Consider the following 57,305-nt stretch of genomic DNA (forward strand, 5'->3'; position numbering starts at 1 on the left):
CATAACCGGATCGGGGTTTCGTCGATACTCTACCTATCGGCAAGCTACCGTTGCCGGCGCCTTCACCAACACCGTCTTCGGCTTCCTCCGTTGCTACGTCCTGCTGGCCGTGGCGAGCGGTGCCGGTGGCGACGCCGCCGGCTACAGCCCGGCCCAGTTGGCCACCTTCGTCTGGGTGGGACAGGGACTACTCGCCGTGGTGCTGCTCTGGCGCTGGACCGAGCTGGCCGACCGGATCCGCACCGGCGAGGTCGCCAGCGACCTGCTCCGCCCGGTGCACCCGGTGGTCAGCTACCTCGCCACCGACCTCGGCCGGGCCGGGTACGCCCTGCTGACCCGCTTCCTCCCGCCGGTCCTCACCGGGCTGCTCTTCTTCGACCTCTCGCTGCCGACCCGGTGGCAGACGGTGCCGCTCTTCGCGTTCTCCGTCGGGCTGGCGGTGGTGATCTGCTTCGGCTGCCGGTTCCTGGTCAACGCGACCGCGTACTGGCTGCACGACGCCCGAGGGGCGATGATCCTCTGGACCCTCAGCTCCGGCGTACTGGCCGGGCTCTACTTCCCGCTGCGGTTCATGCCGGACTGGATCGCCGTGCCGCTCTGGCTGGCCACCCCGTTCCCGAGTCTGTTGCAGACCCCGCTGGACGTACTCGTGGAGCGGGACGGGGCGGGGATCCAGGCCGGCATGGTGGGCGTGCAACTCCTCTGGGTCGGGCTGCTCCTGCTGACCTGCCGTACGGTGCAGCGCCGGGCCGAGCGCAGGCTGGTGGTGCAGGGTGGCTGAGTGGACGTACCGGCTGCGCCGGACACCGGCCTACCTGGCGCTGCTGCGCGGGCAGGCCCGGTCGCAGGCGTCGTACCGCACCTCGTTCGTGGTGGACCTGGTCAGCAACGTCGGCGCCACCGGCCTCGACGTGCTCACCGTGCTGGTGCTGTTCCGGGTCACCCGGGAGTTGGGCGGCTTCGACCGGACCGAGGCGATGGTGATGGTGGGCCTCTCGTCGGCGGCCTTCGCCACCGCCGACCTCGCGGTCGGCAACGTGGAGACGCTGCGCCAGTACGTCCGGACCGGCCTGCTGGACGCGGTGCTGGTCCGCCCGCTCGGCGCGCTGCCCCAACTGCTGCTGATGGATCTGCCGCTGCGCAAGGCGGCCCGGGCGGTGTTCGGGGCGGGTGTACTGGTGGTCGCGCTGGTCACCGCCGATCTGGCCTGGACGCCGGGCCGGGTGGCGCTGGCCGTGCTGACCCCGCTGGCCGGTGCGGTCTTCTTCGCCGCGATCTTCGTGGCCACCGCGTCGCTGTCGTTCTGGTGGATCGACTCCGGCGAGGTCGGCTCGGCGTTCACCTACGGCGGCCGGGACTTCACCACGTACCCGATGACTGTCTATAGTGGCTGGTTCCGAGCGGCTTTCGCGTACGGGATGGGGTTCGGTTTCGTGGCCTACTACCCGGCACTGGCGCTGCTCGGCCGGGCCGACCCGCTGGGCCTGCCGGCCTGGGTGGGCTGGGCCGCGCCGGGCGTGGCGCTGCCGGCCGCCGCGATCGCCGCCGCGGTGTGGCGGCTCGGGGTACGCCACTACCGGAGCACCGGCTCGTGACCGCGACCCCGCCGGACGTGCCGGTGATCGAGACCCGCGACCTGCGCAAGGAGTTCGTGGTACGCGTCCGGGCCGGCCGGTTCCGCCGGACGAAGCGGGTGGTCGGCGCGGTCGACGGGATCGACCTGACGGTCCGGCGCGGCGAGATGGTCGGCTACATCGGGCCGAACGGTGCCGGCAAGTCGACCACGCTCAAGATGCTGACCGGGGTGCTGAGCCCCTCGTCCGGGCAGGTACGCGTCTGCGGGCTGCTGCCGGTGGCCCAGCGCACCCGGCTGGCGCTGCGCATCGGGGTGGTCTTCGGGCAGCGTTCGCAGCTCTGGTGGGACCTGCCGCTGCGGGACTCCTTCGACCTGCTCCGGCACGTCTACCGGGTGCCGGCGGCCGAGCACGCCGCCCGGCTGCGCCGCTGCCGGGTCGAACTCGACCTGGACGGGTTCCTGGACGTGCCGGTGCGGCAGCTCTCGCTGGGGCAGCGGATGCGGGGCGAGTTGACGGCCGCGCTGCTGCACGGGCCGGAGGTGCTCTTCCTGGACGAGCCGACGATCGGGCTCGACGTGGTGAGCCGGCAGGCGGTCCGGGCCTTCCTGGCCGAACTCGGCGCGGCCGGCGACACCACGTTGGTGCTGACCACGCACGACCTGGCCGACATCGAGCGGCTCTGCCGGCGGCTGGTGGTGATCGACCACGGCCGGGTGGTGCACGACGGGTCGATCGAGGCGCTGCACGCGCGGTACGGCTCGCGCCGGCAGGTGGTCGCCGACCTCGACGAGCCACTGGCCGAGCCGCCGGTGCTGCCGGGTGCGCCGCTGCTGCGTGCCGGGGCGGACGGGCGGCGGCTGGTCTTCGCCTGCGAGTCGGCGACCGCCTCGGAGGTGGTGGCCGGGCTGGCCCGGGTCGCCGCGCTGCGGGACATCGCCATCGTGGAGCCGGACATCGAGGAGGTCGTCGCCCGGCTCTACCGGGCGCCGGCTCCGGCCGACGTCGCCGGGCGCTGACGGGCCGGCCCGGCGTGCGCTACGGGTGCTCCATCACCAGTACGGCGAAGGTGCCGGGGGCAAGCGCCTCGTACCGGTGCGGGACGTCGCCCGGGAAGCTGACGTAGTCGCCCGGGCCGAGTTCGACCGGGTCGCTCGCCGGTCCGGTACGCAGCCGGCCGGCGGCCAGCACCAGGTGTTCCACGCTGCCGGGGATGTGCGGGTCGGCGTCGCGCGGCTGGCCGGGTTCGAGTTCGATCAGGTAGATGTCCCGGCGTACCTGCGGTGCGCCGGCCGCGAGCAGGGTGCCGGTGAACTCGGCCTGCTGCGACCGGAATCCGGGAGCCTGGCCGGCCCGGATCACCCGTACCGCCGGCTGGGGCTGCTCGACCAGCCGGCTGAACGGTACGCCGAGGGCGACCCCGAGTGCCCAGACCGTCTCCACGCTCGGGTTTCCGTTTCCGGCTTCGATTTGCGACAGGGTCGACTTGGCGATCCCGGCCCGGCGGGCCAGTTCGGCCAGCGAGATGCCGCTACGTTCCCGTTCCCGGCGCAGTGCGGCGGCGATCGCGGGCACCGGGGAGCCGCCGGAGCGGGACTGCGTTCGATCCATCGGTCCATCCGTTCGGGTTGACGAACAGGCGTCGGGTGTTCATTATTCTGAACTATGCGTACGGCAGACCGAACAGCGACCTCCGGGACGGTGTCAACCCGGGCCCTGCTGCGCGACGTCGGGGCCATCGGGATCGCGATGCTGGCGGTGGGCGCCTCCTTCGGTGCCGTCGCGCTCGCCGCCGGTCTCCCGATCCCGGCGATCGTCGCGATGTCCACGCTGCTGTACGCCGGTGGTGCCCAGTTCGTCGCGGTCGGCTTGGTCGCGGCCGGCAGCCCCGTCGCGGCGGTCTTCGCCGGGCTGCTGCTCAACGCCCGGCACCTGCCGTTCGGGCTGGCCCTCGCTGACGTGCTCGGGCGGCGCTGGCGGCACCGGCTGGTCGGCAGCCACCTGATGACCGACGAGGTCACCGCGTTCACGCTGGCCCAACCCGACCCGGCGGGCCGGCGACGCGCCTTCTGGCTGGCCGGAATCCTGCTCTTCCTGGCCTGGAACGTCGGCACGCTGCTCGGGGTGCTGCTGGCCAGTCGGGTCGGCGACCCGCTCCGGCTCGGGCTGGACGCCGCGTTCCCGGCCGGGCTGCTCGCCCTGCTGCTGCCCGCGCTGCGTGACCCGCAGACCCGCCGGGTGGCCCTGGTCGGCGCGGCGATCGCCCTGCTGGTCACTCCCGTGCTGCCGGCCGGCCTGCCGGTGCTGCTGGCGCTGACCGGACTCGCCGTACTGCTGCTGCCCCGGCGACCTCGGACGCGGCCGTGCTGAGCCGTAGCCGTAGCCGTACCGGCGGGTGCGGGTCGCCCCGACCGGACCGTCGAGCTGGGGAGTGGAGATGCTGATCGCGGTGATCTTGGCGCTGGCCCTGGGCACGTACGCCTTCCGGCTCTCCGGAGTGGTGCTGCGGGACCGGCTGGCCCTGCCCGACGGGGTGAACCGGCTGCTGCCGATGGCGGCGGCGGCCCTGCTCGCGGCGCTGGCGGTGACGGCGGCGCTGACCGAGGCCGGCGCGTTCGCCGGCTTCGCCCGCCCGACCGGGGTACTCGTCGGCGCCGTGCTGGCCTGGCGCCGTGCCCCGTTCGTCGCGGTGGTGGTCGCGGCGGCCGGTACGGCGGCCCTGCTCCGCCTGCTCGGCGTCCCCTGAACGGCCGCGCGCCACCCGTTCGCCCACACCGTGCGCCGCTCGGCGCGGTGGCTGCGGTGCGCCGCTCGGCGCGGGTGACTCAGATCTTGTCGCCGAGGTTGACCCGGGGGACCGGAGCGCGCATTCGGCGGAACGTGATGGAACGCATGATCGCGTAGAGGTAGAGCGAGCCCATCCGCTGGTCGGTCTTGGGGAACCGCTGCCGGACCAGCTTTTTGATCTTCCGGGAGATCAGCACCGAGTCGATCACCAGGGCGATCGCCAGCAGCCCCCAGAGCAGGTTGGAGGCGAACCGCACCACCGGCGGCATCGTGTTCGCCGAACCGATCAGCACCACCAGGGCGCCGCCGAAGAACCAGGTCCCGACGGTACGCCGGGAATCCACCACGTCCCGGGCGAGCCCGCGCTCCGGAGCCCGGTCCCGGGGACCGCCCTCCCGGCGGAACTCGGCCGCCGACTCCGCCCGCAACTGCCGGCGCCGCTCCCGGGCCTCCTGCTTGGTGAGCGGCTTGGCGTCGCCGGCGACCCGCCGACCGCTGCTCGGGCGCTTCGGAGTCTCCCTGCCCAGCTCCTTCTTGCTCGGGGTGTAACCCCGGGGGCGGGCGGACGCGGACTCCTCCTCGGGGGTCACCTCAGCGGTGGCCTCGACGAGGTCGGTGGGCTTGCGGCGAAACAGCGACGGCACGCGGCAAGGGTAGCCAACCGCCGGAGCGCCCCGCACCTCGCGGTACGCCGACGGCCCTCTGCCACCGCCGGAGCCGGGTGGGCGGCCTCTCACCCCGGCCTCTGTTGCCGCCCCCCAACCGGGGTGAGCGGCGTCTCACCGCCGGTTCCGGCCGGCCTCCACCCGGCAGCCGGCGCGCCGGCCACCGGGTGGAGGTGCGCAAGTTCAGGGGCGCTCGACGTGCGCGCCGAGGTCGGCGAGCTTCGCCTCGAAGTCCTCGTAACCCCGGTTGATCAGATCCACGCCGTAGACCCGCGAGGTGCCCTCCGCCGCCAGCGCGGCGATCAGGTGGCTGAAGCCGGCCCGCAGGTCGGGGATGACCAGGTCGGCGGCGTGCAGCTTCGACGGCCCGGCGATCACCGCCGAGTGCTTGAAGTTGCGGCGGCCGAACCGGCAGGGCGTACCGCCGAGGCAGTCCCGGTAGACCTGGATCGTCGCGCCCATCTTGTTCAGCGCCTCGGTGTAGCCCAGCCGCTGCTCGTACACCGTCTCGTGCACGATCGACAGGCCCCGGGCCTGGGTCAGCGCCACCACCAGCGGCTGCTGCCAGTCGGTCATGAACCCCGGGTGCACGTCGGTCTCCAGTGCCACCGCGCGCAGCTCGCCGCCGGGGTGCCAGAACCGGATCCCGCCCTCCTGGCCCGGGCTGCCCTGCCGGGGCGGCCGGGTGTCGGTGACCTCGTACGCCCCGCCGACCGAGCGGAACACGTTGAGGAAGGTCATCATGTCGGCCTGCTCGGCGCCGAGCACCTCGACCCGGCCGCCGGTGGCCAGCGCGGCGGCGGCCCAGCTCGCCGCCTCGATCCGGTCCGGGATCGGCCGGTGGGTGTAGCCACCCAGCCGGGCCACGCCCTGCACCTCGATCACCCGGTCGGTGTGCACCTTGATGATCGCGCCCATCTTCTGGAGTACGCAGATCAGGTCGATGATCTCCGGCTCGACGGCCGCGTTGCGCAGCTCGGTGACGCCCTCGGCGAGTACCGCGGTCAGCAGCACCTGCTCGGTGGCGCCGACGCTCGGGTACGGCAGCTCGAACTTGGTGCCGTGCAGGCCGCTCGGTGCGGTCAGGTGCATCCCCTCGGGCGTCTTGTCCACCACCGCGCCGAACTGCCGCAGCGCCTGGATGTGGAAGTCGATCGGCCGAGGGCCGATGTGGCAGCCGCCCAGGTCGGGGATGAACGCGTGGCCGAGCCGGTGCAGCAGCGGACCGCAGAACAGGATCGGGATCCGGCTCGATCCGGCGTGCACGTTGATCTCGTCCGTGCTGGCGCTCTCGACGTTGGCCGGGTCGAAGACCAGTTCGCCGTCGTCGACGCCGTCGGTGACCTTCACGCCGTGCAGTTCGAGCAGGCCCCGGACCACCTCGACGTCGCGGATCCGCGGCACGTCGAAGAGCCGGCTCGGCTCGTCGCCGAGCAGGGCCGCGACCATCGCCTTGGAGACGAGATTCTTCGCGCCGCGCACTCGGATCTGCCCGGAAAGGGGCGTACCTCCGTGTACGACCAGGACGTCGTCGGTCAACGGAACCTCCAGCGGGTTGATGCTGCTCTACGTCGATGCTCTCCGCGAGGGTGAACCATCCGGTCCACACAGCCGTCGCCCCGTGGCCCGGCCGGCACGGCGCGGCCGCGCCCTCCGGCCCGGACTCTTGTCACGGCCCCGGGCAGCATAGCGCTCGGTTACGAAAAAAGAGCGGTCACAGCGCAACGGATGGCACGAAACGGGGACAGCGGCAGGAATCCGTACCTCGCCGGTTACTTAGAGTAGTTGTATGCGTCCGCTACGGCAGGGCCAGCATCTGGTCCAGCGCCACCCGGGCGTGGTGCGCGGTGTCCCGGTCCACGGTGATCTGGTTCGGCACCCGGCCGGCGACCAACTCCTCCAGCGACCAGACCAGGTGCGGCAGGTCGATCCGGTTCATCGTGGAGCAGTAGCAGACGGTCCGGTCCAGGAACATGACCTGCTTGTCCGGGTGGGCGTTGGCCAGCCGGCGGACCAGGTTCAGTTCGGTACCGACCGCCCAGGCCGAGCCGGCCGGCGCCGCCTCGATCGTGTTGATGATGTATTCGGTCGAACCGACGTGGTCGGCCGCGGTCACCACGTCGTACCGGCACTCGGGGTGGACCAGCACGTTCACCCCGGGCACCCGCATCCGGACCTCGTCGACGCTGCTCTTCGTGAACCGGCCGTGCACCGAGCAGTGCCCCCGCCAGAGGATCATCTTGGCTTCCCGGAGCTGCTTCGCGGTCAGCCCGCCACCCGGCTTGTGCGGGTCGTAGAGCACGCAGTCGTCGGCGTCCAGCCCCATCTTGAGCACCGCCGTGTTGCGGCCGAGGTGCTGGTCGGGGAGGAAGAGCACCCGCTGGCCGCGCTCGAACGCCCAGCGCAGCGCCCGCTCGGCGTTCGACGAGGTGCAGACCACCCCGCCGTTGCGCCCGACGAAGCCCTTGATGTCGGCGGAGGAGTTCATGTAGGTGACCGGCACGGTCGAACCGGCCACACCGAGTTCCTCCAGCGCCTCCCAGGCGGCCTCGACCTGCGGCAGCGCCGCCATGTCCGCCATAGAGCAGCCGGCGGCCAGGTCGGGCAGGACCACCCGCTGGGCGTCGGTGGTGAGGATGTCGGCGCTCTCGGCCATGAAGTGCACGCCGCAGAAGACGATGTACTCCGCGTCCGGCCGGGCCGCCGCCTCGCGGGCGAGCTTGAACGAGTCGCCGGTCACGTCGGCGAACTGGATGACCTCGTCGCGCTGGTAGTGGTGGCCGAGCACGAACACCCGCTCGCCGAGGGCCGCCTTCGCCGCCCTGGCCCGGGCGACCAGATTCGGGTCGCTCGGCGGCGGCAGCTCGCCGGGACAGTCGACCCCACGCTCGCTGGCCGGGTCGGCGCCCCGGCCGAGCAGCAGCAGGGCGGTTGCGGTGCTGGACGGCTCTACCCACGTCGAAGTCACGTTCCCCATGCTTCCACAGCCGGGGCCGCTTTCCGGCCGCCCCGATGTGGGCTGCCACACTCGTGATCCATGCGGATCCTGATCTGTCCGGACAAGTTCGCCGGCACCCTCTCCGCGGCCGAGGTGGCCGAGGCGGTCCGGGACGGCTGGCGTGAGGTGGCCCCCGGCGACGATCTGGTGGTGCGGCCGCTCTCCGACGGCGGGCCGGGTTTCGTCGAGGTGCTCGCCGCGGCCCTGCGGGGACGTCGGGTGCCGGTGCCGACCGTCGACCCGCTGGGCCGGCCGGCCGCCGGGGAGATCCTGCTCACCGCCGACGGCGGCACCGCGTACGTGGAGAGCGCCCAGGCATGCGGCCTGCACCTGCTCGCCCCGGAGGAGCGCGACCCGAAACGGACCACCTCGTACGGCCTCGGCGCGCTGCTCGCCACCGCCGCCGAGGCGGGAGCCCGGCGTGCCGTGGTCGGGCTGGGCGGCTCGGCCGTGAACGACGCGGGTGCGGGGCTGCTGGCCGCGCTGAACGCCGTACCGGTGGACGCCTCCGGGATGGCCCTGCCGTACGGCGGAGCCGCGCTGCTCGCCGTCGCCGGGCTGACCGGACGGCCCCAGTTGCGTGCCATGGAGCTGGTCGCGGCGACCGACGTCGACAACCCGCTGACCGGGTTGACCGGCGCGTCGAACGTCTTCGGGCCGCAGAAGGGTGCGACCCGCGAGGACGTACTCCTGCTCGACGACGCGCTGGGGCGGTTCGCCGAGGTGCTGGAGCGCGACCTGCCCGGCTGCCCGCCCGGGCTGGCCGGGCTGCCGGGGACCGGCGCGGCGGGCGGGCTCGGTGCGGCACTGCTCGCCCTGGGCGGCCGGTGCGAGTCGGGTATCGAGCTGGTCACCCGGTTGACCGGGCTGGACGCCGCCTACGACGAGGCCGACCTGGTGATCACCGGGGAGGGTTCCTTCGACCACCAGTCGCTGCGCGGCAAGGTGGTGGCCGGGGTGGCCGGGGCGGCCCGGGACCGGGGGGTGCCCTGCGTGGTGCTGGCCGGCCGGGTCAGCGCGGGGCGGCGCGAGTCGGCGGCGGCCGGGGTGACCGAGACGCACAGCCTGGTCGACCACTTCGGCGGGGAGCCGCACGGCGGCGTCGAGCGGGCGATGAGCCGGCCGGCCGAGGGCCTGCGGGCGCTGGCGGCCCGGCTGGCCGGGCAGTGGAGCCGGTGATCGGGCCCACCGCGGCCCGGTGGGGGTGCCGGGGGTGCGCAAGACCTGGCCGCGACCCCTGCGCCGGCTCTGGGGTGTTCGTCACATCCGGTCGCGGCGCGGCACCGAGGTGCCCCGATCGGCGGGTCGGAACGATCTCGCCCGAGGGGCCGGTTCCGGCCGAGCCTGGGTGACCTGCGTCGCCCCGGCCTAGAATCGATTTTGTACGCGCATTGGGAATCACCGGCCAGCCGGCTAGCGTTGGCCAGTACGGATAAACATCGCACCGGCGCAGGGGAGACTTTCATCGTGACAACGCCAGCGCAAGCCGAGTCGAACGCGGCAACCGCTCCGAGCACCGTCGTCCTGACCGACGTCGCGGCGGAGAAGGTGAAGGCCCTGATCGAGCAGGAGGGCCGCGACGACCTGCGGCTGCGGGTCGCGGTGCAGCCGGGTGGCTGCTCCGGCCTGCGTTACCAGCTCTTCTTCGACGAGCGTTCGCTCGACGGTGACGTGGTCAGTGACTTCGGCGGGGTCGAGGTCGTCGTCGACCGGATGAGCGCGCCGTACCTGACCGGCGCCACCATCGACTTCGCCGACCGGATCGACGCCCAGGGCTTCACCATCGACAACCCGAACGCGCAGAACTCCTGCGCGTGCGGTGATTCGTTCCACTGATCGGTGCTTTGTCCCGGTTTAGCCGGTACATCCCCGATCTACTGCTCCATACTGGTTACCTGAGCGGGTCGCCCCGCGCGGGCGGCGTGACGTTACCCGGAGAGTCCGTCACGCCACCGCGCCGGGAGCGGCCCGTTCGGCGTTCCAGGCGCATCTTCGCCGTACCCGTGCGGCTGCCGGCGATCCGCAGGAATCGCAACCGCAACCGCGCCTCGGCACCCGGCGACGTTGCCGGGCGGTGAGTCGCAGGTGACGTCCGGTTGGCCGGTACCCGATCGATCGGGGACGTGGCCGTCGACGGACCGGTAGGCTGACCCGGCCGTAATCCCGTCTCCGACTCCGAGGGCCGACATGAAGATCGCCGTCACCGGCTCGATCGCCACCGACCACCTGATGCACTTCCCGGGCCGGTTCGCCGATCAGTTCATCGCCGACCAGCTGCACAAGGTCTCACTCTCGTTCCTCGTCGACGAGCTGGTGCTCCGCCGGGGCGGGGTCGCCGCCAACATCGCCTTCGGGATGGCGCAGCTCGGCCTGCGGCCGGTGCTGCTCGGCGCGGTCGGCGCCGACTTCGACGACTACCGGTCCTGGCTGGAGCGGCACGGCGTCGACTGCGCCTCGGTGCACATCAGCGAGGTGGCCCACACGGCCCGGTTCGTCTGCACCACCGACACCGAGATGTGCCAGATCGCCTCCTTCTACGCCGGGGCGATGAGCGAGGCCCGCAACATCGAGCTGGCCCCGGTCGCCGACCGGGTCGGCGGGCTCGACCTGGTGCTGGTCAGCGCCAACGACCCGGACGCGATGCTGCGGCACTCCGAGGAGTGCCGCCAGCGGGGGTACGCCTTCGCCGCCGACCCGTCGCAGCAGCTCGCCCGGATGGACGGCTCCGCCGTACTCGGCCTGATCGACGGCGCCGACTACCTGCTGACCAACGACTACGAGAAGTCGCTGCTCCAGAGCAAGGCCGGGCTGACCGACGACCAGTTGCTGGAGCGGGTCAAGATCCGGGTCACCACGCTGGGCAAGGACGGTGTCGAGATCGTCGGCCGGGACGTCGAGCGGATCCACGTGCCGATCGCCCGCGAGCTGCACGTCGCCGACCCGACCGGGGTGGGCGACGGCTTCCGGGCCGGATTCTTCGCCGGCCTCTCCTGGGGACTGGGTCTGGAGCGGTCCGCCCAGATCGGCTCGCTCCTCGCCACGCTGGTGCTGGAGACCGTCGGCACCCAGGAGTACGAGGTCCGGGGCGACCTCTTCGTCAAGCGCCTCGCCGAGTCGTACGGCGACCAGGCCGCCGAGGAGGTCCGGCAGCACCTGGGCTGAGGCGGGGCGCGCGGCCGGCGTTCAGTGCGCGCGGCGGATGTCGTACGCGGGGGAGCCGTCGACGGTCGAGGTCTCGACCAGCTCCTGTCCTCGCATCCGGCACCAGGCCGGAATGTCGATCGCCGCGGCCGGGTCGTCGGCGAGCACCCGGAGCACGCCGCCGACCGGCAGCTGGGGCAGCCGCCGGGCCGCCGCGATGACCGGCAGCGGGCAGCGCTGGCCGAGACAGTCGACGACCTCGTCCGGAGCGTTCACCGCTGACCTCCCGGCACTCGCGTACGTCCCTTCCGATCGTCGTCGGGCCTCCGGCGATTGTCCGACGTCGGGCGGGGGCGAGCCAACCCGCCCGCCGGGGCTGGTCTCAGAGTCCGACCACCCCGGCCTCGGCGCGCAGCCCGGCCACGATCCCCGGCAGCTCGGCGAGGAACCGCCGCACCTCCGCCTCGGTGCTCTCCCGGTGCAGCGAGATCCGGACGTTGCCGTGCGAGAGCACCCCCATCGCCTCCAGCACGTGCGACGGGCGCAGCGTGGAGGAGGTGCAGGACGAGCCGGACGAGACCGCGAAGCCGCGCCGGTCAAGGGCGTGCAGCAGCGCCTCGCCGTCGACGTAGAGACAGGAGAAGGTGACCAGGTGCGGCAGCCGGTGCACCGGGTCGCCGACCACCTCCACGTCCGGCACCGTCGCCGCCACGGTGGCGCGGATCCGGTCGACCAGCGGGCCGAGCCGGGCGGCCTCGGCCGCGGCCTCCGCGTGCACCGCGCGCAGCGCGGCCGCCGCCGCCACGATCGCGGGCAGGTTCCCGACCCCGGGGGTACGACCGGCCTCCCGCTCGTCCGCCGGGTACGGCGACTCCCAGCGGGTGCCCTTGCGGACCACCAGCAGCCCGACGCCGGGCGGCCCGCCCCACTTGTGCGCGCTGGCCGACAGCATCGACCAGCCCTCCGGCACCGGCAGCCGGCCCACCGACTGGGCGGCGTCGACGTGCAGCGGCACCCCGACGGCCGCGCAGGCCCGGGCGGCTTCGGCGACCGGCTGGAGGGTACCCACCTCGTGGCTCGCGCTGATCAACGTGCCGAGCGCCACCCCGGGGCCGGCCACCGCCGACGACCAGGCGTCGAGGTCGAGCCGTCCGGACCGGTCCACCGGTACCGGGACGGCGTGGCCGCCGGCCGCCACGTGCCGTTCCGCCGCGTGCAGCACCGCGGAGTGCTCGATCGCCGAGTGCACCAGGGTGCCGCCCGCCCGGCGGCGACCGCCCAGCCCGCCCAGCACGGCGGCGTGCGCCGCGGCCGTGCCGCTGGGGGTGAAGGAAAGCTCGTCGGGGCGTACCCCGAGGACCTCGGCGGTGGCCGCCCGCGCCGCGTCGAGGAGCTGGCGGGCCCGGCGGGCCGGCGCGTAGAGCCGGGCCGGATCGGCCCAGCCGTCCTCCAGGGCGGCGAGCATCGCCTGCCGGGCTACCGGGTGTAACGGTGCCGCGGCGGCCGCGTCGAAGTAGACCGGAGGCTCGCTCACCAGCAAACCGTAACGCGGAGCTGGATCGGGCAAGATCCCCCGGCAGAGTGGGGACGCGGACCCCAAGGCCGTCCAGCCGACGCAGGTCGAGTAATCTGCGACCGTCGGTGACGCCTTTGCCGCCGGTGTCGACAACTCCGACGCCGCGGCGCGCTAGGGAGGCAGGACCAGGTGGTCGCAAGGGGTTCGGAGGTACGGCCGTCGGCCGTACGGCAGAGCAGTCCCCGGGACGCCCGAGGGCGCGGCCCGCGCCCGTCGGTGGGCCGGTTGGCCGCGCTCGGAGCCGGTGGCGCCGTGCTGCTCGCCCTGCTGACCGGTTGTGACGTCGGCCGGACGTTCGACGGGTTCGGGTGGCCGCAGGGCGGCATCAGCCCCGAGTCCCACCGCATGTACGACCTCTGGATCGGTTCCTCCATCGCCGCCCTGGCGGTCGGCGTCTTCGTGTGGGGCCTGATCTTCTGGTGCATCATCCGCTACCGCAAGCGGGGCGAGGCGCTGCCGGTGCAGACCCGGTTCAACATGCCGATGGAGTTCCTCTACACCATCGCGCCGATCCTGGTCGTCGCCGTGCTCTTCTACTACACGGCGATCGTGCAGACCGGAGTGAACAAGGTCACCAGCAACCCCGACGTGACCGTCGAGGTGGTCGCCTTCAAGTGGAACTGGCAGTTCAACTACCGGGACGAGCCGGGCGAGGAGGCCAACACGGTGGCCTCGACGCTGGGCACCAGCGAGGTGATCCCGATCCTGGTGCTGCCGACCGGCCGCAGCATCCGGTTCGAGGAGACCAGCCGGGACGTCATCCACTCGTTCTGGGTGCCGGAGCTGCTCTTCAAGCGGGACGTCTTCCCCGGTAACGTCCGAAACGTCTTCGAGGTCAGCAGCCTCGACACCGAGGGCGCGTACGTCGGCCGTTGCGCCGAGCTGTGCGGCACGTACCACTCGATGATGAACTTCGAGCTGCGGGTCGTCTCGCCGGACGAGTACGACCGGTTCATCGAGGCGAAGCGGGCCGGCCAGTCGACGCAGGACGCCCTGGTCGCCATCGGCGAGGAGCCGCTGGCCCAGACCACCCGGCCGTTCGAGACCCGGCGGGACGTCAACAACTTCGGTAACGCGAGCGCGGGAAGCTGAGGAGCGCCCAAATGAAGACCGAGTGGAAGCTTTTCAGCATCGTCTCGATCTTCCTGGCCCTCGCGGCCGTCGTCTACGGGGTGTGGACGGCTGGCGAGTCGGGCCGGGTGGAGTGGATCGGTACGGTCGCGCTGGCCCTGTCGTTCCTGCTCACCGCGATGTGCGGCGGCTTCTTCTGGTTCGTGTCGCGGCGGATCGACCCGCGTCCGGAGGACCGGGCGGACGCCGAGATCTCCGACGGCGCCGGTGAGGTCGGCTTCTTCAGCCCCGGCAGCTACTGGCCGGTCGGGCTGGCCGCCGCCGCCACCGTGACCGGGCTCGGCCTGGTGTTCTGGCAGTGGTGGCTGATCGGCGCCGGTCTGATCGCGGTGATCTTCGGCGCCTGCGGCCTGCTCTTCGAGTACTACTCCGGTACCCGACGTACCGCGGAGCACTGACCGGCACCAACAGCGTTTCCGACGACCCGTGGCCCTCTGGGCTGCGGGTCGTCGTCGTTGATGCCCGGTCAGCCGCCCTGAGCGGCCCGTCTGGCGAAGATCTGGTCCAGGGGGTACCCGAAAACAAGGCCCGGCCTCCGACGCATCCAGCAGGCCCGCCAGGGCGCTGCCGGTGTGGCCGGTCGGTCGCCAGCGCGGGCAGGTCGCCGGCCTCCGTCCGGGTCCCGCACCGGTGCCGGTTCACCGGCCCGGCCGTCTGATCGAGCCGCGGTCGGGCGAAGGGGGCGCTCCGGCTCGCGTGCCGGGTACGACTGCCGGGCATCGGGCAGGGCCTGCCGTCCCCTGGCATGGGCGTGCCGTCCGCTGGCATGGGCCTGCGGCGCGCTGACACGGGCCTGCCGATGGAGCGGGCCGGCGTGGGTGAACCGCTCATCCTCGACTCCGCCGAGACGCACACGCAGCCTCGACTCCGCCGAGACGCACACGCAGTCACGTCCGCCCCGTGACAGCGCAGACACCGTCCGGCCCTCTGACGGCCGACCCGGCGTTTCCGACCCTGGAACGACAGTGGCGCCCGCCGGAGAACTCCGGCGGACGCCACTGGGGTGGTGCGGGTGGTTCAGCGGCGGTCGCCGCTGCCGATCTCCTCGCGCTCGGGGCGCGGCTCGACCGGCGGGTGACCGGGCGAGACCGGCGCCTCGGCCGGCTTCTCGATCGGGTAGAAGAAGCCCCGGATCGCCGGGCCGAGCGCACCGAGCCGGTTCATCTTCTTCGGTACGACCCAGCCGACGTACTCCAGCTCGCTGTGTCCGTGCTCGTCGGTCCGGCCGAGCGGCTGGTGCACCTCCACGAACTGCCCGTTCGGCAGCCTGCGGATGATGCCGGTCTCGACACCGTGTGCCAGCACCTCCCGGTCGTGCTGCTGGAGGCCCAGGCAGATCCGGTAGGTGATGTAGTAGGCGAGCGGCGGTAGGACGATCAAGCCGATCCGGCCGGCCCAGGTCATCGCGTTCAGGCTGATCCAGAACTTCTCCGCGATCACGTCGTTGGCGCCGGAGAGGGTCAGCACCAGCCAGAACGTCACCGCCATGGCGCCCAGGGCGGTCCGCCCCGGCACGTCGCGGGGACGCTGGAGGAGGTGGTGGCTCCGGCGGTCCTTGTTGATCCGGGCCTCGATGAACGGGTAGAGCAGCGGGACCACGGTCAGGATCCCGGGTAGCACCACGGTGGGCCAGAAGAGCGGCGGGATCACGTAGCCGTCGCCGATCGGGATGGAGATCTCCCACGGCGGCATCAACCGGGTCGAGCCGTCGAGGAACATGACGTACCAGTCGGGCTGGCTCGCCGCGGAGACCACCCCGGCCTCGTACGGGCCGAAGAGCCAGATCGGGTTGATCTGCGCCACGCCGCCGAGCACGGCGATCACCCCGAAGACGATCATGAAGAAGCCGCCCTGCTTGAGCGCGTAGCGCGGGAACATCCGTTCACCGACCACGTTCGCGTTGGTCCGGCCGGGGCCGGGCCACTGGGTGTGCTTCTGCTTGAAGATCAGACCGAGGTGCACGCTGATCAGGGCCACCAGCAGGGCGGGGATCAGCAGCACGTGCGCGATGAAGAACCGGCTGATGATGATCTCACCCGGGAACTCCCCGGCGAAGATCGACGAGGTGACCCAGGTGCCGATCACCGGGATGGAGAGCATGATCGCGGAAGCGATCCGCAGACCGGTACCGGAGAGGCCGTCGTCCGGCAGCGAGTATCCGGTGAAGCCGGCCAGGAAGCCGACCCAGAAGAGCAGGTACCCGATCATCCAGTTCAGCTCGCGCGGCTTGCGGAACGCTCCGGTGAAGAAGATCCGCATCATGTGCACGATGATCGAGGCCATGAACAGCAGCGCCGCCCAGTGGTGCATCTGCCGCATGATCAGGCCGCCGCGGATGTCGAACGAGATGTCCAACGACGAGGAGTACGCGGCGGACATGTGGGTGCCCTGCAACGGCCGGTAGCTGCCCTCGTAGGTCACCTCGCGCAGCGACGGCTCGAAGAACAGCGTCAGGTAGACGCCGGTCAGCAGCAGTACGACGAACGAGAAGAGCGCGATCTCGCCGAGCAGGAACGACCAGTGGTCCGGAAAGACCTTGTTCAGCAGCGAACGTAGCGGGGTCGCCACGTGCAATCTGTCATCGACCTCGCGGGCGGCCTTGCCGGGCACCGCCGCCATGTCGAACCTTCGACGCTTCATGGCCGCTCCCAGAAGTCTGGCCCTACGGTCTCGGTGAAGTCGGACTTCGCCACGAAGAAGCCGCCCTCGAGGTCGAGGGGCAGTTGGGGAAGCCGCCGGTTCGCCGGACCGAAGATCGGGCGGGCGTTGTCGGTGATCAGGAACTGGGACTGGTGGCAGGGGCAGAGCAGCCGGTTGGTCTGCTGCTCGTAGAGGCTGGCGGGGCAGCCCGCGTGGGTGCAGATCTTGGAGTACGCGATGTAGTTGCCCCACATGTAGTCGGGCTTGTCCTCCCGGGCGTTCGCCTCGCGGGCCTCGCGCGCGTCCTGCTCCCGCAGGTGGATCAGCAGCACCGGGGAGTCCGCGTACCTGTTGGTCGCGCCCCCCGGAATGCCGGGGAAGACGGTGATCTGACCGCCGGGGCTGACGTCCTCGGGGCGTACCGGTGTGCCGTCGTGGTGGGCTAGGTGGATCCGCTTGTCGTCCTGCGGCTTCCAGCCGGTGGTGAACATCTGGTTGTTCCTGTGCGGCTGCTCGATCATCCCGCCGATCAGCGGCGCCGCGGCGACCGCACCCACCGGGGCGAGACCGGCCAGCAGGGAGACGCCGAGCAGCGGCCGACGCCGTACGCCCATCTCGTCGGCGAGGTAGAGCATCGTGTTGCCGGTGAGCTTGCGCTCGTCCTCGTCGACATCCTCGTCGTGCCGGCCCTGGATCGACACCTCCTTGGGCAGCAGCTTCTTACCCCAGGCCAGGAGCCCGAAGCCGACCAGGAGCAGCGCGAGGCCGAGGGTGAGGCCGAGCAGCGGGGTGTAGAGCACCCCGAGACCGCTGGTGGTGGCCTCGTAGTCCCAGGGCCACCAGATGTAGACCACCAGGAAGGCGGTCGCCAGCAGGCCGACCAGGAGGAACATCAGCGTGATCGTCCGGCTCAGCCGGCGCTCCGCCTTGGTGCCCGGCACCGGGAACTGCGCCTCGTAGTGGACGATCTCGATGTCGTCGCGCCGGGCGCCCTCGCGGACGATGTCGAACCGGGACAACCTCGGGTCGCTCAGGTCGACCGGCTCCTGTCCGGCCCCGTGCGGCTGTACCTCGTTGGAAGTGCTCACGACTTACCCGCAATCCACAGAGCGGCGAAGATCAACGCCACGATGCCGACCAGGAAGACCACCAACGCCTCGGTGGACGGCCCGTACCGGCCGAGGTTGAGCCCGCCCGGGTCGGCGTTGCTCTGCACCGTCTCGTTCAGGTACGCGATGATGTCGGCCTTCTGCTCCGGCCGTAGCTGGTTGTCGCCGAAGACCGGCATGTTCTGCGGACCGGTCAGCATCGCCCCGTAGATCTGCCGGTCGGTCGCGTCCCGCAGGCTCGGCGCGAACTTCCCGGAGGAGAGGGCGCCGCCGCCACCGCCGAAGGCGTGGCAGGAGGAGCAGTTGATCCGGAAGAGCCGGCCGCCCTCGGCCGCGTCGCCGCCCTCGTGCAGGTTCTCACCCTCGGGGAGCTGCGGCCCACCGCCGAGTTCCTGCACGTACTGCGCCAGTTGGGTCGTCTGGTCGTCGGTGAAGACCGGGGGCTTCTCCTCGGCCTGGACCTCCTGCCGGGCCAGCGGCATCCGGCCGGTGCCCACCTGGAACTCCACCGAGGCGGCGCCGACGCCGATCAGGCTCGGCCCGCGTCCCTCGACGCCCTGGGCGTTGCGGCCGTGACAACTCACGCAGCTCGTGTCGAAGAGCGCCTTGCCCTCCTGCGCCGCCGAGGTGAGCTGCGGAGTGTCCTGCGCCGCAAGGCCCGGCGCGAAGACGGTGTAGGCGCCGCCGGCCAGCGTGAGTGCGGCCAGCAACCGGACCGCGGCGCCCAGTCGACGCCGGGCCTTGCCGCGCGGCCTCGACCGCGCGCGGCGCAGCCGCGAGAGCAGCCCGCGGGAGCGGTCGCCGCCGGGGGTGTCAGAAGTCATGGCCTGTGTCCTTAACGGTTTTCTCGACCTTGTCTCAGGGACGGGGCAACGGGGCGGAACGTGACATGACCAAGATCACTGAAGCCAGTAGATCATGCCGTACAGAGCGATCCAGACCACATCGACGAAGTGCCAGTAATACGAGACGACGATCGCCGAGGTCGCCTGGGCCGGGGTGAACCGGCCCATGGTGGTCCGGATCATGAAGATGATGAAGGCCACCAGACCGCCGGTCACGTGCAGCGCGTGGAAGCCGGTGGTCAGGTAGAAGACCGACCCGTACCCGTCTCCGTTGATCTTGACGCCGTGGTGCACCAGCTCGCGGTACTCGTTGAGCTGACCCAGGACGAAGATCAGGCCCATCACGAACGTGAGCGTGAACCAGCGGCGCAGCGCGTGCACGTCACCCCGCTCGGCGGCGAAGACGCCGATCTGGCAGGTGACCGAGGAGAGCACCAGGATCACCGTGAACGTCGTCGCGTACGGGATGTTCAGCACCTCGGTGTGCTTCTCCCACTGCTCGGGCGCCGCCGCCCGGATGGAGAAGTACATCGCGAACAACGCCGCGAAGAACATGAGTTCGCTCGAGAGCCACACGATCGTCCCGACGCTGACCATGTTGGGACGCGTCAGCGAGTGGATCCGGCTCTTGTCAATGGCTGAGGCCGCAGTCACGCGGTCATTATTGCCCCTGATCGGCATCGGCCATCGTCGGGGTGGCCTAACTGCCTCGTCGGACGGGGTGACATCCCCCGCCCGGTTCGTCTGGCCTAGCCTGAAAACGTGCTGCACCTCGATCCCGGTACCGCCTCGGCGGTGCCCCCGGCACCGGCCGTTCTCGCCGCTGGGGGCGCCGAGACGGCACCGTTCACCGTCTCGACCATCTTCACCGAGGCCACGCTGAACAGCTGGCTCGCCGTCGGCCTGGTGCTGGCCGCCGCCTGCTACCTGTACGGCGTACACCGGCTGCGGGTGCGCGGCCACTCCTGGCCGGTACTGCGCACCGTGCTCTTCCTCGGGCCGGGGCTGGGCGGGATCGCCGCCGTGACGCTCACCGGGCTGGGCGCCTACGACACCACGCTGCTCTCGGTGCACATGGTCCAGCACATGGTGCTGTCGATGGTCGCGCCGATCTTCCTCGCGCTCGGCGCGCCGGTGACGCTGGCGCTGCGTACCCTCGGCAAGGCGCCCCGGCGGCGACTCCTCGCGGTGCTGCACAGCCGGGTGGCGAAGGTGCTCTCCTTCCCGCTCTTCGCCTACGCGGTCTTCGTGGTCAACCCCTTCGTGCTCTACTTCTCCGGGCTCTACCGGTGGACCCTGGAGAACCCGTTCGGCCACGAGCTGGTGCACGCGCACTTCATCCTCACCGGCTGCCTCTTCTTCTGGCCGCTGGTCGGGTTCGACCCGCTGCCCGGCCGCTGGCCGTACCCGGCCCGGGCCCTGCTGATGGTGCTCTCGGTGCCGTTCCACACCGTGCTCGGGCTCACCGTCATGCAGAGCACCACGCTCTTCGGCGGCGACTGGTACCCGTCGCTGGCGCTGGCCTGGTCCGATCCGTGGAACGACCAGAAGGTCGCCGGCGGCATCCTCTGGGCCGGCGGCGAATTCGTCAGCGTCACCATGCTGGGCGTGCTGGTGGTGCAGTGGGTGCGGCAGTCCGAGCGGGAGGCCCGCCGGACGGACCGGGAACTGGACCGCCAGGAGGCCCGGGAACGCGCCGCCGGCAGCCCGGTGTAACGGGCCGGGCCGGGTACGGCGGCCGGCGTACCCGATGTCCCGGGATTCGGGCGGTGCCGGCCCCGAACGCCGGGCGGGCCGGCCGGGCTCCGGAGCCGACCGGTACGATCGGCGGGCAGCTACGAGGTGGGAGCCCAGCGACCGATGAGCGATCGTCAATACACCGTCCTGCTCTACAGCGACGACCCGGAGGTCCGGGACCGGATGCGGCTCGCCGTCGGCACCCGGCCGGCGGCCGACCTGACCGTCGAGTTCGTCGAGGCGGCCAGCTACGACGAGTGCATCCGGCTGGTCGACGACTACGAGATCGACCTGCTGCTGCTCGACGGCGAGGCGAGCCCGACCGGTGGGCTCGGCATCGCCCGGCAGGTCAAGGACGACCGGGACGACGCCCCGCCGACCTGCCTGGTGATCGCCCGGGCCGCCGACCGCTGGCTCGCGGCCTACGCCCAGGTCGACGCCACCCTGGTGTACCCGCTCGACCCGGTGACCACCGGCCAGACCGTGGCCGGCCTGCTCCGCGCCCGCGCCAGCGGGGCGAGCGCGCGCTCCTAGGGCTCCGGGTCACGCACCACCACACACCGCCCACCACCCCGCCCCGCCCGGGAGGCCCGCATGGGGGAACGGACCTGGCCCAACCTGCTCGCCGCGCTGCTGCGCAACGAGGAGCTCTCCACCGCCGACACCGCGTGGGCGATGGGGGAGATCATGTCGGGGTCGGCGACCCCGGTCCAGATCGCCGGGTTCGCCACGGCGCTGCGGGCCAAGGGCGAGACCCCGGCCGAACTGGCCGGCCTGGTCGAGGCGATGCTGGGCCGGGCGACCCTGGTGGAGCTGCCGGAGGCGCTCCGGGCCGACGCCCTGGACGTGGTCGGCACCGGTGGTGACCGGGCGCACACCGTCAACATCTCCACCATGACCGCGATGGTGGTGGCCGGCGCCGGGGTACGCGTCGTCAAGCACGGCAACCGGGCCGCCTCCTCCTCGTGCGGCGCCGCCGACCTGCTCGAATTCCTCGGCGTACCGCTCGACCTGGGCCCGGCCGGGGTGGCCCGCTGCGTGACCGAGGTCGGGATCGGGTTCTGTTTCGCCGCCCGCTTCCACCCGGGGATGCGGCACACTGCCGTGCCGCGCCGCGAGATGGGCGTGCCGACGGTCTTCAACTTCCTCGGCCCGCTGACCAACCCGGCCCGCCCCCGCTCCGGCGCGGTCGGCTGCTTCGACTCCCGGATGGCACCGGTGGTGGCCGAGGTCTTCGCCCAGCGCGGCGACTCGGTGCTGGTGATGCGCGGCGAGGACGGACTCGACGAGTTCAGCACCGCCGCGCCGACCCGGCTGTGGATCGCGCACGAGGGTCGGGTCACCGAGACCCTGGCCGACGCCGCCGACCTCGGCCTGCCCCGCTCGGCCCCCGGCGACCTGCGCGGCGGTGACGCCGCGTTCAACGCCGACGTGACCCGGCGGCTGCTGGCCGGCGAGCGCGGCCCGGTCCGCGACGCGGTGCTGCTCAACGCCGCCGCCGCCCTGGCCGCCCACGGCGGCTTTCCCGGCGGCCTCCTCCCGGCAATGCGCGACGGCCTGGTCCGGGCGGCCGAGTCGATCGACTCCGGCGCCGCCGCCCGCACCCTCGACACCTGGGTCGACCTCGCCAAGACCGCCAAGGCCGCCGAGCTGTAACTCGGGCACCCCCGCGTTTTCCGGGAAAGAGTGGCCTCGTCGTCGGTCGAGGCACTCTTCCGGGCAAAGAGCGCCACGCTGCCGAAACGGGCGGGGTGGCAGGCGTTGGGGGTGGGTCTGCGAGCTTGGCGGCGTTGGGCCGCGTGTGTGTGGGTGGACCGGGTACTCCCGAAGTTCAACGACGGAGGGGGGAACAAACATGTTGGTCGTCAAACGCTTGGGCGTGCTCGTCTCGATGGCGCTGCTCGGCCTCGTACCGGCGGGTGCCGCGTACGGCGCCGCTGCCGCACCGTCGGGGACGCCGTCGGCCACGCCGTCCGCTTCGCTGTCGGCGCAGGACAGGCAGTTCCTGCAGTCGATCCACCAGGTGAACCTCGCGGAGATCGCGACCGGCAACCTGGCGAAGCAGAAGGGTGCCAGCCAGGAGGTCAAGGACCTCGGCGGTCGGTTGGTGACGGACCACACCCAGCTCGACCAGAAGGTGCAGAGCGTCGCCTCGGCGGCCTCCCTGACGCTGCCGAACAAGGTGACCAGCGAGCAGCAGGCGGTCATCAACCAGTTGCAAAATGTCACGGGTGCGGATTTCGACACGCAGTGGGTCACTGCGCAGCTGACCGCGCACACCCAGGCGATGCAGCTCGTGCAGGCCGAATTGACCCAGGGTTCCGACCCGTCGGCCAAGCAGGTGGCGCAGCAGGCGGCTCCGGTGCTCCAGGCGCACCACCACGCGCTGGTGGCGGTGGCCCAGAGTCTGGGCATCCCGATCCCCGGTGGCACCACGGTGGCACCGAGTCCGGGAGTCAGCTCCGGCGCTCCGACGCCGGGCGGCACGGTGACGCCGAGCCCGACCATCAGTTGATCCACCGCCGCGACGCCGCGGCATGACGGGTCCTCCGGCCGCCACGCCGGGGGACCCGTCGTCGGACCGGTGCGCCGGTGCCCGTGGCGGCGGCGGAGGCTACCGGTGCGGCAGCTCCGCGGCGAACGCCGCCACCCGGGCGGCGACCGGCGCCGACGCGCGTACCCAGGTGAAGTGGTCGAGCCGGGTGCCGCTCTCGGCGAGCGTGTAACGGGTACGCCGGATCGGGGCGGCGACCAGCTTGTCGCAGAGGTAGTCGAGGGTCTCGTGCGGCGAGTACTGGTCGTGGTCGACGCTGACCGCCAGCACCGGGGCACGCACCTCCCGTACGGCCGCCTCGACGTCCACCCCGTCCAGCCGGGGAAAGCGCCCCGTCCGGGCGGTGTGGGCCCAGTCCCGGATCACCCCGCGCGCCTGCCGGCCGCCGAAGCCCCATCCCGGCCAACTGCCGAGGGTGGCCGCGCAGCCGTGGATGAACTGGGTGCCGGCGAGGATCGCCAGACGGCGGCCCGGGTAGGCCCGCCAGTACGGCAGTCCCACCGCGACCAGCGCCAACCCGTCGACCTGGGTGGTGGGTTCGAGCGCCAGATGCAGCAGTGCGGCCTGCCCGCCGAGCGAGTGGCCGAGCAGGATCCGCTTCCGGCCGTCGAGCCGCGGCTTCAGGCTCTCCAGTACCGCGCCGACGTCACCGGCCAGCTCCGCGTAGCCGTACCGGGAGGCGCGGCTCGGTGCCGGGGTGCTGGCGCCGGTGCCCCGCAGGTCCGCCACGACCACGGCCAGACCGGCGTCGCGCAGCGCGGCGGCGAACGGCGCGTAGTAGCTGGCCCGCACCCCCATCGCCGGCCAGACCAGCACGACCGGTGCGTCCGGCGCGCCGGCCGGGTCCGGATAGCTGCGCAGGGCGATCCGGTCGCCGTCACGGTCGACGAAGGACTCCTGGTAGCTCGGAGTCGGCTCCTGGCCCGACCCGGAAGATCGCTCCGAACGCGGGTCCTGGCCAGATCCGGTGGCCTGCTCCGGACGAGGGGGCTGGGCCGGCTGCGGCGACTGGTCCGGATTGGTCGTCATCCGGCGAGCGTAGCGGGTTCAGGTTACCGCTCGGTAACCCGCGTTCGAGTCCGGCGCGGGATGAGCCGGGGCGGACCTCGGGCGGCGTCAGTCCGGGTCGGGGAGGCCGATCGCGAACGCCTCCTCCAGGTCGTGCTGGGAGTACGCCCGGAAGGCGATGTGCGACTCCGTACCCAGCACGCCGGGGACCTTCGAGATCCGTCCGGCGATCACCTCGGCGATCTGCTCGAACTCGCGTACCCGGACGACGGCGATCAGGTCGACGTGGCCGGCGACCGAGTAGACCTCGCTGACGCCGGGCACCGCCGCCAGCGTCTCGGCCACCTCGGGGATCGAGTCGGTGGCGCAGTCGATCAGGACGATCGCGGTGATCACCGGTGGGCTCCTCTCGTCGACGTGCTCGCTGGCGCAGTTCGCGGCGGGCGGAGATCGGGTGCCGTGTCGCGGCTGCCCGCCCATGCTAGAGCTTCGGTCGGTGGGCGGCGGCTACCGGCCCGAGGTGGGGGCGGCCGGCGCCGGGACCGTCAGGGTGTCGCCGACCCGGATCGCGTCGCAGAGGTGCTCGTCGGCCCGGACCCGGCCGCCGGGCCAGACCACGCAGCGTTCGAGGCTGCCCCGTACCACGGCGCCGGCGCCGACCACCGCCGCCCGGACCTTGCCGGTCACCTCGGCGGTCGGGTCGACCAGGCTGCCGCCGCCCGCCGCGTGCAGGTTCGCCGCCAGGTAGTCGGCGGGCGTGCCGGTGTCGAGGTACCGGCCGGCGAACTCGACCACCTCCAGTTCACCGGCCTGCTCGGCGGGACGCCAGACGGTGTGCACCAGTTCCGCCGGCTCGACGGGCAGGTCGCGGAGCCGGGCCCAGGGCAGCAGCGAGAAGCCGGCGAACCGGTGCCGGCCGAAGTCGCCGGGACGGGACGGTCCGTCGACCGGCTGGCCGAGCAGCCGTACCGTCGTGCCGTCCCAGCCGGCGAGCAGCGCGGCGACGTCCGGCCCGGGAGGCGTGTCGGACGCGGCCAGGTAGGCGTCGGCGTTTCCGACGAGTACGCCCCGGCCGTCGATCCAGTTCCGCAGGTTGGCGACCCCGCCGGAGGTGCCGAGCGGGTCACCGGGCTCGACCGAGAGGGCGGCCCGGCCGTCCACGTGCCGAACCACCTGGTCACCGAGGTAGCAGGCGTTCACCGCGACCGTCGCCGGGTTGTCGAAGCCGAGTGCGGTCGTCCGGGCGAGCGCCCGGTCCAGCAGCGGTACGTTCCCGACCGGACAGAGCGCCTTCGGCAGGTGTTCGGTGAGCGGGCGGAGCCGACGGCCCTCTCCGGCGGCCAGCACCACGGCACAGACCTCGACGCGGGCGGGGGAGCCGCTGGCACCGGGCGTGCCGGCGGCGAGCGCACCGGCACCGGGCGTGCCGGCGGCGATCCGTGTCGGGTCGGCGTGCGGCCCCGGGTCGGGAGCGGTGGTCACGACGGTGGCGGGGCGCCGGCCGGGTCGGTCTCGGCGAGCGGGCCGATCCGGTAGTGGGCGAGCAGCCGGGCGGTCGCGGTGCTGAGCGGAGGCAGCTCGTCGAGCCGGTGCCAGGCGGCCTCGAACACCTCGGCACCGTCGACCACCAGTTCGGTGGTCGAGGCCGGGACGCGCACCTGGAAGACCATGTCGACCCAGCCCTTGAGGTGCACCACCGCGTTCGGCACGGCCGGCTCGAACTCCGTCAACGGCAGCTTGATGCCGGTCTCCTCGTGCAGTTCGCGGGCGGCGCCGACCAGCGGGGACTCGCGGCGCTGGAGCAGCCCGGCCGGCAGGGTCCACTTCCGACCCGGCGGCTGGCGCAGCAGCAGGATCCGGCCCGGTGCCGCCGCCTCGGCGTCGTGGACCAGGGTGACCGCGCCGACGATGTACTTCGGCACCGCCAGCCGGACCAACCGGCGACGCACCCCGATGGGCAGGCGATAGAAGATTTTGTAGCCGACGGCGCGCGTCGACGAGCGGCGGGAGATCACCGGACCAGGCTAGAGGGCTTACCGTCCCGGTGGGTGGCCCGGGGCAGGCCCTTTCACTCCTGGTGGTCCACCATCGCGATCAACTGTTCGACCACCGTGTCCGGCTCGACCGTCCGGTCGACCACCGCGACCAGCAGGGTTTCCAGGTCGGGATAGCCCTGCTCCTCGGCGAGCCGGCGCAGCGGCAGGTCGTTGGCGAGCCCCCGGTCGTGCTTGCGCAGCGTCAGCCCGATGGTGGCCCGACCCAGCCGTACCTTGTCGGAGATCGAGATCGCCGGCTCCTGGTGGTCGGCGAACCAGCGGTTGATCTGCATCTGCGCCTGCGGCGACTTGACGAAGCCGAGCCACTCCTTGCGCGGCCCCGGTGGGGCGACCGCCAGGTCGAACTCGCCCTGCGCGTCGGTCTCGCTGAAGATCTCGACCACGTCGCCCTCGTCCAGTTCCGACGAGAGCGGGGCCAGCCGGCCGTTGATCTTCGCGGCAAGGCAGTGGTCGCCCCGGTGCGGGCCCAGCTCGTACGCCAGGTCGACCGGGGTGGAGCCGGCCGGCAGGACGATCTGCCGCCCCTCGGCGAAGACCTGGATCTGGGTCTCGGCGAGGTCGCAGCGCAGCGACTGGAGGAACTGCGCCGGGTCGGCGGTGTCCCGTTCCCAGTTGAGCACCCGCTGCAACCAGTCGAGCTGTTCGGCGCTGCCCGCCGCGCCCACGCCGGGCTTGGGGAAGCGGAAGTCGGCGGCGACGCCGTACTCGGCGGACTGGTCCATCGTCTTGGTCCGGATCAGCACCTCGACGGTCCGCTCGTCCGGCCCGATGACGGTGGTGTGCAGGGACTTGTAGAGGTTGTTCTTCGGCGCGGCGATGAAGTCCTTGAACCGCCCGGCGACCGGCCGCCACAGCCCGTGGATCGAGCCGAGCGCGGCGTAGCAGTCGGTGTCCGGCCCGTCCACCACGATGGCGATCCGGGGCAGGTCGAACGGGGTGGTCTGGTCCCGGACGACCGTGTCCTTCCAGATCGAGTAGTAGTGCCGGTCCCGGCGCCGTACCGTCGAGATGATCTTGTCGCGCCGGAGTACCACCTTGGCCTGGGCCACCACGTCGTCGAGATAGCCGGCCCACTCCGGCCGGTTCTGCACGTACTCGTCGATCCGGGCGTACGCCTCGGGTTCGAGGTGGCGCAGCACCACGTCGTCCAGGTCGCGCTTGAGTGCCTGGATGCCGAGCCGGTCGCAGAGCGGGACCAGCACCTCCTGGGTGGCGCGGGCGATCCGGGCCCGGGAGGCGAGCGAGCGGGCGTCGAGGGTACGCATGTTGTGCAGCCGGTCGGCGAGCTTGATGATCAGCACCCGGACGTCCTTGCCCGCGGCGATGATCATTTTGCGGATCGTCTCGGCCTCGGCGGCCTTGCCGTAGAACGCCTTGTCGAACTTGGTCACCCCGTCGACCAGGTGCGCCACCTCGCGTCCGAAGTCGCCGGTGAGCGCCTGGAGGGTGTAGCGGGTGTCCTCCACGGTGTCGTGCAGCAGCGCGGCGACCAGGGTGACGGTGTCCATCCCCAACTCGGCGCAGATCTGCGCCACCGCCAGCGGATGCGTGATGTACGGCTCGCCGCTCTTGCGGAACTGCCCCCGGTGCATGCTCTCGGCAATGGCGTAGCTGCGGCGCAGCACCCCGACGTCGGCGCTGGGGTGCACGCTGCGGTGTGCCCGGACCAGTTGGGTGACCGGATCGTCCTCAGCGGACGGCCAGGACAGCAACGAGCGCAGCCTTCTGCTCAGCGTGATCTCCGTCGGGCGGGCGCTTCCGAAGGCAGCGCCGTGACCGGCTTCGAGGTCCACGCGGAGCCACCTCCTCACTCACCGCCACGTCCGGTGCCGACGGACGCGCGGAAGACCAGTGCGCACGCAAGCCCCGAAATCGGGCAGGACTGCACTTCTCTAACAGCCTAAAGGAGTGAAGGTCGTCCGATCGGTCACTTGCTTATGTGCGTTCGGTCGGGAGTTGCCTCGACGATGCCGCCTCGGCCCGGACCAGCAGGTCACGGAACCGCCCCGCGCCCCTGGCCGGGGAGGCCCAACCAGCGGATGTCTCGACCAGCCGCGTGTCGGGCCGTTCCAACCAGGACAGGATGCGTTCGGACTCCTCGGCCGAGGCGTTCGGGACCGGACCGTGCCCGGGCAGCACCGTCTCGGCGGTGGCCCGGACCAGGTCGAGCACCTTCCGGGGCGGCACACCCGGCGCGGCGGTGCCGGCCCCGGCCAGCCGGCCGTGCCGGACCACCGCGATCTCCCAACCGCCGTCGGCGGTCCGCCGGGCGGCGGCCAGCTCGCCGATCCGGGTCAGCCCGACCAGGCGTTGCATCCGGACGGTGGCCCGGAGCACCGCCGCCAACCGGCTCCGGAGCACCGCCGCCTCCTCGTAGCGCTGGGCGTCGGAGAGCACCCCGATCCGGGCCAGCAGCGCGTCGACCAGCACCTGCGGGTCGTCGACCAGTGCCGAGCGGACCGGCTCGACCGCGCGCTGCGCGTACTCGTCGACCGAGATCCGGTGCTCGCAGGGTGCCGGGCAGCGACCCAGCTCGGCCAGGGCGCAGGCCGGGCTGGTGGTCCGGACCGAGAGCCTGGGCGTGCACTGGCGCAGTGGCACCGCGTCGTGCACCCCGGCCGCGGCGAGCTCGGCGGAGCGGCGGGAGCTGAACGGGCCCAGATAGGCCGCGTCGTCCGGGCCCAACGAGCGGACCAGGGACAACCTCGGGTACGGCTCCGAGGTCAACTTGAGCCAGACCACCCGCTCCGGGAACTTCGACCGGCGGTTGTACGGCGGGGCGTGCGCCCCGATCAGCCGCAGCTCGCGCACCTCCGCCTCCAGCGGATGGGCGCACTCGATCGCCTCGACCCGCTCGGCGGCGGCCAGCATCTCCGAGATCCGGGCGCGCTTCTCCGCGGCGGTGAAGTAGCTGCGGACCCGGGTGGCGATGTCCCCGGAGGTGCCGACGTAGAGCGGCCGGTCGTCGGCGGCCCGGAAGATGTAGACCCCGGGCACCCTGGGCAGCCCTTCGGCCAGGTGCCGCTTGCGGCGCTGGGTCGGGGTGACCGCCTTGGCGAACTCGATCGCCTCGCCGAGGGTCTCCACCCGGTGCCCGCCGAGCCGGGCGATCAACCCGTGCAGCACGTCCACGGTGGCCTTGGCGTCGGCCAGCGCCCGGTGGCTCGGCTGGTGCGGGGTGCGGAAGTAGGCCGCCAGGGTGCCGAGCTTGCGGTTGGGCACCTCGTCCCGGGTGAGCACCCGGCGGGCCAGCGCCGCCGTGTCCAGCACCCGGGGGTTCGGCCAGGCGTAGCCGTGCCGGGCGCAGGCCGCCTTGAGGAAACCCACGTCGTACGGGGCGTTGTGCGCCACCAGCACCGCACCCCGGAGGAACTCCAGCAGGCTGGGCAGCACCTCCTCGACCGGCGGGGCGGGCAGCAGCATCGCCTGGGTGATCCCGGTCAGCACCGTGATGAACGGTGGAATCGGCTCACCCGGGTTGACCAGGGTGGCGAGCACCCCCAGCTCCTCGCCGCCGCGCACCTTCACCGCGCCGATCTCGGTGATCCCGCCGCCGTCCGGGGCGCCTCCGGTGGTCTCCAGGTCGAGCACCACGAAGGTGGTCCGGCGCAGTGACGTCGCCTCGTCGGGCCAGCCGTCCGCGCCGGGAGTGCCGTCCGGCAGGCCGTCCAGCGTGCCCTGGACATATTGAGGTGAGACCACGGCGGGCAGGTTAGGCGGCACGTACGACACTTCCGTATCATCCGTACCAGTCGTTACCGGGGGCCGACGGGGCGAGATCATCTGAGGTGTTGGGCGATCGGTAGGGTGTCGGTGGGAGACTGGCGGCATGCCCCGCGCCGAACCGTCCGACGACCGCCTCCCGGAGGAGGCGGCGCAGCTCGCACGCGCTGAGCGTGCTGGCGATCCCGGGCGGGACGGCGGCACCGACGAGCCGCGTCCGGCCGCACCCGGCACCGACGAGGCGGAATCGACGCTGGTCACCGACACATCGCCCGGTCCGGGAGGCGGAGCGGCCGTGCCGCCCGCCGGCCCGCTGACGGAGCCGACCGGCGACGACCCGATCGACACCGAGTCGCCTGGTGCCGAGTCGGGCGCCGGTGGGTGGGGCGACGGCGACCCCCTCGGTGCCGGATCGGCCGGTACCGGATCGGCTGGTACCGAGTCGGGCGACGGTGGACCTGCGGATCGCGAGCTGGAGCCGACCCTGCCGGAGCCGGTGCGGGCCCGGATCGTCAGCCTGGCCGCCGCCGCGTTGCCGACGCTGCCCACCGACGAACTGCCGCCGCCGCTGCGCCGGGTCGCCAAGTTCGCGCCGAACCGGCGGGCCCGGCTCGGCGGCGGACCGATCGCCACCCAGCTCGCCGCCGATCCGCTGTTTCGGCAGCGGGTCGCCAGCCGGGTCCTCGCCGAGGCCGGGGAACTCGGTTCCGTGGTGGTCTCCGGTGCGAGTCCGGCCGCCGCCGATCCGGTGGAGGTCGCCGCGCTCGCCTACCTGACCCGGCCGCCGGGCTGGCGTGACCTGGTCGAGGACGCCGGTGCGGCGGTCCGGGCCGAGGCCGACAGCGCGGTCGTCGCCGAACTGGTCCGCGAGGCCGAGCAGCGGGCCACCCGGGCCGAGCACGACCGTGCGGTGGCGAAGGTGGAGGCCGACAAGCTGCGCGACGAGGTGGCCCGGCTCCGGGAGGAGTTGGGACAGCTCCGGGAGGAGAACCGGGTGCTGGGCCGGACCCTGCGGGAGGCCCAGGCCGGGCAGCGCCGGGCGGCCGAGTTGCTGGCCACCGAGAAGGGGCGGGCCAGCCGGGCGGCGGCCGACCACGAGGCGGAGCTGCGCAGGGTACGAGCCCGGCTGGCCGAGGCCGAGGCGGCCGCCGGTGCGGTCCGGCAGACCGCCAAGGAGGCTCGGTCGGTCGACGACGCCCGGCTCTGGCTGCTGCTGGAGACGATCGGCCGGGCTGCGGTCGGACTCCGCCGGGAACTCGCCCTCGATCCCGCCGACCGGTTGCCGGCCGACTACGTCGCCGACGCGTTCGCCGAGCGTCCGGCGACGGCCAACTCGGCCCGGGCGCTGGACGCCGACGACCCGGTCCGGCTGGACGAGCTGCTGGCCCTGCCCCGCGCGCACCTGGTGGTGGACGGTTACAACGTCACCAAGCGCGGCTTCGGGGACATGTCCCTGGAGCAGCAGCGCAAGCGTCTGATCACCGGTCTGGGCGGCATCGCGGCGCAGACCGGTGACGAGGTGACGGTCGTCTTCGACGGCGCCGAGCGGATGCACGGGCTGCCGCCCGCACCGCGCGGGGTGCGGGTGCTCTTCTCCCGGAAGGGCGAGACCGCCGACGACCTGATCCGCCGGCTGGTCCGGGCGGAGCCGGCCGGGCGGCCGGTGGTGGTGGTCTCCTCCGACCGCGAGGTCGCCGACGGGGTACGCCGGCACGGCGCCTACCCGCTCGGCGCGGACTCGCTGCTTCGCCGGCTCGCCCGGTCCTGACCAGCACCTCCGGCTCGACCTGTCCACGACGTGCGAATGGTCGGTGCCCCGCCGTGGCCCGGCCGCCGCCGCTTTGTCCGTTGATCATCTGGATGGGGGCGTTGGGCGGCAACGGAGGTTTTGTCGTACCCCTGTTCTACGGTGGGTGTCACGGACGGTGGCCGCGTCACGACAACACCGTCTCCCGCTGCTTTGAGGAGTGAGCAGATGCTCATCGACTGCGACAGTTGCACCCTCCTCCGGGGTGCGGCCTGTTCCGGGTGCCTGGTGAGTGCCCTGCTGGACCAGCCGCCAGGGCAGGCTTCGTTGACCGCCGACGAGATGCACGCGATCGAGGTCTTCACCAGGGCCGGATTCGACGTCGAGATCCTCGACGCCCCGGTCTCGGCGCCGACCCGGCTCGCCAGCCGGCGCCGGGGTCGCCGGGTCGCATAGTCCGCCCCGGCGCGGTCCTGCCGGCGCAGCTCGCCCGGCACACTCCGCCCGGCAGGGGATTCCGGCCGGCGGGTCCGGCATAGGATTGGCCGCGCGATCGGGCCGGCGAAAGGGCGGAGCGGATGACCCAGTGGGTACGGACGACGGCATGACGCCGCGTGCCTGGGCCGGGCTGACCCTCGTCGCCCTCGTGCTGCTGCTCGTCGCCGCCACCGCGCTGCTGGTGCCGTGGCACCGCCCACCCGCGCCCCGCGCCGACCAGCTCGCCGCGCTCGACGAGCTGGATCCGGCCGAGGTGGCCCGGGGGAGGGCCTTCGCCGCCGCGCTGCGCCCCGGTGGCTACGCCGCGCTGGCCGTCGGGCTGGTGATCGCCCTGCTGCTCGGCCTCACCCCGCTGGGCGCGAAGCTGATCGCCCTGGTCGGGCGCCCCTTCGGCGACAACTGGATCGCCCAGGCCGTGCTCGGCGGCCTGGCCGTGGTGCTGGTGGCCGACCTGGTCACCCTGCCGTTCGCCGCCTGGCGGCACGCGGTGGTGGCCCGCTACGGGCTCTCCACCCAGGGCTGGGGCGGGTGGACCGTCGACCTGCTCAAGTCGTACGCGGTCAGTGCCGTGATCGGCGCGGTGGCGCTGCTCGGCTTCTACACGGTGACCCGACTGGCCCCGAGGTGGTGGTGGGCGTTCGGGGCGGCCGGTGCGGCGGCGCTGGTCACGCTCCTCTCCTTCATCCTGCCGGTGCTGGTGGAGCCGATCTTCAACCGGTTCACCCCGATGGAGCCGGGGCCGCTGCGCACCCAGCTGATGGCGCTGGCCGACGCCGACGGCGTACCGGTGCAGGACGTGCTGGTCGCGGATGCCTCCCGGCGCACCCGGGCGGTCAACGCGTACGTCTCCGGGTTCGGTCCGACCCGGCGGATCGTCGTCTACGACACCCTGCTGCGTGAGGCGCCGCCCGCCGAGGTGGCGAGCGTGGTCGCGCACGAGCTGGGCCACGCGAAGGACCGGGACGTGCTGACCGGCACCCTCACCGGAGCGCTCGGCGCGGCGGCGGCGGTCGTCGCGCTCTACCTGCTCGGCTCGTCGACCGCGCTGCTGCGGGCCGCCGGAGTCGACTCGGTGGCCGAGCCACGGGCGTTTCCGCTGCTGCTGGCCCTGGTGACGGTGGCCGGGCTGGTGGCGACGCCGGCACAGGCCTGGGTCTCCCGGCAGGTCGAGGCGCGGGCCGACGCGCACGCCCTGGCGCTGACCGGTGACCCGGGTTCGTTCGAGTCGATGCAGCGGCGGCTCTCCAGCGTCAACCTCGCCGACCCCGACCCGCCCCAGTGGGAGTACCTCTTCCGGGCGAGTCATCCATCCACAGTGGAGCGCATGGCCGCGGCCCGCGCGTACGCCCGAGGAGCCGGCGGTTGACCAGGACTCTGCTCGTCACCAACGACTTTCCGCCGCGCCCCGGCGGGATCCAGTCCTTCGTGCACGGTCTGGCGGTACGGCAGCCGGTCGGATCCGTGCTGGTCTACGCCTCCACCTGGCGCGGCGCCGACAAGTTCGACGCCGACCAACCGTTCGAGGTGGTCCGCGAGCCGACCGGGGTACTGCTGCCGACCCGGCACGTGGCGCGGCGGGCGGCGGAGCTGGCCCGGTCCTACGACTGCGACACCGTCTGGTTCGGTGCGGCGGCCCCGTTGGGGCTGCTCGCCGCCGGACTGCGCCGCCGCGCCGGGATCGGCCGGGCGGTGGCCCAGACGCACGGTCACGAGGTCGGCTGGGCGGCGCTGCCGGGTGCCCGGTCGGCGCTGCGCCGGATCGGTGACGGTGTCGACGTCACCACCTACCTGGGGGAATACACCCGGGTACGGCTGGATCGGGTGCTGGGTGGCCGCACCGAGCTGCGCCGCTTGGCTCCCGGGGTGGACGTCGACGTCTACCACCCGGACGTGGACGGGGCCGAGGTCCGGGCCCGGCACGGCCTGGCCGACCGGCCGGTGGTGGTCTGCGTCTCCCGGCTGGTGCCGCGCAAGGGACAGGACGCGCTGATCAGGGCGCTGCCGGAGATCCGTCGCCGGGTGCCGGGGGCGGCACTGCTGGTGGTCGGCGGCGGACCGTACCGGGCGACGCTCGCGAAGCTCGCCCGGCGGGCCGGAGTCGCCGGCGAGGTGGTCTTCACCGGCTCGGTGCCGACCGCCGAACTGCCGGCGCACTACGCCGCGGGGGACGTCTACGCGATGCCGTGCCGGACCCGCAACGGCGGGCTGGACGTGGAGGGCCTGGGCATCGTCTATCTGGAGGCCTCCGCGACCGGGCTGCCGGTGGTGGCCGGGAACTCCGGTGGCGCCCCGGACGCGGTCCTGGAGGGCGAGACCGGGTACGTCGTCGACGGCCGGGACGTCGGCCAGCTCGCCGACCGGGTGGCGACGCTGCTAGCCGACCCGGAGCTGGCCCGCCGGATGGGTGCCGCCGGTCGCGCCTGGGTGGAGCGGGAGTGGCGCTGGGAGCGGCAGGCGCGGCGGATGACGGAACTGCTGACCGGCTGACCGGCTCCCCGCCCCGGTAGGCCCCCATCAGTACCGCCCGCACCGGGAACGTACGCCGGTTTCCCCGTCCGGCGATGAGGCCGGCCCGGGGAACAGGTGACATGCAACGATGGTCATCGACGCCTGGGCATGGCAGTCTGTAGTGGTGCAGAACGCCGCATTGAGCGGTTCCGTCGCGGCGGTGGCCACCCTGCTGCTGGCCGCCGGCTACGGTCTGTGGCGCCGCCACCTCGACGGACGATTCCGGCGGCAGTCGCCGACCACCCCGCTCTCCCGGCCCGGCTCCGCGCCGCGGTCGGACGATGTCTCCGATCCGGCTGTCGACCTCCGGGGCCGGCCTCCTGCGGCGCCACCACCGCCGGGCGCGGACCCGGCCGCTGACAACGGCTCCACGCCGGGCGTCGGGGTCGGACTGCCGGTCGACCCCGGACTGCTGGCCGCGCTCGGGATCCGGCCGGGCGCTTCCGCCACCCTGCTCCAGTTCTCGTCGGCGTTCTGCGCGCCGTGCCGGGCCACCCGGCAGGTACTGGCCGACGTCACCGACACCCTGGACGGGGTACGACACGTGGAGGTCGACGCGGAGAGCCAGTTGCCGGCGGTACGGGCCCTGGGCATCTGGCGTACCCCCACCGTGCTAGTGGTCGACGCCGACGGGCGGATCGTGCAGCGTGCCGCCGGAGTGCCGGCCAGGGCCCAGGTCCTCGCGGCGGTGGCGCCACTGCTGCGCCGGGGGCCGTCATGACCCGGTGGACCGCCGGGAGTGTCGGGGTGGGCGTACCGTCCCGGCACCGGAAGGTCGGCCCCGGCCGGCCGGCCTCCCCGCTCCGCTACTGACCAGCTAGACGACCCGGCGGCAATCCCGCGTCCACGTCCCGACGGGCGCCGTGCCGATGACCGGCGCCGTCCCTGCCCACCGAGGTGAACATGTTGCTCGACCCCCGTGGACCGCGCTTTGCCGCGGTAGTCACCACGCTCGTCCTGGTCGTGGTACTCGTCACCGGCTCGGGTTGGCTGGCGCTGGCCCAGGCGGTGGTGTTCGCGATCGCCGCCGTCGACCCGCGCCGCAGCCCGTACGGTCTGCTGTTCCGGGCCGTGCTGGCGCCTCGGCTGGCCCGTCCCGCCGAGTTGGAGCCCGTGGCGCCGGTACGCTTCGCCCAGCTTCTCGGGCTCGGTTTCATGCTGGTGGCCGCCGCCGGCTATCTCTCCGGCGTGACCTGGCTGGGGCTGCTCGTCTCCTGCCTGGCGTTGGCCGCCGCCTTCCTCAACGGGGCGTTCGGGCTCTGCCTGGGCTGTGAGACCTATCTGGCGTTCCGCCGGATGACCGGCCGGGCGATCCCCGCCCGGGTACCCAATCCCTCGAACTGACCACGTCGGGGACCCCGCCGACCCGGTCACCGGCTGCGGCAGTGCGTGGTGTGCCGGCTGTGCCTGCGGTGACTGCCGTGGCAGGTGCGGCGGGGCGCCGGGGCTGCCCGGAGACCAGCGGCCGTACCGCTGGCATCCGGCCCCCGGCGGGCCCGCCGCCGACGATCAGAGCTGCCGACGATCAGAACTTCGGGGCGTCCGGCGCTTCGAGCAGGCCCAGCCGGAGCGCGGTCATCAGGGCCTGGGCCCGGTTGGCCGCGCCGAGCTTCTCGTAGAGCTTCGAGATGTGCGTCTTGGCCGTCGACTCGCTGACGAAGAGCTGCTTCGCGATGCCGGCGACGCTCATCCCGTCGGCCAGCAGGCGCAGCACCTGGCCCTCCCGGGGCGAGAGCTGCGGGCCGGACGGGGCGAGGCGGCGCTTCATCGCCTCGGCCAGATCCGCGGCGGTGAACGCACTCGGCGAGGAGGCCGCGTGCCGGGCGGCGGCGACGACCTCGTCGGCGGGGGCGGTCTTCGGCACGAAGGCGCTGGCACCGGCTTCGAGGGCGCCGAAGAGCTGGTCGTCGCCCGCGTACATGGTGAGCACCACGATTCCCATCGTGGCGCTGGACTTGCGCAGTGCCCGGGTCGCCTCCAGCCCGCTCCCGTCGGGAAGGCGGAGATCCATGATCACTACATCGGGTTGCAGGGCGCCGGCCTGGCGGACCCCCTCGGCGGCAGTGGCGGCCTCGCCGACGACCTCGAACTGCCGGTCCCGCTCGAACGCGTGCCGCAGGCCCTTACGAATCAGGTCATGATCGTCGACGAGCAGGACCTTGGTCCGAGTGGTCGGCATGGGGCTGGTGGTCATGCTCGGGTTACTCCCCTTCTGATGCGGTGACGCTATCGCGCACGTTATCGCGCCGGGACGAGGTTCCGAGCACCACTGCCACCGTCGTGCCGCTGGGGTGTCGCGGACTGATCTCTAGCCGGCCCCGGATACGTTCCGCCCTCTCCGCCATGATCGCAAGACCATACCTGCCATCGGGCCGCTGGTCAGCGATGCCCTGACCATCATCCGACACTTCAATTTGGGCGAATGGGGGGTCCACGGCACAGGTGACCCAGAGATTCGACGCCCCGGCGTGCTTGCGGGCGTTCGTGATCGCCTCCTGCGCGATGCGCAGCAGCTCCGCTTCGGTGGCCGCCGGCAGCCGGGCGGTGGACTCGTCGAGGGTGTAGTGCACCCGCAGGCCGGCGGAGGCACCGACGGTGCGGGCGTACTCGGCGATGGCGGCGGCGAGCCCGCCGTGCCGGTCGACCTCGCTGCGCAGCTCGAAGAGGCTCAGCCGCAGTTCGGTGATCACCCGGGTCACCTCGCCGCGCAGCGTACGCAGCTCCTCGGCGGTCTCCTCGGCCTCCGGCGGGAGGGTGGCCAGGGCGTTGTCGATGCCGTACCCGACCATCACGAGTTCCTGGGCCACCCCGTCGTGGATCTCCCGGGCCAGTCGCTGCCGCTCCTCGTTGGTGGCCAGCGACCGTACCTCGTCGAAGAGGAGCGCCGCCTCCAGCCGGAGCGCCGCCGGCCGGGTCAGTGCGGTCACCTGGGCCACCACCGGGGGCGGATAGGCGCCCGAGACGTCGGCCTCCAGGGTGACCAGGCCGACCGTCCGTACCCCGGCGACCAGCGGTACGACCAGCGCCGACACCTCGCCGCCGGAGTGCGAGCGGGCCTGTGACCGGTGTGCCGTCTGGGGCTGCTGGCTGGCCCAGGCGTCGGCGATCGCCGAGTCGGCGTCCAGCGTCGTCTCCCAGTCGACCCGGTCCACCCCGGCCTGGGCGAGTACGACCAGCCGGCCGCCGCCGCTGGCGGAGAGCACGGCGGCCCGGTCCGCCCGGGTCACCCCGCGCAACTCCTCGATCAGGTGCTCGGAGATGCTGCCCGGATCGAGGGTTGCTCCGGGCAGTTGTCGGGCGACACTGCGTAACTGGGTCAGCAGTCGGGTCGCCTCGGTGTACGGCTGCGGCCGGGGCTCGCCGCGGGCCTGGACTATCCGTTGCAGCGAACCCGCCGCGAAGAGCCCGAGCGCGGCCAGGATCACCCACTGGGCAGCCACGGTCAGATAGCCGACCTGGCTGATCTGCGGCCCGCCGTCCCCGACGGTGAGGGCCCCGCTGACCACCAGCGTCACCGCGGCGACCACGATCAGCGCGATGCCCTCCCGGATCCGCCGCTGCAGGGCCGCCACGGTGAGGGGTACGGCGAGGTAGGGCAGGATCGCCGACGCTCCGACCCCGGGCATCGGGGTACCGATGTTCGCCGCCGCGGCGACCTGGCCGGCGGCCAGCCCGACCAGGACGACCTCGGCGAACCGGCCCAGCGGGGCCAGTACCCGGTGCCCGGGGGCGACCACGGCGGGGATGCCGGCGACGGCGAGCAGGGCGACCCAGCGGAGTTGCCCGGGCTCCCGGGTGGCGATCAGGGTGAGGACCGCGACGAGCGCGAGCATGATGACCCGCGCCGCCGCCGCGAGCGGGTGCGGACGGGGAAGGCCGGAGGTCGAGGCGGGCACCTGACGGATGGTAGTCAGTTGCCGTATATCTCGGCGATTTCCGCCGAGTATGTCTTCTCCACGACGCTCCGCTTGACCTTCATCGACGGAGTCAACTCGCCGGTCGCCTCCGCGAAGTCGCGGGGCAGGATCCGGAACTGCCGGACCGACTCGGCCCGGGACACCGCCCGGTTCGCCTCGTCCACGGCCCGCTGGATCTCGGCGCGCAGGTCGGGGTCGTCGCGAAGCTCCCCGACCGGGGTGCCGTCCGGCCGGCCGTGCTCGCGCAGCCAGGCCGGCAGCGCCTCCTCGTCGATGGTGACCAGCGCGGCGACGAAGGGCCGTCGGTCGCCGACCACCATGCACTGGCTGATCAGCCGGTGCGCCCGGATCCCGTCCTCCAGTACGGCCGGGGCGATGTTCTTGCCGGCGGCGGTGACGATGATCTCCTTTTTCCGCCCGGTGATGCAGAGAAAGCCGTCGTCGTCCAGTTCGCCGAGGTCGCCGCTGCGGAACCAGCCGTCCGAGGTGAGCACCTCGGCGCTCGCCTCGGGGTTGTTCCAGTAACCCTGGAAGACCACGTCACCGGAGATCAGGATCTCTCCGTCGTCGGCGATCCGGACGGTCACCCCCGGCAGCGGCCGGCCGACGGTGCCGATCCGGATGGCCCCGGGCAGGTTCACCGCGACCGCCGGGGAGGTCTCGGTCAACCCGTACCCCTCGTAGACCACCACCCCGACGCCCCGGAAGAAGTGCCCGAGCCGGGCGCCGAGCGGTGCTCCTCCGGAGATGGCGTTCTGGCAGCGTCCGCCGAGCGCGGCCCGGAGCTTGCGGTAGACCAGTCGGTCGAAGACCCGGTGCCGCAGCCGCAGGCCCAGGCTCGGTCCGGACGGCGTGTCCAGGGCTTGGCTGTACGCGATCGCCACCTGCTCGGCGGTGGCGAAGATCTTGGCCTTCCCCTCGTCGGTCGCCTTCTGCACCGCGCCGGTGTGGACCTTCTCGAAGACCCGGGGTACCGAGAGCACGAAGCTGGGCTTGAACTCCTTCAGCTCGTCGACCAGGTTCTTCGTGTCGGCGCTGTGCGCCACGGTGGCCCTGGCCCGGACCGTGCCGATCTGGATCAGCCGGGCGAACGAGTGGGCCAGCGGCAGGAAGAGCAGGGTCGAGGCGCCCTCGTTGAAGAGGTTCGGCAGCACCGGGATGGCGTTGCAGATGTCGGAGAGCATGTTCCGGTGGGTCAGTACGCAGCCCTTGGGGCGTCCGGTGGTGCCACTGGTGTAGATGATGGTGGCGATGTCGGCCGCCTTGACCGCCTTGCGTCGTACGTCGACCTCGGCCGGGTCGACCCGGCCACCGAGCGCCACCAACTCGTCGATGCCGCCGAGTTCGATCTGCCAGACCTGCTCCAGGCCGGGTAGCCGGTCCCGGACTCCGGCCAGCGTCATCGCGTGCCCGTTCGTCTCCAGTACGCAGGCCACCGCCCCGGAGTCGGAGAGGATCCAGGCGACCTGTTCGGGGCTGGAGGTGTCGTAGATCGGTACGGTCACCCCGCCGGCCGCCCAGATCGCGTAGTCGATCAGGGTCCACTCGTAGCGGGTGCGGCTCATCAGCCCGACCCGGTCGCCCGGGTTGATCCCGGCGGCGATCAGTCCCCGGGCCACCGCGACCACCTCGTCGCGGAACTGCCGGCAGGTCACGTCCGTCCAGCCGTCCTGCTGTCCGGCGGCGTCGACGGCCCGCCGGACGAACTGCACGCTCTCCGGGGCCTCCTCGGCGTTGTCCCAGACCGGGTCGGTGAGGTTGGCCGCGTCCCCGATCGTGACCGCTGGGGGAACCGAGAACTCGCGCACCTGCACTCCCTCGTGCTCGTATCGACCCGGCCAGCCCGGCCGGTCGGACTACCCGCAACCTACCTTCGAGCGAACCGGACCGCCCGACCAGGTGGGTCGAGTCGGAACGAATGGGTCGAGGCGGTCAGTCGGAGTCGCCCCGCTGCGCGGTAGCCTGCCGGGCATGGCGGATTCCTCCACCCAGTCCATCGTCATAGCCGCGCCGCCGGCTCGGGTAACGGCGGTGATCTGCGACTTTCCGCGCTATCCGGAATGGGCCGACGCGGTGAAGCGGGTCGAGGTGCTCGAGGAGTACGAGGACGGTTACCCGGCTCAAGTGCGGTTCGTGCTCGACGCCTCGGTGATGACCGACGAGTACACCCTGGCCTACGAGTACGCCGAGGACGTCTCGCGGATCGAGTGGCACCTGGTGGAGCCCTCGCGGATGCAGAAGGTCCAGAACGGGTCCTACGACATCGAGGACAACGGGGACGGCACCTCGACGGTGACCTACACCCTGGAGGTCGAGCTCTCGGTCGGCATGTTGGGGATGTTCCGGCGCAAGGCCGAGAAGATGATCATGGATGCCGCCCTGACGCAGCTCAAACGGCGGGTGGAAACTCTTGACGGGACCCGGTGACGCTCCCGGGCGCGACGGCGACCCTGGGCGCGACGGTGGCCCGGAGGGCGGTGACGGCTCCGGGCCGGATACCGGGACCACCTCGGGCGGGGCGGGCGTAGAGGAGCCGATCATGGACGACAGTGGTTCGTACGGGGGAACACCCGATCCGGGTTCCGCCCGGGAGGAGGCCGAGCGGCTGGTCGCCGCGGCGCTGGCGATGGCCCGGTCGGCCGCGTCGGAGGCACGGGACCGGGCGGTGTCCTTCGGCCCGCTCGGCCAGATGATCTCCGAGGTGCTGGACCAGAGCGGTGTGGTGCCCCGAGCGGACCGCCCCGAGCCGGCCACCCCGGGTGCCCCGCCGACGGACGGCGCCGCGCGGAACCCCGCCGAACCGACCCAACCGACCCGTCCGACCCAACCGACCCGTCCGACCCAACCGACCCGTCCGACCCGGCCGCACGGCGCGACGGCGGAGTCCGGGCTGGCGGCCACCTCGGGACCTCCCGGCGACGCCACCTCGGGACCTCCCGGCGACGCCACCTCGGGACCTCCCGGCGACGTCATCCCACCACCTCTCGACGACACAGCGCCGCCGACCGGCGGGGTGCCGTCGCAATCGGGCCGGACCGCACCCGGGGCGCAATCGGGCCGGACAACAGCCGGAGCGCCGTCCGACGACGGAGGGGAGTCGCCGGCCGGAGCGCCCTCGGGGACCGGGGCGCCCTCGGGGACCGGAGCGTTCTCGGGGACCGGAGCGTTCTCGGGGACCGGAGCGTTCTCGGGGACCGGAGCGTTCTCGGGGACCGGGGCGCCCTCCGGGACCGGGGCGCGGTTCGGGGACGGTTTCGCCACCGGTGATCCCGAGTGCTGTGTCTGCCCGGTCTGCCGGTCGATCGCCGCGCTGCGCGACCCGAGTCCGAGCCTCGCCGAGCGGTTGGCCACCGGCGCCGGTGACTTCGCGGCCGGAGTGGCCAGCCTGCTGCGCGCCCTCTCCTCGGTCACCGCCCCCGCCGAACGCGGCACCGGTCCGGGCGGCGGTACCGCCGGTTCCGCGACCGGCGACGACACGACCGGGGACAGCTGGGCGACGACCGGGGACAGCTGGGCGGCAGCCACCCGCGCGAGCACCACCGACCCGGACGTCAGCGCCGGGAGCGGGGGCGCCGCGCAGCATTCCACGGCTCCCGGCGCCCCGCCCGGGGCCCCGTCGGCCGACGTGCCGGGGCCCCGGCACGACACGGTGTGGCGCGAGGCGACCAGTACCAGGCATGATTCGTGGCCGGCGGGCGAGCCGGACGACGTCTGGGCGGCCGCCACCCGTGCCGAGGCCGGAACCGGGGAGACCGGGACGACCGCCGGTCCGGACCGGGTGACCCCGGCCGGGGCGGAGCAGGCCCGGCCCGCCGCGCCGCCGGCCACCGGACGACCCCCGGTGCCCGCGTCGCGGCCCCCGGAGGGACCGGTCGCCGCCGGTCCCGGCGAGCAGGCCGCCCCCGGCGAGGACGGCTGACCGCCGGGACGGGTCCGCCGGTGGCGCCGGGTGGGAACGGCACGGTACGGCGGCAGTGGCGGGACAGTGACCGCGTGGGCGCGGTGTGGCAGAGGGGAGCGGCTCGGTGACGCTGACCATCGGAGTCGACGTCGGAGGTACCAAGGTGGCCGCCGGGGTCGTCGACGTCGACGGCAGGGTGCGGGCGCGGACACGCCGGGACACCCCCGCCGAGGACGTGGCCAGGACCCGGGACGTGATCGTCGAGGTGGTCAAGGAGCTGGCGGCCGAGCACGAGGTCGAGGCGGTGGGGATCGGCGCTGCCGGCTGGATCGACGCCGACCGGTCCACGGTGCTGTTCGCCCCGAACATCGCCTGGCGGGACGAACCGCTGCGCGACTTCGTCGGCAATGCCGTCGGGCTGCCGGTGATCGTGGAGAACGACGCCAACGTCGCCGCCTGGGCCGAGTTCCGGCACGGGGCCGCCCGGGACGCCGACGACTCGATGGTGCTCTTCACCATCGGTACCGGGGTGGGCGGCGGCATCGTGCTCGGCGGGGAGCTGCTGCGCGGCGCGCACGGCATCGCCGCCGAACTCGGGCACATGCTCTCGGTGCCGGACGGCCACCTCTGCGGCTGCGGCCGGCTCGGCTGCATCGAGCAGTACGCCAGCGGCAACGCCCTGGTCCGGTTCGCCCGGGCCGGAGCGCGGCAGGAGCCGGGCCGGGCCACCGTACTGCTCGACCTGGCCGGCGGTGACGTCGACGCGATCAACGGCCCGATGGTGACCGCCGCCGCCCGCTCCGGCGACCCGGTCTCCAGCACCGCGTTCGCGCAGATCGGGCACTGGCTCGGCATCGGGCTGGCCGACATGGCGCAGATCCTCGACCCGCAGGTGCTGGTGGTCGGGGGTGGCGTGGTGGAGGCCGGTGACCTGCTGATGGGCCCGACCCGCCGCTCCTTCACGGACGCTCTCGCCGCGCGTGCCAAGATTCCGGTGGCCGAGATCCGCCCCGCCGAGCTGGGCAACTCGGCCGGCATGGTCGGCGCCGCCGACCTGGCCCGGCGTCGCTAGCCCGGCGCGGGGCGGGAAGGAACGGACGAGCAAGGGGTACGGCGTGGGTCAGCAGCAGCAGTCCGTCGGTGCGGAGGCGGCACCGGTGCGCCTTCGGGTGCTCTCCTACAACGTGCACGGCCAGCGGGACGACACCGACGCGCTGGCCGGGGCGGTCCGGGCGTTGCAGCCGGACGTGGTGATCGTGCAGGAGGCGCCGCGCCGGTTCCGCTGGCGGCACAAGTCCGCCGCCCTGGCCGACCGGCTCGGTCTGGTGGTCGCGGGCGGCGGCCTGCCGGCCCTGGGGAACCTGCTGTTGACGAGCCTCCGGGTCCGGGTCTACCAGACCTGGTGCCGGCAGTTTCCGCTCACGCCGGGGCGGCACATGCGCGGCGCGGTCTTCGCCGAGTGCGGGGTCGGGGCTGCCCGGTTCACCCTGGCCGGCTCGCACCTCTCCACCGACCCGACCGAGCGCCCCGGTCAGGCGTACCTCTTCAAGCAGGAGCTGGCCGCGACGCGGTTGCCGGTGGTGGTCGGGGCTGACCTGAACGAGAACTCGGGCGGCGGCGCCTGGCGTACGGTGGCCGACGGGCTGACCGACGCGGCCGTGGTGGCCGGCGGCGAGTCCCGGTTCACGTTCCCGTGCCGGCAGCCGCGCGACCGGATCGACGCGCTCTTCGTCGACCCCCGGATCAGCGTGCTCGGCTACGACGTGGTGGACACCGAGCAGACCCGGCGGGCCAGCGACCACTTCCCGATCCGCGCCGACCTGCTGTTGCCGGCGGCCGGCTGAATCGCCGTGGCGCGGCGACGTCGACCGATCACGCGGAGCCGCGCAGTACCAGTCTGGTGGGGAGGATCAGGGAGGCGGTCTCCCGCCCCGCGATGAGTTCGATGAGCACCCGGGTCATCTCCTTGCCCAGGGACTGGATCGACTGATGGACCGTGCTCAGCGGTGGGTCGGTCCGTTCGGCGATTCCCAGGTTGTCGAAGCCCACGACCGCCACGTCCGCCGGTACGGACCGACCTCTCTCGCTCAGCACCCGCATGGCCCCGGCCGCCATGTTGTCGCTGCCGGCGAAGACGGCGTCGAGATCCGGGTGGTCGTCGAGCAGCCTTGTCATCGCCGCGGCGCCGCTGCCCTCGGTGAAGTCACCCTCCGCCATGCCGTACGGGGTCAGACCCGCCATGATCAACGCCTCGCGATAGCCGCGGTAGCGGGCCGTGCCGACTTCGGTGCCCAGTTCGCCCGTGATGGTGACGATGCGGGTTCGGCCGAGGCTGATGAGGTGCTCGGTAGCGAGTCGCGCCCCACCGAGGTTGTCGGAGTCGACGAACCACTGCGGCTTGAAGTGCAGCGGTCGACCGCCGTACACGGCCGGCAGGCCGGCTCGGCGCACGATGTGGGTCAGCGGGTCGTCTCCGCGCAGCGCCATCAACATGATGCCGTCGACGCCGCGCGTGTTGAGCAGGTTCGTGAGCCGTGACCGGCCCCGGCCGGGGCTGGCCAGGCACAACAGCAGGTGCAGGTCGGTGTCCTCGAGTGCCGAGGAGACACCGACGATGACCTGACCGAAGAACGGATCGGCGAACAACTCGGGGTCGTCGTGGGAGATGGCGAGGGCGACGATTCCGGTCTGCCGGGTGGCCAGGGCGCGAGCGGTGCGGTTGGGCCGGTACCCCAGTTCCTTGATGGCCCGCTCGACGGCGTCGCGGGTGGCGCGACTGACGTGCGGCGCCTTGTTGAGGACCCGGGACGCCGCAGAGCGGGACACCCCGGCGCGCGCGGCCACCTCGTCGAGCGTGGGCTGGCGCCGAGTCTCCATCTTGATGCCGCGTCCTTCCGGCCGAACGTCGGGACAGGCCGGCGACGGGGCACCCGGCGTGGCTCGATCGGCGCCAACCTCCGTACCGGCGGTGCTGACCTCGCCGCTAGATGGTATCGGCCTCCGGCGGCCAAGGTCGACACGACTGGAAGCGCTTCCAGTTTCGACCATCAGAGGGCGACGCACCGAAGCCGATGCCGTGGAGCAACCTTGACTTTTACTCGCTCGATCCCCACCATTAAATCGATGTTAATGGATAGGATCTCCCGGAAGCGCTTCCAGTATCGCCCACACCTCGGCCCGTAGGAGTGCGCCAGCGCCTCGACGCCGCCCCCACAGGGAGCCGGCCCGCAGCGCGGTGGTCAGGCCGGTGGAGGTCGATCGGTCAGCTTCGGGATCCGGACGTCCGCGCCGCGGCGCCTCCCTCGCCGGTCGCCCGCGAGCGACGTCCGGGCACCCAGCACCAGTTCATGTCGATGCACGTCCCAACGCTCTAGGAGACTCGCGATGAGACGACCCGCCCGTCCGTTGCTCGCGCTGGCAAGCGCGCTGGCAGTGGCGGTCCCGACGATCCTGTTCGGCTCGTCGGCCGCCCACGCCGACCCGGTCAGCCAGACCAGCGGCTTCTACGTCAATCCCAACTCCAGCCCCGCGACGTGGGCCGCCGCCAACTCCGGCGACGGACGCGCCAGCGCGATCAGGACCGAGATCGCCCAGAAACCGATGGCCTCCTGGTTCGGCAACTGGAGTGGCGACATCGGCGCCGCGGTCGGCAACTACGTCGGCGCCGCGGACGCCGTCGACAAACTCCCCCTGCTCGTGGCCTACAACCTGCCCGGCAGAGACGCCTGCGGCGGACACTCCGGTGGTGGTGCCGGCAGCGTCGCCGCCTACGACGCATGGATCTCGGCCTTCGCCGGCGCCATCGGCAACCGGCCCGCCGTCGTGGTCCTCGAACCGGACTCCCTCGGCGACTTCAACTGCATGAGCCAGGCACAGATCAACGACCGCGTCGGCATGCTCAGCCGGGCCGCCAACCAGTTCCGGTCCAAGGCGCCCAACACGTGGGCCTACCTCGACGCGGGCAACCCCGGCTGGGTCGCCGCGCAGACGATGGCACAACGCCTGAACATGGCCGGCGTTGCCAACGCCCACGGCTTCGCGCTCAACGTATCCAACTACTTCACCACCGGTGAGAACACCAACTACGGCAACTCGGTCGCCTCCACGCTGCGGAACAACTTCGGCTACACCAAGCCCTTCGTGATCGACACCAGCCGCAACGGCAACGGGTCCAACGGTGAGTGGTGCAACCCGGCCGGCCGCAGGATCGGCACACCGACCCAGCTCGGTGGCGGCGCCGAGATGCTGCTGTGGCTCAAGACGCCGGGCGAGTCCGACGGCAACTGCGGGGTCGGCGGCGGCTCCAGCGCCGGGCAGTTCCTGCCCGAGGTGGCCTACAGGATGATCTTCGGGTACTGAGCTGGGTGACGCTCGACGATCACCGGGCGAACCGGTTCGCCGGTGGTGTGCGGACAAAGCGACACCGCGCCTCCCGCAAGAGGAGACACCGCGCCTCCCGCAAGAGGAACGGACGGCACGATCCACCGAAACTCTTGCGGGAGGCGGCGCGGGTCGACCGCCGCCGACCAGCCGCAGCTCGTGCGGACCCGTACCCCGATTAGCGCAGAACGGTGCGCGTTGGGCTGGACAAGGGCGACGGCAGCCGAGAGGATTCCCCCGCACGTCGGCACTCGTGCCGGACAAAAGGAGATTTCTCGGTGTCCACCTTCAGCGACCAGGAGAGCAACGACCCGGCCGCGACCCTCTGGCGGGACGGACGACCGGTCTACGACCGGGGCGGCACCGTCTGCGTGATCGGCGCCGGGGCCAGCGGCCTCACCGCGACCAAGAACCTGAAGGAGTACGGCTTCGGCGTCGACTGTTACGAACGGGAGACCGGCGTCGGCGGGGCCTGGAACTGGCGGCACGACCGCAGTCCGGTCTACGCCAGCACCCACCTCATCTCGTCCCGCCCCCTGACCGAATACCCCGACTTCCCGATGCCGGACAGTTGGCCGGACTATCCGCACCACAGCCAGCTACTGTCCTATCTGGAGCGTTACGCCGACCACTTCGACCTGCGGCCGCACATCTGGTTCGGCACCGAGGTGGTCCGGGTCGAGCCGGCCGACGGGGAGCGCTGGGACGTCACCACCCGCAGCACCGGCGGCTACGGCGCCGAGCGCACCTCCCGGTACGCGGCCGTGGTGGTGGCCAACGGGCACAACTGGGCGCCGAAGATGCCGGCCTACGAAGGGCTGGACGAGTTCCGGGGCAAGGTGATCCACGCGTCGGCGTACAAGGACGCCACCCAGATACGCGGCAAGCGGGTACTCGTGGTCGGTGCCGGCAACACCGGCTGCGACATCGCGGTCGAGGCCGGTCAGCAGGCGGCGAAGTGCTGGCACTCCACCCGGCGCGGCTACTGGTACGCCCCGAAGTACGCCTTCGGTCGCCCGGCCGACCAGGTCAACGACTCCCTCGCCCCGTACCGGCTGCCGCTGCGGCTGCGGCAGTGGCTCTTCCACCGGGTGCTGAAGCTGACCGTGGGCGACCTGACCCGGTTCGGCCTGCCCCGCCCCGACCACCGGGTCTTCGAGACCCACCCGATCGTCAACAGCCACCTCGTCTACCAGCTCGGGCACGGATCGATCACCCCGGTGCCGGACGTCGGACGGTTCCGCCGCAACAGCGTCACCCTGGTCGACGGGCGGGAGATCGAGCCGGACCTGGTGGTCTTCGCCACCGGCTACCTCCCGCGCTTCGAGTTCCTCGCACCGGAGCTGCTCGGCACCGACGCGTCGGGCCGACCGGCCCTCTACCTCAACGCCTTCCCCCGGCGGCACCCGACGTTGGCCGTGGCCGGCCTGCTCCAGCCGGATTCCGGCCTGCTGCCGCTGGTGCACTGGCAGGCCGTGCTGATCGCCCGCTGGCTGCGGCTGCGCGAGGCGGCGCCGGAACGGGCCCGCTCCTTCGCCGCCCGGGTCGACGCCGAGGCCGGCAACCGGTGGCACTCCGCCCAGGTGAAGGAGAGCACCCGGCACTGGTTCGAGATCGGGCACATCGACTATCTGCGCGTGTTGCAGCGCACCCTGGACGAGCTGGAGGTGGCGGCGTGAAGACCCGGGTCGTACGGGTGCGGGACTGGACCCGCCCGGTGCCGGCGGTGTTCCGGGAGGTGCGCGCCGCCACGCCGGAGGCGCCGGAGGGCAAGCCGCCGCTGCTCTTCGTACCCGGGTTCGGGCACGGGGCGTGGGCGTTCGCCGAGCACTGGCTCGAACACGCGGCGTCGCGGGCGTTTCCGGCGCACGCGGTCAGCCTGCGCGGGCACGGCGGCAGCGGCCCGGCGCCGAAGGCGACGCTGCGGGCGTACGCGCACGACGTGGTCCAGGTGGCGACGAGCCTGGACCGGCGGGCGGTGCTGGTCGGGCACGGTGCCGGCGCGCTCGTGGTGGCACACGCGCTGGCCCGCTATCCGGCCCGGGCCGGCGTGCTGGTCGCGCCGGTCTTCGGCGGCTGGGGCACGCTCGGCACCGCGCTGCTGCGCAACCCCGCCGGTACGCTGCCGGCGGTCTTCGGCGGGCGGCTGCGGCTGCACCACCGCCAGCTGTTCAGCCGGGAGCTGCCGGACGCGGCGGCCCGGGAGTACGCCGCCCGGCTCGGCCGGGCCTCCGCCCGGGCGCAGTGGCAACTGCTCCGGCAGCGGCCGGTCGAGCCGGCGGTGGGCAACCCACCGATGCTGGTGGTCGGCAGCCCGGACGACCGGGTGGTGCCGCCGTCGGCGCTGACCCGGACGGCCGGCCGGTACGGCGTCGCCCCGCTGCTCTTTCCGGGCATGGGGCACGACATGATGCTGGACGCCCGGTGGCGGGAGCCGATCGACGCGATCCTCGACTGGCTGGACAAAGACCCCGCCGCCTAACCATCCACCCCGACGCACCGCATGATCCGGTAGCGTTCGGCACGCTCTGGCGAGCGGAACGCTACCGGATCATGACTCGCCTCGCTCGGCCGGTTAGTTGGTGGTGAGTTGTTGGGCGAGGCTGCCGCTCTGGTCCAGCGCGGTCAGGTAGGACCGGGCCCACGCCTGGATGTCGTTGACCCGGAGCTGCGCGCGCATCGCGGTCATCCTGGCCGTCAGGTCGGCCGGGATGGCCTGGAGCGCGTGCATCAGGGTCAGCTTGAGTCCCTCCAGGTCGTGCGGGTTGACCAGGAACGCCTCCGGGAACTCGGCGGCGGCACCGGCGAACTCGCTGAGCAGCAGCGCGCCGCCGTTGTCGACCCGGGCCGCGACATATTCCTTGGCGACCAGGTTCATCCCGTCCCGCAGCGGGGTCACCGCCATGATGTCGGCGGCCCGGTAGAGCGCGGCGAGTTCCGCCCGGTCGAAGGGCTGGGTGAGGTAGTGGATCGCCGGCTCGCCGACCCGGCCGAACTCGCCATTGATCCGGCCGACCTCGCGCTCGACCCGGTCGCGGAGGATCTGGTACTGCTCGACCCGCTCCCGACTCGGCACCGCCACCTGCACCATCACCGTGTCCCGCACCTTGACGTGCCCGGTGGCGAGCAGCTCGCTGTAGGCCTTCAACCGCTGCTCGATGCCCTTGGTGTAGTCCATCCGGTCGACGCTGAGCAGCACGTGCTGCGGGTCGCCGAGGTCCCGCCGGATCCGGGCGGCCCGGGTGACCACGTCCGGGCGCCCCGCCAGCGCTTCCATCTCGGCCATGTCGATGGAGACCGGGAACGCGCCGATCCGCACCACCCGGTCGTCCACGGCAATCCGCCGGTCGGTGGCGGCCAGCCCGAGCACCTTCGTCGCGAGTTGGGCGAAGTTGTGTGCCGCCTGCGGGCGCTGGAAGCCGACCAGGTCGGCGCCGAGCAGCCCGAGCAGCAGCTCGGAGCGGCGGGGGAGCTGCATGAACAGCTCCGGCGGCGGGAACGGCACGTGCATGAAGAAGCCGATCCGCAGGTCCGGGCGGATCGCCCGGAGCAGGCCGGGCACGAGTTGCAGGTGGTAGTCCTGCACCCAGACCACGGCGCCCGGCTCGGCCGCCTCCGCCGCCGCCTCGGCGAACCGCTGGTTGACCCGTTGGTACGCCTCCCACCAGCGGCGGTGGTAGACCGGCTGCTCCACCGCGTCGTGGTAGAGCGGCCAGAGCGTCGAGTTCGCGAAGCCCTCGTAGTGGTCCCGTACGTCGTTGCCGGCCAGTGGGACGGTGTGCATGCGTACCCGGTCGATGTCGGCGATCATCGGGGCGGGACCGGTGCCGCCGGCCCAGCCCACCCAGGTCGCCGGGGTGTGTTGGAGTAGGGGATGCAGGGCGCTGACCAGCCCGCCGGGGCTGCGGCGCCATTCACAGGCGCCGTCCGGCGCCACGCTGTCGTCGACGGGCAGCCGGTTGGCCACCACCACGAGGGAACTCTGTCGCAATCGGGCACCTCGTTCCGGGCGAGGCGACCACCGCGAATAGGAGCGATCGGGGTAGTCGTGAGGGGAAGGTAACTTACAGCAGTATTCCTACTGACGCGAAATTACGCGAGTGTTACGCCTTGCCTCCACGTGGTGATGAATCTCGCGATTTGGACGGCGAGGGTCAGACCACCGCTCCGTCGTCGGGGTCGTCGTCCTCCTCGTTGCCTGGCCGCAGCCGCCAGATCAGCGTCACGAAACCGCCGAGGATGCCGGCGAAGCCGAGCACGGTGACCAGGCCCCGGTCGATCGGGAGCAGGTGCGGGAAGAGGAAGAGCACGAAGCCGGTGACGATGGCGAGCACCCCGACGACGGCGTACTTCGAGAGTCGGGGCAGCGGCGGTGGCGGCGGCGGGACGTACCGTTCGTCCTGGTCGTCGGGAAGGTCGGCACCGAAGGTGTCCAGCCCGTCGAGCAGCGAGGGGTCGTCGGCCCGGCCGCCGACCGATATTCCGGAGATCTCGGTGGCCGACGGCAGCCGGCGTACGCCCTGGTCGGGCGGCCCGGACAGCTCCGTCCCCGGACGGCTGGTCGCGGTCCCGGTGGCCCGTTCCGTCGTCTCGCCGACCGCGACGTCCTCGGCGGCGGGCCAGGATCGGGAGTCCGCCGCGACCTCGGTGTGGTAGCCGGCGACGATCCGGGCCCACTCCGCCTCCACGTCGGGGTCCCGATCGGGATCGGGGCGCGGCGCGGGGGGCTGGCTCGGGGTCTCCTCGTCGGCGAGCTGGCTCAGGTAGTCCTTGGCGGTGGCCAGGAAGCTGCGGTCGACATAGAGCCGGTCCACCGGCCGGGACGGCACGGTGGTGGTCCGGGTCACCGGATTGAGATCGGCGGAGGGTTGCAGGTAGGCGGCGATGCCGCCCGCCGCCAGCACGTCGAGCAGATGCTCGCCAAGCCGCGGGTCCACGTCGCCGGCGACGGCGTACTCCGTCGCCTCCAGCCCGTTGTCCCGCCGTCCCCGGCGGGCGCCACCCGCTGACACCCCGACACCCTCCCTACCGGCCTGTGGCGCCCGGCCGTGTTGCCGACCGCCGGCTGCGCCGCATCTGCCGTGCAATGAATCGTGACACGGCGGGCACGGGTTGCGGGAGTGCGTTGTGGCGCGGCGTACCCGCTTCGTAGGCTTCTTGCCGACAGTTCCCGCCCGCGGCCGTCGACGGCGCCATCACGCGTACCCGTGCGTCGTGCCCGGTCGGCGGTCGACGTGGGGACGCGCGGGACGCTCGGGAAGGACACTGGTGCTGTACGGGCTGATGAAGTACGTCATCCTCGGGCCCTGGCTGAAGTTGATCTTCCGGCCGCAGGTCGAGGGGAGGGAGAACGTCCCCGAGTCCGGCCCGGCGATCATCGCCAGCAACCACCTGTCGTTCTCCGATTCGATCTTCATGCCACTGATGGTCAAGCGAAAAGTGACCTTCGTGGCGAAGGCCGAATACTTCACCGGCAAGGGGCTCAAGGGCGCTCTGGTGCGGATGTTCTTCGTGGGTACCGGCACGATCCCGGTCGACCGCTCCGGCGGGCGGGCCGCGCAGGCCGCGCTGGACACCCAACTCGAGGTGCTGCGGGCCGGCAACCTCGCCGGGATCTACCCGGAGGGCACCCGCTCGCCGGACGGCCGGCTCTATCGCGGCAAGACCGGGGTGGCCCGGCTCGCCCTGGAGAGCGGCGCCCCGGTCGTGCCGGTGGTGATGCTGAACGCCGACGAGATCCAGCCGCCCGGGAAGCTGCTGCCGAAGATCAAGCGAGTCAAGATCAGGTTCGGTCGACCGCTGGACTTCTCCCGGTACGCCGGCATGTCCGGCGACCGTTTCGTCGAGCGGGCGATCACCGACGAAATCATGTACGAGCTGATGGAACTCTCCGGCCGGGAGTACGTCGACATCTACGCCCAGAAGATCAAGAACCAGCAACTCAAGGCGGCGGCCGGCAAGGTGACCGCCGAGCCGCCCGCCGACTCGCTGGCCGCCTGAGACCCCGCGACGGCTGCCCGGAACTCCGCCGGCTGCCCGGAGCCTACGGCCGGTCCGTGGTCTGACGGCCGGTCCGTGGTCTGACGGCCGGTCCGTGGTTCGACGGCCGGTCCGGGGGAGCGGGCCGCCGTCCCGGCGGTGTGGCGCCAGCTCAGGAGGCGAGCACCGGGGTACTGGCACCGGGGGCGGGCGGCGCCTGGCCGAGCCGGAGCAGCCCCGGCACCCGGTTGCGCAGCGCGAAGGCGCGTACCTCGGCCAGCGCCACCTCGGCGGCGGAGTCGTCGCCGGCCAGCGCCAGTTCACCGGCGGCCAGGGCCAGTCCGAGCATCCGGTCGGTGACGTCCGGGATCTGGCCGTAGCTCTCCGCCGCCGCGAGATAGAGCTGCCCGGCCCGGGCGTGGTCGCCGTCCGTGCCGGCCAGTGCCGCCGTCACGGTACGCACCGCCGCCTCCACCCAGAGCGTCGAGTGGGTGACCGCGTCCAGCATGCCGCGGACGCAGACCGCCGATTCCCGGCCGGTGAGCGCGGCGGCGTACGAGGCGGCCGGGATCCACTCCCCGCTGGCCAGGGCCGGCACCTTGGCCCACGAGTCGGCCAGCTCGTCGAGCAGCTCCGCCGCCGCACCGGTACGCCCCTGCAGGGCCCGGCACAGCGCGCCCAGGCCCAGCATGTTCCAGTGCAGCCGGTGGAAGCCGCTGCGCCGGGCGGTCTCCAGGGCGTCCGTCACGTCGTCCACCTCGTCCGGGGTGGCCACCCCGGCGCGGCCGGCGGGCGTCGCCCCCGGCACCGGCTCGGCACGCAGCACCCGCAGGTACGCCCGCATGCCCCGGACCTGCATGTCCCAGCGACCGGCCGCGGTGTCCACGAAACCGTCGGCGACGGTCAGCAGCCGCCCGATGTCGCCCTCGTAGTACGCCCGCACCGCCTCCGCCGAGCCGCCGGTGGAGAGCGCCTCGGCCTGGGCCAGTGCCGAGTAGGACGCCACCAGCTCGTCGGCGCGGATCCAGTCGCCCTCCTCCCGCATCACGTGCGAGAGGTTGCGTACCACCCGGGGCAGCACGACGAGCTGGGAGTCCTGACAGAACCGCAGGATCGTGTGCAGCTCGTCCAGCCCGGCCCGGTCACCGGACTGGTAGCGGGCGGTCGCCACGGTGATCCGGGCGTCGGTCTGGGTCTCGACCAGGCCGAGGCGTTCGGCGATGTCGGCCGCCGCGCCCGCCGCCGCCACCGCCGGGTCGCGCTCGTAGTTCAGCATGTGCAGCCGGCCCAGCTCGGCGTAGGCGTCCGCCTTCTGCGCGGTGTCCGGCAGCGCGTCGAACAGCTCGACCGCGTGGTCCAGGCAGGACAGTGCCTCGGCGCGGTCGGCCCGCAGCCAGGCCGCCTTGCCGAGCAGTGTCCAGGCCCGGGCCGCGCCGCCCGGCTCGTCGTGCGCGGAGAGCCGGTCGGCCAGCACGTGCAACTGGTCGGTGCCGCCGCCGGCCAGGAAGGCGGTGCCGTCGCGGAAGTACGAGATCTCGGTGAGCAGCAGCTCCAGTTGCAGCCGGCCGACCGGATCGCTGTCGTCGGCCAGCCCGAGTGCCCGGCCGGCGTGGTTGGCCGCCGCGTCGAGCGCGTGCAGCGCGTACGCCCGGCGGGCCGCCCGGTGCAGCGCCTCCCGGGCCGGCGGAGCGTACCGCTCGGTGTCCACCCCGAGGGTGTGCGCGATCTCGTGCGCCGCCCAGCGGTGGTGGGCCAGCACCTCGGCCAGGTCGGTGTCCCGGCCCCGGGACATGCCGTCCAGCCAGTCCGCCGTCCGGTCGTGCCGGGCGACCCGCTCGGTCCTGGGCAGCCGCTGGTAGCAGACGTCCCGGACCAGTACGTGCCGGAACCGGAACTCCGGCTGCCCGGCCATCGTCGACGTCGCCTGCTCGTGCACGAAGTCCCGCTGCTCCAGCCGGCGCAGCGCCCGCTCCACCGACTCGACCGGCTGGCCGAGCGCGGCCGCCACCGCGCCCGGCCAGAACTGCATCCCCACCACCGAGGCGGCCAGCAGCACCATCCGGTCCGGGCCGTCCAGCAGGTCCACCCGGTTGGCGATCACCGAGTGCACGCTCTCCGGCATCGCCAGGTCCTGCTGCTTCTCCAGCGACCAGCCCCGGCCGGACTGGCGCAGCGCACCCTGCTCGATGAGCATCCGGACGTACTCGTGGGCGTAGAGCGGGTTGCCGTCGGCCACCTCGACCAGCGGGCTGAGCATGTCGGTGGAGAAGGCCGCCTGGCCGAAGATGTGCCCGTAGAGCGAGGCGATGCCGGTGTCCCGCAACGGCGGCAGGGTCACCGTCATCGAGCCGGTGATGGTGCCGGCCCAGCTCGGCTCCCGGTTGACCAGTTCGGGGCGGGCGGTGCAGAGCAGCAGCAGCGGCACGTTCTGGGCGTAGGCACCGAGCAGCTCGACGAAGTTCAGCATCGCCTCGTCGGCCCAGTGCAGGTCCTCGAAGACGAGTACGGTCGGCTGGCGGGCGGCGAGCGCGACCAGGAAGCGCCGCCACGCCGACTCGGACTCCTCGGCCGGCAGGGTCGGTCCGGGCAGCCCGACCACCGGGCGCAGCGCGTCCATCAGCCGGTCCGCCGCACCCGGCCCGACCAGTTCCACCAGCGCCGACTCCAGCCGCCGGGTGGCGGTCGGCGCCGGATCGGTGTCCAGGATCCCGGCCTCGGCCTTGACGATGTCGGCCAGCGCGGCGAACGTGACGTTCTCGCCGAACGGCGGGCAGCGGCCGACCCGCCAGGTCAACGGCTCGTCGGTCAGCCGCTCGGTGTGCCGGAACAGCTCCCGGATCAGCCGGCTCTTGCCGATGCCGGCGTGCCCGAGCACCGTCACCATCTGCGGCAGGCGGTCCCGGATCGACCGGTGCAGTGCGTTGACCAGCAGCCCCAGCTCGTGTTCCCGGTCGATCAGCGGGGTGGTGTCCGGCTCCCGGTCCGGCGGCTGCCGGTCCACCGGGGCGAGCGCCAGCCACACCTCGGTCGGCGAGGAGCGGCCGCGCAGGGTCACCGGCGCCTGCTCGGAGTAGCGGATCGCGTCCCGGGTCAGCGCGTACGTGGTGCCGCAGACCAGTACCCCGCCGGGCGGTGCCACCGACTGCATCCGGGATGCCGTGTTCACCACGTCACCGGCCACGATGGCCTGTCCGCCGTCCCGGGCGGCGGCCACGTCGACCAGTGCCTCGCCGGTCGCCACCCCGACCCGGAACCGCAGGTGGTCCGCGCCGGTGGGGGTGAACCGGGTCAGCACCCGCTGCAACTCCAGACCCGCGCGTACGCAGCGCAGCGGGTCGGTCTCGGTCGCCACCGGCGCCCCGAACAACGCCATCACGGCGTCGCCGATGTACTTCTCCACCACCCCGCCGTACTGCCCGATGACCCGGCGGGCCGCCGAGAAGAAGGCGGTCTGCATGCCCCGGACCAGTTCCGGGTCGGCCCGTTCGACGTACGGGGTGAAGTCGATGAGGTCCACGAAGAGCACGCTGACCCGCCGCCGGTCCTCCTGCGGCATCACCGCCGGTCGGCCGGGCTGGGCGGGCCGGGGCTTGCCGCAGGCCGTGCAGAACGCGGCATCCGCGGCCAGTGGCTGGTCGCAGTGCGGACAGGCCGGAGTCAGCTCGGTGCCGCAGCCGCCGCAGTAACGGTCGCCAGCGGCACCGATCCGGCCGCATCTGGTGCAGGTAGCGGAGATGCCGTCCTCCTACGGTGTCGAAGGGACGTGCCGTCCACCGGGATGGCCTCGCCCGGCCGTGACCGGCGGCTCCGCCGAGCCGCCAGCGGTGGTGTGGGAGAGGTTCGCCACCGCCGAGTATCAGCGCCCGGCCCGGTGTCGGGAACCGGGCTGTTAGCTAGCGGACAGTCCCACCCATAGTGATCCAAGATACAGTCATTGGCGCCTACCGATCGACGATTTATCAGGGGAGATGGGGAATGGTGTACGTCCGACTGGAGAAGGAATGGACCGATGGCGAAGGGAACGGCCACTCCTCAGGGGACATGATCGACGTTGACGCCGCCACCCTGGCGAAGCTCCAGGCCGCCGGGATCGTCGGCGGGGAGACTCCCGACTGGCCGGGGGCGACCCGCGGTGGCGGCCGGGAGACGACCAACTGGCCCGGGGCGACCTGATCGTCGCGGCGCCCAGCACTGACCGGGCGTTCCGGAAACCGTTGTCGGTCTTCCGGAACGCCCGCAGTCGTTTCCGGACCGGACCACCGCGCCGGTACCGTCGACCGGCGCCGTCGGTCCGGAGTCGACGGTGACCGGACACTCTCGACGGTGGCGCCGACGTCGGAGGCGCCAGACGGTCGTGCCGACGTCGGGACGCGCTCGACGCGTACCAAGGGGGTGCGACACCCCCGACGGGCGCCGCGCTGGCCGATCGCTCGGTGTGGACCGGTCGGCGGACGGGTCAGCGCTCGGCCATGCCGGCGCGACGGCGCAGCGCCGCCACGTCGGTCACCACGATCCGCCGGCCCTCGGTGCGCAGCCAGCCCCGGCTGGCGAACGACCCGATGGCCTGGTTGACGCTCTGCCGCGAACCGCCGGCCATCTCGGCCAGTTGGCTCTGGTTCAGCTCGATGGTGATCATCGGGGCCTGGCTCTCGCCGGCCAACCGGACCAGCGTCTTGGCGACCCGCCCGGGCAGGTCGAGGAAGACATGGTCGGCGTTCTGCTCGGTCAGCCGGCGGATCAGCCCGCCCAGCGACCGCATCACCGCGTCGAGGATGCGCGGGTTGGAGTGCACCAGCTCCATGAACGCGCCACGGGACAGCGCCAGCGCGG

The 57,305-nt window shown here is 72.5% G+C and carries 53 protein-coding genes (1 of these 53 running past the window's edge); 29 read left to right on the forward strand and 24 right to left on the reverse strand.

What is annotated here, in order from left to right; all coding sequences use genetic code 11:
• Positions 1 to 109 precede the first annotated feature (109 nt).
• From V1634_RS10175 to V1634_RS10185, 3 genes are read left to right on the forward strand one after another with little or no spacing between them, the layout of a single operon-like run.
• Complete coding sequence (locus tag V1634_RS10175) at positions 110 to 781, forward strand: ABC transporter permease (protein ID WP_331207507.1); 672 nt, start codon at positions 110 to 112, stop codon at positions 779 to 781.
• Positions 774 to 1,595 carry an ABC transporter permease gene (locus V1634_RS10180; RefSeq protein ID WP_331207508.1) on the forward strand — a complete coding sequence of 274 codons (822 nt, stop codon included), beginning with the start codon at positions 774 to 776 and terminating at the stop codon, positions 1,593 to 1,595. The genes V1634_RS10175 and V1634_RS10180 overlap by 8 nt, the downstream gene beginning before the upstream one ends.
• A gap of 17 nt (positions 1,596 to 1,612) precedes the next feature.
• Complete coding sequence (locus V1634_RS10185) at positions 1,613 to 2,593, forward strand: ABC transporter ATP-binding protein (protein ID WP_331207616.1); 981 nt, start codon at positions 1,613 to 1,615, stop codon at positions 2,591 to 2,593.
• Between the two features lie 19 nt (positions 2,594 to 2,612).
• Here the strand turns inward: V1634_RS10185 and V1634_RS10190 are convergent, their stop codons facing one another.
• On the reverse strand, positions 2,613 to 3,185 hold the full coding sequence (locus V1634_RS10190; RefSeq protein ID WP_331207509.1) for a helix-turn-helix domain-containing protein: 573 nt from the start codon (positions 3,183 to 3,185) through the stop codon (positions 2,613 to 2,615).
• Between the two features lie 90 nt (positions 3,186 to 3,275).
• Here V1634_RS10190 and V1634_RS10195 point away from each other — a divergent pair, with 90 nt between their 5' ends.
• Together V1634_RS10195 and V1634_RS10200 are read left to right on the forward strand one after the other, a co-directional pair.
• Complete coding sequence (locus tag V1634_RS10195) at positions 3,276 to 3,944, forward strand: AzlC family ABC transporter permease (protein ID WP_331207510.1); 669 nt, start codon at positions 3,276 to 3,278, stop codon at positions 3,942 to 3,944.
• A gap of 67 nt (positions 3,945 to 4,011) precedes the next feature.
• On the forward strand, positions 4,012 to 4,320 hold the full coding sequence (locus tag V1634_RS10200; RefSeq protein WP_331207511.1) for an AzlD domain-containing protein: 309 nt from the start codon (positions 4,012 to 4,014) through the stop codon (positions 4,318 to 4,320).
• A 79-nt stretch (positions 4,321 to 4,399) separates the two neighbouring features.
• Here V1634_RS10200 and V1634_RS10205 read toward each other — a convergent pair whose 3' ends face one another.
• From V1634_RS10205 to nadA, 3 genes are all read right to left on the reverse strand, one after another.
• Positions 4,400 to 5,005 carry a DUF3043 domain-containing protein gene (locus tag V1634_RS10205; protein WP_331207512.1) on the reverse strand — a complete coding sequence of 202 codons (606 nt, stop codon included), beginning with the start codon at positions 5,003 to 5,005 and terminating at the stop codon, positions 4,400 to 4,402.
• 204 nt (positions 5,006 to 5,209) lie between these two features.
• Positions 5,210 to 6,565 carry a UDP-N-acetylglucosamine 1-carboxyvinyltransferase gene (gene murA / locus V1634_RS10210; RefSeq protein ID WP_331207513.1) on the reverse strand — a complete coding sequence of 452 codons (1,356 nt, stop codon included), beginning with the start codon at positions 6,563 to 6,565 and terminating at the stop codon, positions 5,210 to 5,212.
• Positions 6,566 to 6,824: 259 nt separating this feature from the next.
• Positions 6,825 to 7,994: a quinolinate synthase NadA gene (gene nadA / locus V1634_RS10215; protein ID WP_331207514.1), complete on the reverse strand. Its 1,170-nt coding sequence runs from the start codon at positions 7,992 to 7,994 to the stop codon at positions 6,825 to 6,827.
• A gap of 69 nt (positions 7,995 to 8,063) precedes the next feature.
• Between nadA and V1634_RS10220 the strand changes: the two genes are divergently transcribed.
• The 3 genes from V1634_RS10220 (at position 8,064) to V1634_RS10230 (ending at position 11,186) form a co-directional block, all read left to right on the forward strand.
• Positions 8,064 to 9,203 (forward strand): glycerate kinase family protein, encoded by a 1,140-nt coding sequence (locus V1634_RS10220; protein WP_331207515.1) that lies wholly within the window; start codon positions 8,064 to 8,066, stop codon positions 9,201 to 9,203.
• A gap of 288 nt (positions 9,204 to 9,491) precedes the next feature.
• Entirely contained in the window at positions 9,492 to 9,860 is a 369-nt protein-coding gene (gene erpA, locus V1634_RS10225; protein WP_331207516.1) for an iron-sulfur cluster insertion protein ErpA, read from the forward strand.
• Positions 9,861 to 10,211: 351 nt separating this feature from the next.
• Positions 10,212 to 11,186: a carbohydrate kinase family protein gene (locus V1634_RS10230; protein WP_331207517.1), complete on the forward strand. Its 975-nt coding sequence runs from the start codon at positions 10,212 to 10,214 to the stop codon at positions 11,184 to 11,186.
• Positions 11,187 to 11,207: 21 nt separating this feature from the next.
• Here the strand turns inward: V1634_RS10230 and V1634_RS10235 are convergent, their stop codons facing one another.
• Both V1634_RS10235 and V1634_RS10240 read right to left on the reverse strand, forming a co-directional pair.
• A complete protein-coding gene (locus tag V1634_RS10235) occupies positions 11,208 to 11,441 on the reverse strand; it encodes a sulfurtransferase TusA family protein (protein ID WP_331207518.1) in 234 nt (77 codons plus the stop codon).
• A 106-nt stretch (positions 11,442 to 11,547) separates the two neighbouring features.
• A complete protein-coding gene (locus tag V1634_RS10240) occupies positions 11,548 to 12,699 on the reverse strand; it encodes a cysteine desulfurase family protein (protein ID WP_331207519.1) in 1,152 nt (383 codons plus the stop codon).
• Positions 12,700 to 12,870: 171 nt separating this feature from the next.
• On the opposite strand from V1634_RS10240, the gene ctaC reads away from it, so the two are divergent.
• Together ctaC and V1634_RS10250 are read left to right on the forward strand one after the other, a co-directional pair.
• Positions 12,871 to 13,833: an aa3-type cytochrome oxidase subunit II gene (ctaC, locus tag V1634_RS10245; protein WP_331207520.1), complete on the forward strand. Its 963-nt coding sequence runs from the start codon at positions 12,871 to 12,873 to the stop codon at positions 13,831 to 13,833.
• An 11-nt stretch (positions 13,834 to 13,844) separates the two neighbouring features.
• A complete protein-coding gene (locus V1634_RS10250; protein ID WP_331207521.1) occupies positions 13,845 to 14,270 on the forward strand; it encodes a cytochrome c oxidase subunit 4 in 426 nt (141 codons plus the stop codon).
• Positions 14,271 to 14,889: 619 nt separating this feature from the next.
• Here the strand turns inward: V1634_RS10250 and qcrB are convergent.
• From qcrB to ctaE, 4 genes are all read right to left on the reverse strand, one after another.
• Positions 14,890 to 16,512: a cytochrome bc1 complex cytochrome b subunit gene (gene qcrB / locus V1634_RS10255; RefSeq protein WP_331207522.1), complete on the reverse strand. Its 1,623-nt coding sequence runs from the start codon at positions 16,510 to 16,512 to the stop codon at positions 14,890 to 14,892.
• Complete coding sequence (qcrA, locus tag V1634_RS10260) at positions 16,509 to 17,600, reverse strand: cytochrome bc1 complex Rieske iron-sulfur subunit (protein WP_331207523.1); 1,092 nt, start codon at positions 17,598 to 17,600, stop codon at positions 16,509 to 16,511. The genes qcrB and qcrA overlap by 4 nt, the downstream gene beginning before the upstream one ends.
• A complete protein-coding gene (gene qcrC, locus V1634_RS10265; RefSeq protein ID WP_331207524.1) occupies positions 17,597 to 18,445 on the reverse strand; it encodes a cytochrome bc1 complex diheme cytochrome c subunit in 849 nt (282 codons plus the stop codon). The genes qcrA and qcrC overlap by 4 nt, the downstream gene beginning before the upstream one ends.
• Before the next feature lie 75 nt (positions 18,446 to 18,520).
• Complete coding sequence (gene ctaE / locus V1634_RS10270; RefSeq protein ID WP_331207525.1) at positions 18,521 to 19,120, reverse strand: aa3-type cytochrome oxidase subunit III; 600 nt, start codon at positions 19,118 to 19,120, stop codon at positions 18,521 to 18,523.
• Positions 19,121 to 19,228: 108 nt separating this feature from the next.
• Between ctaE and V1634_RS10275 the strand changes: the two genes are divergently transcribed.
• The 4 genes from V1634_RS10275 to V1634_RS10290 all read left to right on the forward strand — a co-directional run bounded on the left by V1634_RS10275 (position 19,229) and on the right by V1634_RS10290 (position 22,718).
• Positions 19,229 to 20,182, forward strand: a complete 954-nt coding sequence (locus V1634_RS10275; protein ID WP_407951748.1) for a cytochrome c oxidase assembly protein — start codon at positions 19,229 to 19,231, stop codon at positions 20,180 to 20,182.
• 144 nt (positions 20,183 to 20,326) lie between these two features.
• Positions 20,327 to 20,737 (forward strand): response regulator, encoded by a 411-nt coding sequence (locus V1634_RS10280; protein WP_331207526.1) that lies wholly within the window; start codon positions 20,327 to 20,329, stop codon positions 20,735 to 20,737.
• A 60-nt stretch (positions 20,738 to 20,797) separates the two neighbouring features.
• Positions 20,798 to 21,859 (forward strand): anthranilate phosphoribosyltransferase, encoded by a 1,062-nt coding sequence (trpD, locus tag V1634_RS10285; protein WP_331207527.1) that lies wholly within the window; start codon positions 20,798 to 20,800, stop codon positions 21,857 to 21,859.
• A gap of 199 nt (positions 21,860 to 22,058) precedes the next feature.
• Positions 22,059 to 22,718: a DUF4142 domain-containing protein gene (locus V1634_RS10290; protein ID WP_331207528.1), complete on the forward strand. Its 660-nt coding sequence runs from the start codon at positions 22,059 to 22,061 to the stop codon at positions 22,716 to 22,718.
• 99 nt (positions 22,719 to 22,817) lie between these two features.
• On the opposite strand, the gene V1634_RS10295 is transcribed toward V1634_RS10290, so the two are convergent.
• From V1634_RS10295 to V1634_RS10320, 6 genes are all read right to left on the reverse strand, one after another.
• The gene (locus V1634_RS10295; protein WP_331207529.1) at positions 22,818 to 23,786 is read right to left on the reverse strand and encodes an alpha/beta hydrolase family protein; all 969 of its coding nucleotides are present in this window, start codon (positions 23,784 to 23,786) and stop codon (positions 22,818 to 22,820) included.
• Between the two features lie 87 nt (positions 23,787 to 23,873).
• Positions 23,874 to 24,161, reverse strand: a complete 288-nt coding sequence (locus V1634_RS10300; RefSeq protein WP_107261565.1) for an Lrp/AsnC family transcriptional regulator — start codon at positions 24,159 to 24,161, stop codon at positions 23,874 to 23,876.
• 111 nt (positions 24,162 to 24,272) lie between these two features.
• Positions 24,273 to 25,115: a nucleotidyltransferase family protein gene (locus V1634_RS10305; RefSeq protein ID WP_331207618.1), complete on the reverse strand. Its 843-nt coding sequence runs from the start codon at positions 25,113 to 25,115 to the stop codon at positions 24,273 to 24,275.
• Between the two features lie 128 nt (positions 25,116 to 25,243).
• Entirely contained in the window at positions 25,244 to 25,777 is a 534-nt protein-coding gene (locus V1634_RS10310) for an NUDIX hydrolase (RefSeq protein ID WP_331207619.1), read from the reverse strand.
• Between the two features lie 56 nt (positions 25,778 to 25,833).
• Complete coding sequence (locus tag V1634_RS10315; RefSeq protein ID WP_331207530.1) at positions 25,834 to 27,615, reverse strand: RelA/SpoT family protein; 1,782 nt, start codon at positions 27,613 to 27,615, stop codon at positions 25,834 to 25,836.
• Between the two features lie 142 nt (positions 27,616 to 27,757).
• A complete protein-coding gene (locus tag V1634_RS10320; RefSeq protein ID WP_331207531.1) occupies positions 27,758 to 29,524 on the reverse strand; it encodes a DEDD exonuclease domain-containing protein in 1,767 nt (588 codons plus the stop codon).
• A gap of 127 nt (positions 29,525 to 29,651) precedes the next feature.
• Here V1634_RS10320 and V1634_RS10325 point away from each other — a divergent pair, with 127 nt between their 5' ends.
• The 6 genes from V1634_RS10325 (at position 29,652) to V1634_RS10350 (ending at position 35,642) form a co-directional block, all read left to right on the forward strand.
• Positions 29,652 to 31,313, forward strand: coding sequence for an NYN domain-containing protein (locus V1634_RS10325; protein WP_331207532.1), 1,662 nt, complete (start codon positions 29,652 to 29,654; stop codon positions 31,311 to 31,313).
• Between the two features lie 207 nt (positions 31,314 to 31,520).
• Entirely contained in the window at positions 31,521 to 31,748 is a 228-nt protein-coding gene (locus V1634_RS10330; protein WP_331207533.1) for a hypothetical protein, read from the forward strand.
• A gap of 148 nt (positions 31,749 to 31,896) precedes the next feature.
• The gene (locus V1634_RS10335; RefSeq protein ID WP_331207534.1) at positions 31,897 to 33,156 is read left to right on the forward strand and encodes a M48 family metallopeptidase; all 1,260 of its coding nucleotides are present in this window, start codon (positions 31,897 to 31,899) and stop codon (positions 33,154 to 33,156) included.
• The gene (locus tag V1634_RS10340) at positions 33,153 to 34,277 is read left to right on the forward strand and encodes a glycosyltransferase family 4 protein (RefSeq protein ID WP_331207535.1); all 1,125 of its coding nucleotides are present in this window, start codon (positions 33,153 to 33,155) and stop codon (positions 34,275 to 34,277) included. The genes V1634_RS10335 and V1634_RS10340 overlap by 4 nt, the downstream gene beginning before the upstream one ends.
• Before the next feature lie 109 nt (positions 34,278 to 34,386).
• On the forward strand, positions 34,387 to 35,019 hold the full coding sequence (locus V1634_RS10345) for a TlpA family protein disulfide reductase (RefSeq protein ID WP_331207536.1): 633 nt from the start codon (positions 34,387 to 34,389) through the stop codon (positions 35,017 to 35,019).
• 182 nt (positions 35,020 to 35,201) lie between these two features.
• On the forward strand, positions 35,202 to 35,642 hold the full coding sequence (locus V1634_RS10350; protein ID WP_331207537.1) for a DUF4395 domain-containing protein: 441 nt from the start codon (positions 35,202 to 35,204) through the stop codon (positions 35,640 to 35,642).
• 181 nt (positions 35,643 to 35,823) lie between these two features.
• Here V1634_RS10350 and V1634_RS10355 read toward each other — a convergent pair whose 3' ends face one another.
• Genes V1634_RS10355 through V1634_RS10365 form a run of 3 tightly spaced genes read right to left on the reverse strand, consistent with a single transcriptional unit; the run spans position 35,824 to position 40,023 of the window.
• Positions 35,824 to 36,492 (reverse strand): response regulator transcription factor, encoded by a 669-nt coding sequence (locus tag V1634_RS10355; protein ID WP_091557164.1) that lies wholly within the window; start codon positions 36,490 to 36,492, stop codon positions 35,824 to 35,826.
• 7 nt (positions 36,493 to 36,499) lie between these two features.
• Positions 36,500 to 38,194, reverse strand: coding sequence for a GAF domain-containing sensor histidine kinase (locus tag V1634_RS10360; RefSeq protein WP_331207538.1), 1,695 nt, complete (start codon positions 38,192 to 38,194; stop codon positions 36,500 to 36,502).
• A 14-nt stretch (positions 38,195 to 38,208) separates the two neighbouring features.
• On the reverse strand, positions 38,209 to 40,023 hold the full coding sequence (locus tag V1634_RS10365) for an AMP-dependent synthetase/ligase (protein WP_331207539.1): 1,815 nt from the start codon (positions 40,021 to 40,023) through the stop codon (positions 38,209 to 38,211).
• A gap of 163 nt (positions 40,024 to 40,186) precedes the next feature.
• Between V1634_RS10365 and V1634_RS10370 the strand changes: the two genes are divergently transcribed.
• The 4 genes from V1634_RS10370 (at position 40,187) to V1634_RS10385 (ending at position 43,960) form a co-directional block, all read left to right on the forward strand.
• Positions 40,187 to 40,642 carry an SRPBCC family protein gene (locus tag V1634_RS10370; RefSeq protein ID WP_331207540.1) on the forward strand — a complete coding sequence of 152 codons (456 nt, stop codon included), beginning with the start codon at positions 40,187 to 40,189 and terminating at the stop codon, positions 40,640 to 40,642.
• 112 nt (positions 40,643 to 40,754) lie between these two features.
• Entirely contained in the window at positions 40,755 to 42,134 is a 1,380-nt protein-coding gene (locus V1634_RS35435; RefSeq protein WP_407951753.1) for a hypothetical protein, read from the forward strand.
• Positions 42,135 to 42,240: 106 nt separating this feature from the next.
• On the forward strand, positions 42,241 to 43,188 hold the full coding sequence (locus V1634_RS10380) for an ROK family glucokinase (RefSeq protein WP_331207541.1): 948 nt from the start codon (positions 42,241 to 42,243) through the stop codon (positions 43,186 to 43,188).
• Between the two features lie 43 nt (positions 43,189 to 43,231).
• Positions 43,232 to 43,960 (forward strand): endonuclease/exonuclease/phosphatase family protein, encoded by a 729-nt coding sequence (locus V1634_RS10385; protein WP_331207542.1) that lies wholly within the window; start codon positions 43,232 to 43,234, stop codon positions 43,958 to 43,960.
• A gap of 28 nt (positions 43,961 to 43,988) precedes the next feature.
• Here the strand turns inward: V1634_RS10385 and V1634_RS10390 are convergent, their stop codons facing one another.
• Entirely contained in the window at positions 43,989 to 45,164 is a 1,176-nt protein-coding gene (locus V1634_RS10390; RefSeq protein ID WP_331207544.1) for a LacI family DNA-binding transcriptional regulator, read from the reverse strand.
• Between the two features lie 336 nt (positions 45,165 to 45,500).
• Between V1634_RS10390 and V1634_RS10395 the strand changes: the two genes are divergently transcribed.
• From V1634_RS10395 to V1634_RS10405, 3 genes are all read left to right on the forward strand, one after another.
• Positions 45,501 to 46,475, forward strand: a complete 975-nt coding sequence (locus tag V1634_RS10395) for a glycoside hydrolase family 6 protein (RefSeq protein WP_331207545.1) — start codon at positions 45,501 to 45,503, stop codon at positions 46,473 to 46,475.
• A 299-nt stretch (positions 46,476 to 46,774) separates the two neighbouring features.
• A complete protein-coding gene (locus V1634_RS10400) occupies positions 46,775 to 48,175 on the forward strand; it encodes a flavin-containing monooxygenase (RefSeq protein ID WP_331207546.1) in 1,401 nt (466 codons plus the stop codon).
• Positions 48,172 to 48,978, forward strand: a complete 807-nt coding sequence (locus tag V1634_RS10405; RefSeq protein ID WP_331207548.1) for an alpha/beta hydrolase — start codon at positions 48,172 to 48,174, stop codon at positions 48,976 to 48,978. The genes V1634_RS10400 and V1634_RS10405 overlap by 4 nt, the downstream gene beginning before the upstream one ends.
• 93 nt (positions 48,979 to 49,071) lie before the next feature.
• Here V1634_RS10405 and V1634_RS10410 read toward each other — a convergent pair whose 3' ends face one another.
• Together V1634_RS10410 and V1634_RS10415 are read right to left on the reverse strand one after the other, a co-directional pair.
• Complete coding sequence (locus tag V1634_RS10410; RefSeq protein WP_331207549.1) at positions 49,072 to 50,487, reverse strand: alpha,alpha-trehalose-phosphate synthase (UDP-forming); 1,416 nt, start codon at positions 50,485 to 50,487, stop codon at positions 49,072 to 49,074.
• A 163-nt stretch (positions 50,488 to 50,650) separates the two neighbouring features.
• Complete coding sequence (locus V1634_RS10415; protein ID WP_331207550.1) at positions 50,651 to 51,508, reverse strand: DUF308 domain-containing protein; 858 nt, start codon at positions 51,506 to 51,508, stop codon at positions 50,651 to 50,653.
• A 256-nt stretch (positions 51,509 to 51,764) separates the two neighbouring features.
• On the opposite strand from V1634_RS10415, the gene V1634_RS10420 reads away from it, so the two are divergent.
• Positions 51,765 to 52,496 (forward strand): lysophospholipid acyltransferase family protein, encoded by a 732-nt coding sequence (locus V1634_RS10420; RefSeq protein WP_331207551.1) that lies wholly within the window; start codon positions 51,765 to 51,767, stop codon positions 52,494 to 52,496.
• A 151-nt stretch (positions 52,497 to 52,647) separates the two neighbouring features.
• Here V1634_RS10420 and V1634_RS10425 read toward each other — a convergent pair whose 3' ends face one another.
• Positions 52,648 to 56,211: an adenylate/guanylate cyclase domain-containing protein gene (locus V1634_RS10425; RefSeq protein WP_331207620.1), complete on the reverse strand. Its 3,564-nt coding sequence runs from the start codon at positions 56,209 to 56,211 to the stop codon at positions 52,648 to 52,650.
• 239 nt (positions 56,212 to 56,450) lie between these two features.
• On the opposite strand from V1634_RS10425, the gene V1634_RS10430 reads away from it, so the two are divergent.
• The gene (locus V1634_RS10430; protein ID WP_331207552.1) at positions 56,451 to 56,648 is read left to right on the forward strand and encodes a hypothetical protein; all 198 of its coding nucleotides are present in this window, start codon (positions 56,451 to 56,453) and stop codon (positions 56,646 to 56,648) included.
• 283 nt (positions 56,649 to 56,931) lie between these two features.
• Here V1634_RS10430 and V1634_RS10435 read toward each other — a convergent pair whose 3' ends face one another.
• Positions 56,932 to 57,305: the 3' portion of a Crp/Fnr family transcriptional regulator gene (locus tag V1634_RS10435; RefSeq protein ID WP_101367233.1), read on the reverse strand. It continues 319 nt past the right edge of the window; only the last 374 of its 693 coding nucleotides appear in the window; its start codon lies off the right edge, out of view; its stop codon occupies positions 56,932 to 56,934.

Origin of the sequence: Plantactinospora veratri, assembly GCF_036421995.1 — a bacterium.
In the GTDB taxonomy this organism is placed as follows: domain Bacteria; phylum Actinomycetota; class Actinomycetes; order Mycobacteriales; family Micromonosporaceae; genus Plantactinospora; species Plantactinospora veratri.

Coding starts and splice junctions, on each gene's coding strand:
- V1634_RS10220 (WP_331207515.1), top strand. CDS start 8,064: ATGCGGATCCTGATCTGTCCGGACAAGTTCGCCGGCACCCTCTCCGCG.
- V1634_RS10395 (WP_331207545.1), top strand. CDS start 45,501: ATGAGACGACCCGCCCGTCCGTTGCTCGCGCTGGCAAGCGCGCTGGCA.
- V1634_RS10370 (WP_331207540.1), top strand. CDS start 40,187: ATGGCGGATTCCTCCACCCAGTCCATCGTCATAGCCGCGCCGCCGGCT.
- V1634_RS10345 (WP_331207536.1), top strand. CDS start 34,387: ATGGTCATCGACGCCTGGGCATGGCAGTCTGTAGTGGTGCAGAACGCC.
- V1634_RS10430 (WP_331207552.1), top strand. CDS start 56,451: ATGGTGTACGTCCGACTGGAGAAGGAATGGACCGATGGCGAAGGGAAC.
- V1634_RS10295 (WP_331207529.1), bottom strand. CDS start 23,786: ATGACGACCAATCCGGACCAGTCGCCGCAGCCGGCCCAGCCCCCTCGT.
- V1634_RS10350 (WP_331207537.1), top strand. CDS start 35,202: ATGTTGCTCGACCCCCGTGGACCGCGCTTTGCCGCGGTAGTCACCACG.
- V1634_RS10355 (WP_091557164.1), bottom strand. CDS start 36,492: ATGACCACCAGCCCCATGCCGACCACTCGGACCAAGGTCCTGCTCGTC.
- V1634_RS10200 (WP_331207511.1), top strand. CDS start 4,012: ATGCTGATCGCGGTGATCTTGGCGCTGGCCCTGGGCACGTACGCCTTC.
- V1634_RS10250 (WP_331207521.1), top strand. CDS start 13,845: ATGAAGACCGAGTGGAAGCTTTTCAGCATCGTCTCGATCTTCCTGGCC.
- qcrB (WP_331207522.1), bottom strand. CDS start 16,512: ATGAAGCGTCGAAGGTTCGACATGGCGGCGGTGCCCGGCAAGGCCGCC.
- V1634_RS10330 (WP_331207533.1), top strand. CDS start 31,521: ATGCTCATCGACTGCGACAGTTGCACCCTCCTCCGGGGTGCGGCCTGT.
- V1634_RS10190 (WP_331207509.1), bottom strand. CDS start 3,185: ATGGATCGAACGCAGTCCCGCTCCGGCGGCTCCCCGGTGCCCGCGATC.
- V1634_RS10325 (WP_331207532.1), top strand. CDS start 29,652: ATGCCCCGCGCCGAACCGTCCGACGACCGCCTCCCGGAGGAGGCGGCG.
- trpD (WP_331207527.1), top strand. CDS start 20,798: ATGGGGGAACGGACCTGGCCCAACCTGCTCGCCGCGCTGCTGCGCAAC.
- qcrC (WP_331207524.1), bottom strand. CDS start 18,445: ATGACTTCTGACACCCCCGGCGGCGACCGCTCCCGCGGGCTGCTCTCG.
- V1634_RS35435 (WP_407951753.1), top strand. CDS start 40,755: ATGGACGACAGTGGTTCGTACGGGGGAACACCCGATCCGGGTTCCGCC.
- V1634_RS10280 (WP_331207526.1), top strand. CDS start 20,327: ATGAGCGATCGTCAATACACCGTCCTGCTCTACAGCGACGACCCGGAG.
- V1634_RS10335 (WP_331207534.1), top strand. CDS start 31,897: ATGACGCCGCGTGCCTGGGCCGGGCTGACCCTCGTCGCCCTCGTGCTG.
- V1634_RS10290 (WP_331207528.1), top strand. CDS start 22,059: ATGTTGGTCGTCAAACGCTTGGGCGTGCTCGTCTCGATGGCGCTGCTC.
- V1634_RS10390 (WP_331207544.1), bottom strand. CDS start 45,164: ATGGTCGAAACTGGAAGCGCTTCCAGTCGTGTCGACCTTGGCCGCCGG.
- V1634_RS10230 (WP_331207517.1), top strand. CDS start 10,212: ATGAAGATCGCCGTCACCGGCTCGATCGCCACCGACCACCTGATGCAC.